Source organism: Streptomyces sp. NPDC001549 (assembly GCF_042894025.1).
Taxonomy (GTDB): Bacteria; Actinomycetota; Actinomycetes; order Streptomycetales; family Streptomycetaceae; genus Streptomyces; species Streptomyces kutzneri.
In genome coordinates, this window is record NZ_JBIAVJ010000013.1 from 1 (window position 1) to 57,348 (window position 57,348).

The 57,348-nt window shown below is 72.8% G+C and carries 46 protein-coding genes and 1 pseudogene; 27 read left to right on the forward strand and 20 right to left on the reverse strand.

Features of this window, described 5'->3' with window-relative positions; all coding sequences use genetic code 11:
- Positions 1–463: 463 nt before the first annotated feature.
- From ACFY04_RS21585 to ACFY04_RS21605, 5 genes are all read right to left on the reverse strand, one after another.
- Entirely contained in the window at positions 464–1,657 is a 1,194-nt protein-coding gene (locus ACFY04_RS21585; RefSeq protein WP_389118815.1) for a cytochrome P450, read from the reverse strand.
- Positions 1,654–2,844 carry an MAB_1171c family putative transporter gene (locus ACFY04_RS21590; RefSeq protein ID WP_389118817.1) on the reverse strand — a complete coding sequence of 397 codons (1,191 nt, stop codon included), beginning with the start codon at positions 2,842–2,844 and terminating at the stop codon, positions 1,654–1,656. The genes ACFY04_RS21585 and ACFY04_RS21590 overlap by 4 nt, the downstream gene beginning before the upstream one ends.
- Entirely contained in the window at positions 2,841–3,368 is a 528-nt protein-coding gene (locus ACFY04_RS21595) for a regulator component (protein ID WP_389118819.1), read from the reverse strand. The genes ACFY04_RS21590 and ACFY04_RS21595 overlap by 4 nt, the downstream gene beginning before the upstream one ends.
- Positions 3,369–3,643: 275 nt before the next feature.
- Positions 3,644–4,099: a helix-turn-helix transcriptional regulator gene (locus tag ACFY04_RS21600; RefSeq protein ID WP_362458333.1), complete on the reverse strand. Its 456-nt coding sequence runs from the start codon at positions 4,097–4,099 to the stop codon at positions 3,644–3,646.
- Between the two features lie 391 nt (positions 4,100–4,490).
- Positions 4,491–5,399: a 3'-5' exonuclease gene (locus ACFY04_RS21605; RefSeq protein ID WP_389118821.1), complete on the reverse strand. Its 909-nt coding sequence runs from the start codon at positions 5,397–5,399 to the stop codon at positions 4,491–4,493.
- A gap of 212 nt (positions 5,400–5,611) precedes the next feature.
- On the opposite strand from ACFY04_RS21605, the gene ACFY04_RS21610 reads away from it, so the two are divergent.
- Entirely contained in the window at positions 5,612–8,188 is a 2,577-nt protein-coding gene (locus ACFY04_RS21610) for a DUF262 domain-containing protein (protein WP_389118822.1), read from the forward strand.
- A gap of 87 nt (positions 8,189–8,275) precedes the next feature.
- Here ACFY04_RS21610 and ACFY04_RS21615 read toward each other — a convergent pair whose 3' ends face one another.
- The 5 genes from ACFY04_RS21615 to ACFY04_RS21635 form a co-directional block, all read right to left on the reverse strand.
- Positions 8,276–8,512, reverse strand: coding sequence for an MbtH family protein (locus ACFY04_RS21615; RefSeq protein ID WP_389118824.1), 237 nt, complete (start codon positions 8,510–8,512; stop codon positions 8,276–8,278).
- A gap of 261 nt (positions 8,513–8,773) precedes the next feature.
- A complete protein-coding gene (locus ACFY04_RS21620) occupies positions 8,774–10,978 on the reverse strand; it encodes a protein kinase (protein ID WP_389118825.1) in 2,205 nt (734 codons plus the stop codon).
- 4 nt (positions 10,979–10,982) lie between these two features.
- Positions 10,983–11,918 (reverse strand): serine/threonine protein kinase, encoded by a 936-nt coding sequence (locus ACFY04_RS21625; RefSeq protein WP_389118826.1) that lies wholly within the window; start codon positions 11,916–11,918, stop codon positions 10,983–10,985.
- A 106-nt stretch (positions 11,919–12,024) separates the two neighbouring features.
- Positions 12,025–14,148: a protein kinase gene (locus ACFY04_RS21630; RefSeq protein WP_389118828.1), complete on the reverse strand. Its 2,124-nt coding sequence runs from the start codon at positions 14,146–14,148 to the stop codon at positions 12,025–12,027.
- A gap of 5 nt (positions 14,149–14,153) precedes the next feature.
- On the reverse strand, positions 14,154–14,612 hold the full coding sequence (locus ACFY04_RS21635; RefSeq protein ID WP_351154435.1) for an Lrp/AsnC family transcriptional regulator: 459 nt from the start codon (positions 14,610–14,612) through the stop codon (positions 14,154–14,156).
- 151 nt (positions 14,613–14,763) lie between these two features.
- On the opposite strand from ACFY04_RS21635, the gene ACFY04_RS21640 reads away from it, so the two are divergent.
- Together ACFY04_RS21640 and ACFY04_RS21645 are read left to right on the forward strand one after the other, a co-directional pair.
- Positions 14,764–15,765: an asparaginase gene (locus tag ACFY04_RS21640; RefSeq protein ID WP_389119089.1), complete on the forward strand. Its 1,002-nt coding sequence runs from the start codon at positions 14,764–14,766 to the stop codon at positions 15,763–15,765.
- Between the two features lie 65 nt (positions 15,766–15,830).
- Positions 15,831–19,202: an NACHT domain-containing protein gene (locus ACFY04_RS21645; RefSeq protein WP_389118830.1), complete on the forward strand. Its 3,372-nt coding sequence runs from the start codon at positions 15,831–15,833 to the stop codon at positions 19,200–19,202.
- Between the two features lie 34 nt (positions 19,203–19,236).
- Here ACFY04_RS21645 and meaB read toward each other — a convergent pair whose 3' ends face one another.
- The 4 genes from meaB to ACFY04_RS21665 are packed head-to-tail and all read right to left on the reverse strand — an operon-like array spanning position 19,237 to position 25,510.
- Entirely contained in the window at positions 19,237–20,226 is a 990-nt protein-coding gene (meaB, locus tag ACFY04_RS21650; RefSeq protein ID WP_389118831.1) for a methylmalonyl Co-A mutase-associated GTPase MeaB, read from the reverse strand.
- A gap of 10 nt (positions 20,227–20,236) precedes the next feature.
- Entirely contained in the window at positions 20,237–22,423 is a 2,187-nt protein-coding gene (scpA, locus tag ACFY04_RS21655) for a methylmalonyl-CoA mutase (protein WP_389118833.1), read from the reverse strand.
- Positions 22,420–24,285 (reverse strand): methylmalonyl-CoA mutase family protein, encoded by a 1,866-nt coding sequence (locus ACFY04_RS21660; protein ID WP_389118834.1) that lies wholly within the window; start codon positions 24,283–24,285, stop codon positions 22,420–22,422. Before ACFY04_RS21660 ends, scpA begins: the two co-directional genes overlap by 4 nt.
- Positions 24,269–25,510, reverse strand: a complete 1,242-nt coding sequence (locus ACFY04_RS21665; protein WP_389119090.1) for an ROK family protein — start codon at positions 25,508–25,510, stop codon at positions 24,269–24,271. Before ACFY04_RS21665 ends, ACFY04_RS21660 begins: the two co-directional genes overlap by 17 nt.
- An 860-nt stretch (positions 25,511–26,370) precedes the next feature.
- Between ACFY04_RS21665 and ACFY04_RS21670 the strand changes: the two genes are divergently transcribed.
- The 8 genes from ACFY04_RS21670 to ACFY04_RS21705 all read left to right on the forward strand — a co-directional run bounded on the left by ACFY04_RS21670 (position 26,371) and on the right by ACFY04_RS21705 (position 34,697).
- On the forward strand, positions 26,371–27,351 hold the full coding sequence (locus tag ACFY04_RS21670; protein WP_389118836.1) for a TauD/TfdA dioxygenase family protein: 981 nt from the start codon (positions 26,371–26,373) through the stop codon (positions 27,349–27,351).
- Positions 27,352–27,372: 21 nt separating this feature from the next.
- Positions 27,373–27,960, forward strand: coding sequence for an NADPH-dependent FMN reductase (ssuE, locus tag ACFY04_RS21675; RefSeq protein WP_389118838.1), 588 nt, complete (start codon positions 27,373–27,375; stop codon positions 27,958–27,960).
- 41 nt (positions 27,961–28,001) lie between these two features.
- Complete coding sequence (locus tag ACFY04_RS21680; RefSeq protein WP_389118840.1) at positions 28,002–29,036, forward strand: ABC transporter substrate-binding protein; 1,035 nt, start codon at positions 28,002–28,004, stop codon at positions 29,034–29,036.
- A 6-nt stretch (positions 29,037–29,042) separates the two neighbouring features.
- Positions 29,043–29,864: an ABC transporter ATP-binding protein gene (locus ACFY04_RS21685; protein WP_389118841.1), complete on the forward strand. Its 822-nt coding sequence runs from the start codon at positions 29,043–29,045 to the stop codon at positions 29,862–29,864.
- Between the two features lie 728 nt (positions 29,865–30,592).
- Positions 30,593–31,354 carry an ABC transporter permease gene (locus tag ACFY04_RS21690; protein WP_389119092.1) on the forward strand — a complete coding sequence of 254 codons (762 nt, stop codon included), beginning with the start codon at positions 30,593–30,595 and terminating at the stop codon, positions 31,352–31,354.
- 81 nt (positions 31,355–31,435) lie between these two features.
- The gene (locus tag ACFY04_RS21695; RefSeq protein ID WP_389118843.1) at positions 31,436–32,767 is read left to right on the forward strand and encodes an LLM class flavin-dependent oxidoreductase; all 1,332 of its coding nucleotides are present in this window, start codon (positions 31,436–31,438) and stop codon (positions 32,765–32,767) included.
- Entirely contained in the window at positions 32,764–34,347 is a 1,584-nt protein-coding gene (locus ACFY04_RS21700; RefSeq protein WP_389118844.1) for an FAD-dependent oxidoreductase, read from the forward strand. Before ACFY04_RS21695 ends, ACFY04_RS21700 begins: the two co-directional genes overlap by 4 nt.
- On the forward strand, positions 34,344–34,697 hold the full coding sequence (locus ACFY04_RS21705; RefSeq protein ID WP_351154447.1) for a ferredoxin family protein: 354 nt from the start codon (positions 34,344–34,346) through the stop codon (positions 34,695–34,697). Before ACFY04_RS21700 ends, ACFY04_RS21705 begins: the two co-directional genes overlap by 4 nt.
- A gap of 68 nt (positions 34,698–34,765) precedes the next feature.
- On the opposite strand, the gene ACFY04_RS21710 is transcribed toward ACFY04_RS21705, so the two are convergent.
- Positions 34,766–35,686, reverse strand: coding sequence for an NADP-dependent oxidoreductase (locus tag ACFY04_RS21710; protein WP_389118846.1), 921 nt, complete (start codon positions 35,684–35,686; stop codon positions 34,766–34,768).
- On the opposite strand from ACFY04_RS21710, the gene ACFY04_RS21715 reads away from it, so the two are divergent.
- Both ACFY04_RS21715 and ACFY04_RS21720 read left to right on the forward strand, forming a co-directional pair.
- Positions 35,676–35,870, forward strand: a complete 195-nt coding sequence (locus ACFY04_RS21715; protein ID WP_389118847.1) for a hypothetical protein — start codon at positions 35,676–35,678, stop codon at positions 35,868–35,870. The two genes, ACFY04_RS21710 and ACFY04_RS21715, sit on opposite strands and share 11 nt — an antisense overlap.
- Before the next feature lie 58 nt (positions 35,871–35,928).
- On the forward strand, positions 35,929–37,149 hold the full coding sequence (locus ACFY04_RS21720; RefSeq protein WP_389118849.1) for a beta-ketoacyl-[acyl-carrier-protein] synthase family protein: 1,221 nt from the start codon (positions 35,929–35,931) through the stop codon (positions 37,147–37,149).
- 100 nt (positions 37,150–37,249) lie between these two features.
- On the opposite strand, the gene ACFY04_RS21725 is transcribed toward ACFY04_RS21720, so the two are convergent.
- The gene (locus tag ACFY04_RS21725; protein ID WP_389118851.1) at positions 37,250–37,969 is read right to left on the reverse strand and encodes a DUF2470 domain-containing protein; all 720 of its coding nucleotides are present in this window, start codon (positions 37,967–37,969) and stop codon (positions 37,250–37,252) included.
- Between the two features lie 155 nt (positions 37,970–38,124).
- Here ACFY04_RS21725 and ACFY04_RS21730 point away from each other — a divergent pair, with 155 nt between their 5' ends.
- From ACFY04_RS21730 to ACFY04_RS21745, 4 genes are all read left to right on the forward strand, one after another.
- Positions 38,125–38,520 (forward strand): cell division protein SepF, encoded by a 396-nt coding sequence (locus tag ACFY04_RS21730; RefSeq protein WP_030012729.1) that lies wholly within the window; start codon positions 38,125–38,127, stop codon positions 38,518–38,520.
- Positions 38,521–38,587: 67 nt separating this feature from the next.
- Entirely contained in the window at positions 38,588–40,054 is a 1,467-nt protein-coding gene (locus ACFY04_RS21735) for an AAA family ATPase (RefSeq protein WP_389118853.1), read from the forward strand.
- Positions 40,051–40,470: a nucleotide pyrophosphohydrolase gene (locus ACFY04_RS21740; RefSeq protein ID WP_389118855.1), complete on the forward strand. Its 420-nt coding sequence runs from the start codon at positions 40,051–40,053 to the stop codon at positions 40,468–40,470. Before ACFY04_RS21735 ends, ACFY04_RS21740 begins: the two co-directional genes overlap by 4 nt.
- Before the next feature lie 123 nt (positions 40,471–40,593).
- Positions 40,594–41,079 (forward strand): DUF6099 family protein, encoded by a 486-nt coding sequence (locus ACFY04_RS21745; protein WP_030009162.1) that lies wholly within the window; start codon positions 40,594–40,596, stop codon positions 41,077–41,079.
- Positions 41,080–41,126: 47 nt separating this feature from the next.
- On the opposite strand, the gene ACFY04_RS21750 is transcribed toward ACFY04_RS21745, so the two are convergent.
- Positions 41,127–41,381 (reverse strand): hypothetical protein, encoded by a 255-nt coding sequence (locus tag ACFY04_RS21750; protein ID WP_389118857.1) that lies wholly within the window; start codon positions 41,379–41,381, stop codon positions 41,127–41,129.
- 148 nt (positions 41,382–41,529) lie between these two features.
- Here ACFY04_RS21750 and mmuM point away from each other — a divergent pair, with 148 nt between their 5' ends.
- The 6 genes from mmuM to argF all read left to right on the forward strand — a co-directional run bounded on the left by mmuM (position 41,530) and on the right by argF (position 49,866).
- Positions 41,530–42,438 carry a homocysteine S-methyltransferase gene (gene mmuM, locus ACFY04_RS21755; protein ID WP_389118858.1) on the forward strand — a complete coding sequence of 303 codons (909 nt, stop codon included), beginning with the start codon at positions 41,530–41,532 and terminating at the stop codon, positions 42,436–42,438.
- Positions 42,439–42,644: 206 nt separating this feature from the next.
- Positions 42,645–44,183, forward strand: a complete 1,539-nt coding sequence (locus ACFY04_RS21760; protein WP_389118859.1) for a 3' terminal RNA ribose 2'-O-methyltransferase Hen1 — start codon at positions 42,645–42,647, stop codon at positions 44,181–44,183.
- On the forward strand, positions 44,180–46,744 hold the full coding sequence (locus tag ACFY04_RS21765) for a polynucleotide kinase-phosphatase (RefSeq protein WP_389118861.1): 2,565 nt from the start codon (positions 44,180–44,182) through the stop codon (positions 46,742–46,744). Before ACFY04_RS21760 ends, ACFY04_RS21765 begins: the two co-directional genes overlap by 4 nt.
- 216 nt (positions 46,745–46,960) lie before the next feature.
- On the forward strand, positions 46,961–47,437 hold the full coding sequence (locus tag ACFY04_RS21770; RefSeq protein WP_389118862.1) for a hypothetical protein: 477 nt from the start codon (positions 46,961–46,963) through the stop codon (positions 47,435–47,437).
- Positions 47,438–47,483: 46 nt separating this feature from the next.
- Positions 47,484–48,710: an arginine deiminase gene (locus ACFY04_RS21775; protein ID WP_301365636.1), complete on the forward strand. Its 1,227-nt coding sequence runs from the start codon at positions 47,484–47,486 to the stop codon at positions 48,708–48,710.
- A gap of 127 nt (positions 48,711–48,837) precedes the next feature.
- Positions 48,838–49,866: an ornithine carbamoyltransferase gene (gene argF / locus ACFY04_RS21780; protein WP_389118864.1), complete on the forward strand. Its 1,029-nt coding sequence runs from the start codon at positions 48,838–48,840 to the stop codon at positions 49,864–49,866.
- Positions 49,867–49,878: 12 nt separating this feature from the next.
- On the opposite strand, the gene ACFY04_RS21785 is transcribed toward argF, so the two are convergent.
- A complete protein-coding gene (locus tag ACFY04_RS21785; RefSeq protein WP_389118866.1) occupies positions 49,879–50,307 on the reverse strand; it encodes an ATP-binding protein in 429 nt (142 codons plus the stop codon).
- 187 nt (positions 50,308–50,494) lie between these two features.
- On the opposite strand from ACFY04_RS21785, the gene ACFY04_RS21790 reads away from it, so the two are divergent.
- Both ACFY04_RS21790 and ACFY04_RS21795 read left to right on the forward strand, forming a co-directional pair.
- Positions 50,495–51,322, forward strand: coding sequence for an enoyl-CoA hydratase family protein (locus tag ACFY04_RS21790; RefSeq protein WP_314248601.1), 828 nt, complete (start codon positions 50,495–50,497; stop codon positions 51,320–51,322).
- A gap of 4 nt (positions 51,323–51,326) precedes the next feature.
- Positions 51,327–53,576: a bifunctional salicylyl-CoA 5-hydroxylase/oxidoreductase gene (locus tag ACFY04_RS21795; RefSeq protein WP_389118867.1), complete on the forward strand. Its 2,250-nt coding sequence runs from the start codon at positions 51,327–51,329 to the stop codon at positions 53,574–53,576.
- 136 nt (positions 53,577–53,712) lie between these two features.
- On the opposite strand, the gene ACFY04_RS21800 is transcribed toward ACFY04_RS21795, so the two are convergent.
- The gene (locus ACFY04_RS21800) at positions 53,713–54,564 is read right to left on the reverse strand and encodes a LysR family transcriptional regulator (protein WP_389118869.1); all 852 of its coding nucleotides are present in this window, start codon (positions 54,562–54,564) and stop codon (positions 53,713–53,715) included.
- 95 nt (positions 54,565–54,659) lie between these two features.
- Between ACFY04_RS21800 and ACFY04_RS21805 the strand changes: the two genes are divergently transcribed.
- Both ACFY04_RS21805 and ACFY04_RS21810 read left to right on the forward strand, forming a co-directional pair.
- Positions 54,660–55,391 carry an SDR family oxidoreductase gene (locus ACFY04_RS21805; RefSeq protein WP_389118871.1) on the forward strand — a complete coding sequence of 244 codons (732 nt, stop codon included), beginning with the start codon at positions 54,660–54,662 and terminating at the stop codon, positions 55,389–55,391.
- Between the two features lie 164 nt (positions 55,392–55,555).
- A pseudogene (locus tag ACFY04_RS21810) lies at positions 55,556–55,681 on the forward strand (IS982 family transposase); the annotation flags it as partial.
- A 98-nt stretch (positions 55,682–55,779) separates the two neighbouring features.
- On the opposite strand, the gene ACFY04_RS21815 reads toward ACFY04_RS21810, so the two are convergent.
- Positions 55,780–57,348, reverse strand: coding sequence for a M12 family metallo-peptidase (locus ACFY04_RS21815; protein ID WP_389118873.1), 1,569 nt, complete (start codon positions 57,346–57,348; stop codon positions 55,780–55,782).

Genomic DNA, 57,348 nt, shown 5'->3' on the forward strand with positions numbered 1-57,348 from the left:
CCTCCGCCAAATCCAATACCGCGGCGACATCATCAACGGATGCCTCTCCGCGACCGGCCTCACACTCACGACACCACGCCTACAACCTCAGTAACTGATGACCAGCGGCGGATTCAAGCGCCAGGCCGGCCTTGGTCTCGGAGGATGGCTGTGGGCATGTGGGAGCTCCCCGCAGAGCCCAAGCGTGCGGATCGGTGCTTGCTGAGTTTGACGCTCGTTTGACGCTCTCGGCGCCTAAGAGATCATTTACGTGGCTAGAAACCCCATCTGCCTGCACGTTTGTGGGTTGGACTCCCCGCTACATGTTCCCGATGACGCACCACGTGGAGTGCGTGGCGATCCTGGAGCCGATCGCCAAGGGCGCCTGACCCACGCCGCTGCCGTGCCCGCCGCGGAATCCCTGAACCGGGAGTCCGCGGCGGGCTTTTGCTTTCCGGTGCGCCAGCGCAGTGGCTGGTGGGGGTCAGGCGAGGGTCAGGGGGAGCGTGGTCAGGCCGCGGGTGAGGCGGGTTCGGCGCCAGGTGAGGGAATCGGCGGGGGTGGCCAGGCGGGTGTCCGGGAAGCGGGTCAGCAGGGTGCGGAGGGCGATTTCCGCCTCGGCCCGGGCCAGGGGGGCGCCCGGGCAGCGGTGGATGCCGTGGCCGAAGGAGAGGTGGCCGCCGGCGTCGCGGTCGAGGTCCAGGTGGTTCGGGTCGGGGAACGCCGCCGGGTCGCGGTTCGCGGCACCGGGGGCGATGAGGACCGGGAAGCCCGCCGGGATGTCGATGCCGCCGACGCGCAGGTCCTCCGTGCTGTGACGGAAGGTGGCCACGCTCACCGGGGAGTCGAAGCGGAGCAGTTCGTCGAGGGCGCCGGGGATCAGGTCCGGATCCCGGCACAGGCGGTCGAACGCCTCCGGGTGCCGGAGCAGGGCCAGGACGGCGTTGCCGATGAAGTGGGTGGTGGTCTCGTGCCCGGCGACCAGGAGGAGGGCGGCCAGGGAGACCGTCTCGTCGCGGTCGAGGCCGCCCTCGTCGCAGTCGCGCAGGAGGGAGTGGAGCGGGCCGTCGTCGCCGGGGGTGGCGCGGGCCGTGTCGATCAGGCGGGTGAGGTAGTCGCCGATGTGGTGTGACGCGGCGTCGATGCGGGCGGTGTCGGTCGCGTCGAAGAGGTCGTGGGATCGGGCGGCGAGGGTGGCGCGGTCGGCTTCAGGGACGCCCAGCAGTTCGCAGACGACGGTGACCGGCAGGGGGACCGCCAGGTCCGCCACCAGGTCGATGTCCGTGCCAGGTCGCCACGCGGCCGTGAGGTCGTCCACGACCCGGGTGATGAACGGGCGCAGTTTCCGGACGCGGCCCGTCGTGAACAGCCGTGTTGCCACCCGCCGGTGGCGGGTGTGCGCGGGAGGATCGCTCGCCAGCATGTTGCGGGAGATCGCCGGGTGCAGGTCGCGGTTCGAGGGGCGGTCGGCGAAGAAGCGGGCCGTGTCCTTGGACAGGCGGGGGTCGGTGAACGCCTCGCGGGCCTCGGGGTGACCGGTGATCAGGTACGCGTGGTGGCCGCCGGAGCCGGTGGGGATGCGCCGGACCGGGCAGCCTTCGCGCAGCCGGTCGTACGTGGGGTAGGGGTCGGCGAAGAAGCGCGGGTCGCGCAGGGGGTCCTGCCGCGGGGCGGTCACGAGGCCGCTCCCGCGTTCTCGGGGGCCGGGCGCCGCGCGTAGGCGTCCGCCACGAGCAGCAGCCACGCGGTCTCCGCCGGGAGGTCGCCCTTGCGGGAGCGGGTGCCGGCGGCGGGCGGGGCCTCGTCGCCGTCGAGGGGGAGTCCGGCGCGCTTCGCGTCGACGGCCGCGGCGATGACCGCCGCCTCCACCCCGGCGTCACCCTCGGGGGTGCCGGCCGCGCCCCGGCGGGCGGCCTCGGCGGCCGCGGCGTCCCGTACCGACGCCTGACGGTACCGGCGCAGGGCCAGCACGCAGTCGTTGATCTCGATGACCCGGCGGTGGAGGTGGAAGTCGAGGTCGTGGGTGTCGGTCTCGGTGTTGCCCGGGTCGAGTACGACCTCGGGGACCGCCGAGGTGACCTCCCGCCACAGGGGCTCCAGCGCGGTGAACGAGTTCCGTTCCCAGCGGCGGCGGCGCAGTTGGCTGAGCGGCCACAGCAGGGCGGGGAGGGTGAGTCCGGCGGTGATGAGGAGAACGGCGACGGCGGGCGCGGTCACGCTGAACGTGCAGCGGAAGGGGGTCAGCGGTGTCGAGCACCGGGCGTGGTCGGGTACGAGCCCCAGGCCGAGGCCGATGGAGACCAGGGCGAAGAGCTTGTACGCGGCGTAGACGAGGGCGAAGCCACAGCCGATCGAGGTCGTGCGCAGGCCCCAGCGCTGACTGCGGCGGGTCGAGCGCCTGGACTGGGCCCAGGTCTGCAGCAGGAAGTCCTTGGCCGTGTATCCCAGGTAGGAGATGTAGATGAGTACGTAGCACGCGTACAACACCGGGTTCCGTCCGGTGAGTTGTTCGGCGGCGAAGAAGACGGTCATGCCGGCGACGCAGGTCGCGAGGGCGATGACGCGCAGCCGGATCTGCCGGTGGGCCCGTTCGCGGTCCAGGTTGAGCTGGAAGAGGAAGGCGAGGACCGAGGTGGCCGCCGTCAGGGTGAAGGTGTTGCTGAGGAGCCGGGCGACGTGGGGGACCACCGATTCGACCGCGCGCTCCACGGCGGGGGCGTAGGAGGCGAAGGCGAGGGCGAACGAGGTCAGAAGCGCCGCCATCGCCCAGGTGCCCGTGGGGCGGTGTCCGCCGCGTCCTCGCACCCAGTAGGCGGCGAAGCACAGCAGCACGACGGCCGTGCCCGTGAAGAGCATGTTGATCATTTCCGGTGGCGTTTCTTCCTGTGTGGCTCGGCGAACAGCGCGTCCCAGCTCTCGGCGCCGCTGGCGGGCCGGCTCGACGGGCCTTCGCGCCCCCGGTACATGAGCTGCCGGATCACGCTGGCCATCACCTCGGCCTCGCGTTCGTCCTCGCTGGTGTAGCTGGTCCGGCCGGACATGCGCTGGACGAGGGTGGGGTTGAACCCGATCGCGCGCAGGGTGTCCTGGTCCAGTTCCAGGCTGCCGGGGTGGTCGCAGATGATGTGGCTGATCTCGTGGGCGAGGATGTGGTTCTGGTGGAGGGGGGAGGTGGCCTCCTCGTAGAACAACAGATCGGCGTCAGGGGTCTCCAGGCGGATGCCGCACGGAGCGTCCATGGCGCCCAGGGTGCTCAGGGGGCGCAGGATGATGGGGCGTCCGCGCTGTTCGGCCACGGCGTCGCGGAGGTCACGGGTGCTGAAGCGGTGCGGGAGTTGAAGTGCCTCGACGCGCGCCTCACACGTGGCGCGAAGCTGCTCAAGGTCCATGTCCTCACTCTGGTGACGCCGGGCGGGGGTGGTCGGCCGGGGCGGACCTCTCCCTGGAAGCCCGGTACGCGCGCCCCAATGCTGACATGTTCGCGACTCCGATTCGAGGGCGGGGTGCCGCCGCGGCCAGGCCGTGCGGCCGGGGATGCCGGGCTTGTGCCGGGAACGTCTGATGCCCCCCTGTCGATGAGCGGCCACAGGGGGTGTCGGGGCGGGGCGGGGCGGGGTGGGGCCGGACGGGCGCGTGGACCGTGTGATCGCCGCCCGTGCGCGGTTCAGTCGTCCAGGTTGAGGTCCTGCGCGGGGTCGTCGGTGGTGAGCCCTTCGAGCTTCCGGGCCTGTTCGATCACGGTGGACAGCATCTTCAGGCTGTCGACGCTCAGGCCGTTGGCGCGCAGGGCCACCTTGCGGACGTCCTGATCGCGCATGGCGGCGAGAAGGCCGATCTCCGCCTTGGTGCGCTCGGCCGCCGCGCTGTCGACGAAGTAGCCCGCCGGGACGCCGAAGAAGTCGGCCAGCGCCTTGATGGTGTGACGCGTCGGGTTCCGCTTGGCGCCGGTGCGCAGTTGCTGGATGGCGCTCGCCGTCACCCCGCGCCCCTCTCCGGTCGCAGCCCTGCGGATCCCCTCGGCGACCTCCGCGTAGGTGTAGGGCCCCCGGGAAGGGGGGTGCACCTCGCGGAAGAGGTGGTCCAGGAGTTGGGCGAAGGTGGGCGACTGGTCATCCTCCACGTACACGGCCTCCTTGGCGTGATGCCGAGTCTTTGCCCACCACAGTGTTTCTCGAAGCCCAACGGGCCGGCCCCGGCAACACTTTGGTTGACGCCGGACAGTCACTCTGGTGTACGTTACCAATGCTTCGTCACCACTGAAGTGTCGATGGGGTGGTGGCGGAGGTACCGGCCCGGGTCGGGGTCGAGCTTCACGGGGGTGGGCTCGGCCGACGGCCCGGAGCGCCGTGGCCGCGTCGGACGGGTCCGTCCCGGCCGGCGTGCGGCGCCGCGGGGCAGGCGCGGGTTTGACGCCGTCCCGTTCGCCGGAGCCGGAACGGCGGTGGCGTACAGCTCCGGCCGTGGCCGGGGCGCGTGCGCCACCGCCGCCCTCTCGCCCCCTCGTACGAGGGCTACGCCTGCCCTCGCCACGCCGCCAGGAAGGGGCTGGGCTCCCCGTTCCAGGAGACCCGCAGGGCCTCTCGCGCGCGGGTGCAGGCGACGAACAGGAGGCTCAACTCACCGAGCCGGTCCTCCCGGTGCTGCTGAGGGTCCACGTCCGCCGGGGTGACGGCCGAAGCCAGCGGCACCACGCCGTCGCCCACCCCGGCGACCGCGACGCAGCGGAACTCCAGGCCCTTCATCCGGTGCATGGTCCCGATGCCGACCCCGCCGCCGGCCCCCTGCGCGCCGCCGAGGAGCCGGACGGGCAGACCGGCCTGTTCCAGGGAATGCGCGATCTCCTTGCCCAGCTGCAGGTAGCGCACGGCCACCCCGATCTCGCCCGGTTCCACGCCGTCGGCCGTCCACCGGACGATCCGCGCCGTGAGGTCCGCGATCTCTTCGGCCTTGCTGCCCGCGGCCCGCAGTTCGGGGTGCGCGCCGTTCAGCACGGACCGGTAGCCCGCCAGCGATTCGATCCCGCCGTCCATGTCGTCCGGGTTCTCCCGGCCGAGCAGGGAGGTCGACCACTGCAGGATCTCGTGCGTGGTGCGGTAGTTGATCCGCAGCCGATGGGACCTTCCGCTCACGTTCACGCCGAGCCCGCGCAGCGACACCTTGTTCCCGTAGATGCGCTGATGCGTGTCGCCCGCGATGAACAGATCGTCCGGACCGGGCGCGACCGATGCCCGCAGCAGGCGCCGCTGCGCCGGATGGAGATCCTGGGCCTCGTCGATCACCACATGGCGGAACGGCCGGTCGGTACGCGGCTCCAGCAGCCGGGTGGCCTCCGCGCACACCTGGAGGAACGTCCACTCCCCGGCCCGGCGCAGTTCCTGGGTCGCGGGGATTTTCCAGTTTTTCCAGGTGAAGCCCGGCATGGCGATGCTCGCGGAACTTGTCGAAGACCTCGTGGACCCGCTTCTGGACGGGCTTCTCCAGCTTGGCGAACTCCAGGAGGAAGTCCTTGTGGATTCCCAGCGTCGCCATGTGTGCCCCCGGGGCGTACGCGTGTCGCCGTTTCGACTGATCACCGTACGGTATGGGGCGACAATGGCGGGTCGACGGTGATGGGTTCGGGGAGAGGACGGGCGTGCACGCTCAGGAGACCACGTTCAGCAAGCTGGTGCAGGGCGAGCAGCAGTTCCAGGTTCCTCTCTACCAGCGCACCTACAGCTGGCAGCGGGACGAGCTGCAGCAATTGTGGGACGACGTGCAGGAATTGGTCGAGGACCGGCAGGAAGGGCGGCCCGGCTCGGGGCACTTCCTCGGCTCGGTGGTGCTGGCACCCGAGCGTGTCGCGGCGGGCGGGATGCAGCGCTGGCTCGTCGTCGACGGTCAGCAGCGCATGACCACACTGATGCTCGCCTTCACCGCGCTGCGGGACCACCACCGGGCCCGGGGTTCGGCGAAGAAGGCCTCCCGCATCAACGACCTCATCCTGGCCAACGCCTACCAGGACGGGCACGACAGCTACCGGCTGCTGCCGACGCAGGCGGACCGGGAGGCGTACACCGCCTGCGTGGACAGCCTTCCGAAGGCGGGCGGAGCCGGAAACGTCGGCGCGGCCTACCGCTTCTTCGTGGCGGCCCTGGCCGAAGGGACGGAGAGCGGTGGTGAGGCATGGGTGGACGCGGTCGAGTCCGTGCTCGGCGACTGCCTCTCGATCGTCGCGATCACCGCCGCCGAGGGCGACAACGTCTACCGCATCTTCGAGTCCATCAACAACACCGGAGTGGGGCTCAGCCAGAGCGACCTGCTGCGCAACTATCTCTTCATGTGCCTGCCCACCAGGGGCGAGGACGTCTACCGCAAGCGGTGGCTGCCCATGCAGGACCTGCTGGGCCCCGCCCACCTGGAGCTGCTGGTCTGGCTGGACCTCGTCGTCGGCGGGAACAGCCGGGCCCGGCAGAGCGAGATCTACCGCGATCAGAAGAAGCGCCTGGAGCCGCTGAGCGGGGACGAGGCGGCGCTCGAAGCGGAGATCGCCCGGTTCTCCCTGCGCGCCGACCGGCTCATGCGGATCCTGGAGCCCGAGCGGGAGAGCGACCCCGGGCTGCGGGCGGTGCTGGAACGCCTGTCGCGCTGGGGCGGCCAGATCCACTACCCGCCGGCCCTGCACCTCCTCGACCTCGTGGACGAGGGCAGGACCACGGCCGCGGAAGCGGCGGACGCCCTCGCCTACGCGGAGAGCTACCTGGTGCGGCGCCTCCTCGCGGGTCTGTCCACGACCGGCAGCAACCGGGTCTTCATGGAACTCCCCAAGGAACTGGACAAGGACGGCTCCCCGGCCGAGGCCGTACGCCGCTTCCTCTCGCGCCCCCGCACGGGAGCCCGCGTATGGCCCGGCGACGACGCCGTCCGCGAGGCGGTCCGCACCCGGCCCTTCTACAAGACGGGCCGCAGCAACCAGCGCTTCCAGATCCTGCGCCGGCTGGAGGAGAGCCACGGGTCGAGCGAGCCCGTCGACTACGACAAGGCGCCGCTCACCGTGGAACACGTGCTGCCGCAGCGCCCGGCGCAGCAGTGGTTTGACCTGCTGGCCGAGGAAGCCGCGGACGGAGAGAGCCCCGAGGAGATCCACAACCTGCTCGTGCACACGCTCGGGAACCTCACCCTCTCCGGCGAGAACGCACGGCTCTCCAACCACCCCTTCCACCGCAAGCAGGAACTGCTGGACTCCAGCGCGCTGCGGATGAACCAGCACATCGCCGCGCAGGAACGCTGGGGCCGCACCGAGATCCTCGCCCGGGCCGGGGAACTGGCCGACCGGGTCGTGCAGCTGTGGCCCGCCCCCCTGGAGGGAGTCGTGCAGGCGGACGACGAGTGGGCCGGCTGGCGGGAGCTGCGGGAGATCCTGCTCGCCGTGCCGGCCGGGACCTGGACCTCGTACGGCGAGCTCGCCGCCCTGATCGGTACCAGCGCCATCGCCGTCGGCAACCACATGTCGGGCAGGAAGGGCCTGCACTGCGCGTACCGGGTACTGACCGCCGACGGCCGGATCGCGGGCGGGTTCCGGTGGGCCGACGACGACCGGCACTCCGGGGACCCCAAGGACGTCCTGCGGGACGAGGGCGTGCCCTTCGACGAGAACGGCCGGGCCTCGAAGGCCCACCGGCTCAGCAGTACCGACCTGGCCGTGCTCGTGGGCAAGGAGATCCCGGAGGAGAGCCCCGCGGGGCCGCCGGCCGGGTCCGCGGCCGGTGGTGACGAGGCCGCCACCCGCTTCACGACGCTGCTGCGCGCGAACCAGACGCCGGAGGTCGTCGAAGGCGTCCTGGCGGCACTCCGGTTCTGGGAGGAGCAGGGGGGATACCAGGTCTACGGCAAGGCGACCGAGACCAGCTGCTTCCCCACCCTGGACGCCGGCGGCCCGAACGCGCCGCGCACGCTGTGGCCGATCGGCGTCTACCCGGTGAGCGGTACGGCGGAGGTGGTCTTCCAGCACCTCAAGCGGCGCCCGCCGTTCGACGACGAGCCGCTGCGCCGCGGCCTGATGGAGCGGTTCAACGCCGTCCACGGCATCGACCTGGCGGAGGCGAAGCTCGACCTGCGCCCCTCCTTCCCGCTGGAGGTCTTCGCCACTCACGGCGAGGAGATCCGCTCCGTACTGGAGTGGTTCGTCCACGCGGTCGCCCTGGCCGAGGCCCGCCGCCCGGTCGGCCCTTAGCTTCCCGGAGGGAATTCCTGTACGCCGGTTGCCGATGACGCCCCCCGGCGCATCGGCTCGGCGGGCAGCCGGAATGCCGCGGTCACCTCACGCGGTGCCGGCGGAGGCCGGGTCGGCGGTCATCGCATCGCGCAGGCTCTTCGGTCGCAGGTCGGTCCAGTGCGCCTCGACGTGTTCCAGGCACTGCCGGCGGCTTTCCTCGCCGAATACGATGCGCCAGCCGGCGGGAATCCCGGCGAACGCCGGCCACAGCGAGTGCTGTTCCTCGTCGTTCACCAGGACGTAGAACCGGCCGTCGGCGTCGTCGAACGGGTTGCTGCTCATGAATGCACTCCAATTCAAGCCGTTCACGGTTCGATTCCCGGCCGGGAGTCGAACGGTCATCCGTTGGTGGGGATGGAGTCGGCGTGACCGCCGTGCCCGATCATGACATCCTTCGGGCGCCCCATGGAGGCCGTTGCGAGGATGATGTGCTGCGTGGGCCGTCAACGCACCTTCTGCGTCGGCCTGTTGGCGGGACGGCGGTGGCAACCGTCCTGAATCCGCGCCGTTCCTGACCGAGTTCGCAGGAAGGGACTTCCGGCCCTAAGGGAGCGGGAGGGCGATCAGTTTCCTCTCCTCGCGGAGGTAGAGCCGCTTGCCGTCCGGATCCGGCGTCAGGGCGTAGGCGCTCGTCCTGTAGTGCCAGACCGGGGCCTGGGTGCGGATGCGGACGGCTCGCAGGCCCGCCGCGTCCATGGTGTAGATGTGGCTCGGGGTGACCACAGGGGCGATGTCGCGATTCGGTTTCGTGCCCTCCGGCAGGATGTCCGTCCACTGCAGCGTGCCGAAGGCGGCGCTGATGGCGACGACGCCGCGCGTGCCCTCCACGGCGTAGACGATCCCGTCGCGGACGGTCGGCGTGCCGTACCGGCGCCGGGCGCCCACCTCGCCCGCGTCGCGGTCCGCGCCGAAGACCCAGGCGGACCCGCCGTCGGTGAGCCGCAGCGCGTGCACCCTCTTGGCGCCGATGTACACGCGGTCGTCATCCGTGGCCGGCCGGCCCGGCGTGGCGCCGGGTGCATCCAGCGACACGTTCCAGCGCTCGGCGCCGCTGCCGGCGTCGTGCACGGACACCCGCAAGGCGCCGCTTGTCTCGGCGTGCTGCCACAGCAGAACGCCGCCGCGTACGGCCTTGACGCCGACGGGGGACGGGCGCCCCAACTGCACCTGCTCCTCGGTGGGGGCCTGCGCCGCCTGCCGCCACAGTTCCGTGCCGGTCTTCAGGCTCGCGGCCACCACGGACCACTGGTCGCTCCCGGCCGCCTTGGCGTAGAGGAACACGGTGTCGCCGGCCACGCCGAGGATCTGGTTGAGCGTGTTCGTACCGTCGTACGCGGGAAGCCGGACGAGCGGCGCCTGCTCCGTGCCGTTCTCCAGGGACAGGGGTACCACCGCGAGGGCCTTGTCCGCGGCGTCCGGCTTCCCGACCGCGTAGAGGACCTTGCCGTCGGTGGCGACGCGCCAGACGTACGCGAACCCCTGGATGTCCCTCAGGTGCTTGCCGTCCGGCTGGAAGATCCCGCTGGTCGTGTTTCCGGTGGCCATGACGAGCATGCCGTTCACCGGCAGCGGGGCGCTGCCCACCAGGGGGCGCTCCAGGTCGGCCTGCCACAGCGCGTCCGGCGGTGGCTCCAGGGCCTGCTGCCCGGCGCCCGCGGCCCCGCCCCCGTCCTTGCCGCGGCTGCCGAGCCAGGCCCACAGCCCTCCCCCCGCCGCGAGCGCGACGGCGCCGGCCGCGGCCCCGGAGAGCGCGAACAGCCTGCGGCGTGACAGGCCGGCGTCGCCGGCGACGACGGTGTCCGCCTCCCCGCGGGGGGCGGGCAGCCGCAGCGGCGGCTCCTGCCACACGGCCGCGGCGCGCCGGGCGATGTCCGCGAGCACCGGCTGCGGCAGCCCGTCCGCGAACGGGCCGTCGCCGGGAGCGAGCAGGTCCGCCAGCTCGGCCGTCGTGGGGCGGTGCGCCGCGTCCTTGGACAGGCAGCGGGCGAGCAGCGGCGCCAGTGCCGCCGGTACGCCGCTCAGGTCGGGCTCCGCGTACCGCACCCGGTACAGCAGGTCCGCGGCCTGGCCGCCGCCGAAGGGGCCGTGCCCGGACGCCGCGAAGACCAGGACTCCGGCCAGCGCGAACACGTCACCGGCCGGGGCGTGTTCGAGACCGCCGGCCTGCTCCGGCGACATGAAGGCGGGCGTGCCGGCCGCGGCTCCGGTGCGGGTCAGCCGTTCGTCGCCGCGTGCGCGTGCGATACCGAAGTCGATGACCTTGGGCCCGGCGGCCGTGACCATGACGTTGGACGGTTTGAGGTCGCGGTGCACCACGTCCGAGCGGTGCAGCTGCCCCAGCGCCCGGGCGAGCTCCGCGCCCAGGGCGCGGACGCACGGCTCGGGCAGCGGGCCGGCCAGCCCGACCGCCTCGTCGAGCTGCGGCCCGATGACGTACTCGGTGGCCAGCCACGGCGTCGCGGCCAGGGCGTCCGCGGCGAAGACCCGGGCCCCGTAGCGGTCGCCGATGACCCGGGCCGCGTCGGCCTCCAGCCGGAACCGGGTGCGGAAGGTAGTGTCGGCGGCGATCCGGGCGTGCACGGTCTTGAGCGCGACCGTCCGCCCGGCCGCCGAACGGGCCAGGTAGACCGTGCCCATGCCGCCGCTGCCGAGCCGGGCGAGCAGCCGGAAATCGCCGAGGTGCTGCGGATCGTCGTGCGTGAGCGGGGCGAGCGGGGCGCGGGTGGCGCGGGGTGCCGGGACGGACATCGGGTCAGTGCACCTTCTGGGCCGTGGCGAACGGCTTCTGCGGGGACGGGAGTTCCGCGGCGAGCAGCGCGGCGGACTGGGCGGCGAGCGCGGCGACGACCCGGCCGGGCAGCGGTACGGCTCCGTGGTCGAGGACCGTTCCGGCCTGCGCGTACGGGTCCTCGGACGGGGCGGGTCCCGTCCCGGGGGCCACGAGTGCGCCCAGCACTTCCTGCGCGGACCGCGGCCGGACCGCCGGGTCGGACGACAGGCAGGAGCCGACCAGCGTCCGCAGACCCGGCGGCAGTTCGCTCTGCTCGGGCACGGTGTGACCGGTCGAGGCGTAGGCCAGGACGGCCCCCAGCGCGAAGACGTCCCCGAGCGGCTGCGGGCGGCCCCCCGACGCCTGCTCCACGGCCAGGCAGCCCGGATCGAGTCCGGGCAGCCCGGTCCGCCGGGTCCCGTCGGGAGCCGCGGCCCGCACGGCGCCGAAGCAGGTCAGCAGCGGTCCGTCCGGGGTGACCAGCACGGCGGCGGGCGACAGCCCCGCGTGCGTCAGCCCTTGGGCGTGTACGGCGGCCAGCCCCTCCGCGAGCGCGGCGCCGAGCCTGCGGACGGTGTCCTCGGGCAGCGGCCCTCCGTACGCGGCGAGCACGGCGGGCAGCGGCAGCGCGGGCGTGTACGGGGCCGCGTACCAGGGGAAGCCGGCCGTCCCGCCCACCTCCGCGACGCCGAGGAACCGGGGTGCGGACAGCCGACGGGCGCCCTCGGCCTCGATCGCCCACCGGGACGGATCGGCACCGGCCCGCGGCACGCAGACGAGGACCGTGCGCTGCCCGTCGGCCGTGCGCCCGAGGTAGCGGCGTTCGGGAACGGTGCGCTCGGCGGACTCGGAGTCGAGCCGGGCCAGGATCACGTACGGCCCGACGTGCGACGGGTCGTCGTGACGAAGGCGTTCCATGTGCGCTCTCCCGGGTCGGTTGATCGGCCCCGAGCCTAAGCGGTGCCTGCCGGGGCGGCTGAACCGGGCGGGAACCGCGTGCGGGGGAACGGGCCGGGAGCGCGCCTCACTTCTCGACGGTGGGCATGGCCGTGAGCTTCCCGTCGTTGACGAGGAAGACGCGGTTCCCCGCGCCGGACATGCCCCAGGGGCCGCGAGATTCGGGAGACCAGGTCCAGAACCGGCGGCCGGCGACGACAGAGTGGGCCGAGACGCCCTGCCCGTCTCCCTGGACGACCCAGACCGTACCGGCCTGCACGACCGGGGGCGTGTGCGGCACCGGGCCCCGCGCGGTGCGGTCCCTCGGAAACGGCAGGCCGATCTCCATGTGCACCTCGGTCAGTTCCGTACCGTGCATGGCGAACACGCCGGCGTTGTGGGGGACCGCCGGTCCCCAGCCGCCGACCCCCTGCTGCGGGGCCTCGGCGGCCTTGATCTCGTCCCACACCTGGACGCCCGTCCTGATGTTCAGGGCCGAAAGGCCGCGCCCGCCGAGGAAGACGACGTCCTTCACGACGAGCGGCTGCACGGCGGACCTCGCCTGGCCGAAGACCTGCCAGATCGTGCTTCCGGAAGCGGTGTCGACGGCGATGACGTTGCCGTCGGCGCCGAAGAACACCAGCCGGTCCGTGCCGACCGCGGCCCGCGGCCCCGGGGCCCGTACGGCGGCCTGCGGAAGCGGAATCGTCCAGCGGACCTTGCGGCTGCCCGTGTCCACGGCGCGCAGCTTTCCGCCGCGCGTCACCAGGTAGACCGCCGACTCGTCCGCGGCCAGGATGCGGCCGGTGTCGGCGTCCCCCACCGACCACACCTGCCTGCTGGTGGAGCCCTCGAAGCCGAGCAGCGCCCCACCGGATCCCGCGGTCGCGAACCGGTTGTCCGGGAGTCGGACGAGGCCGGCGGCCGGCCGGACGCCGGGCAGCCGCCACTTCTCCTTGCCGTCGGTCGTCAGGCGCGCCGCGAGGCCGCCGCCCGCCGCCGCGAAGACGACCACGTCGAGGACCGGCAGCGGGTCGGTGACCACGCCGTCGACCGGTCCCGCAGCCACGGGCAGCGGACCCCACAGCTCGCCGGGAGGCGTTCCGTGCTTGCCGACGAGGATCGACAGCGGCTCGGCGTCCCTGGCCGGTCCGGCCGCCGGGATCTTGCGCGGCTCCTCGCGCAGCATCCACCAGGCGCCCCCGGCCCCGCCCGAGGCGGCCAGGACGCCGCCCGCCGCCAGCGCGGTGCGCAGCAGCCGCCTCCGGGAGGGCCCGCTTCCGGACCCCTGCCCGACGACCGTGGCCTGCCGGTGGGCCTCGGCTCCCCGGCGCTCGATGTCCTGGGCCACCGGCCCCGTGCGCCAGACCCGGTCGGCGCCGGGCGGCGGGGCGAACGCGCCCGTGATCTCGTCGGGGGCCGGGCGGTGCGCGGGGTCCTTGGCGAGGCAGGGCGCGATCAGCTGCCGCAGCTCGGGCGGTACGGAGTCCAGCCGCGGCTCCCCGTGCACCACCTCGTACTGCACGGCGGCCACGTGCGTACCGTCGAAGGTGCGCTGCCCGGTGGCCGCGTACGCCAGGACCGCGCCCAGCGAGAAGACGTCCGCGGCCGGTCCGACGCGCTGACCGAGCACCTGCTCCGGCGCGCCGTACCCGGGGGTGACCGGCACCTGGCCGGTGGTGGTGAGCGTCAGTCCGTGTTCGGGGCGCGCGATGCCGAAGTCGATGACGCGCCGTCCCGCCGAGGTGAGCACGATGTTGGCCGGCTTCAGGTCGCGGTGCACCAGCCCGGCCGCGTGGATGTCCCGCAAGGTGGCGGCGAGGGAGGCGGCGAGGGCGCGTACGCCGTCGGCGCCGAACGGCCCGTACCGGCGCACGGCGTCGTCGAGGGTGGGTCCGGACAGGAACTCGGTCGCGATCCAGGGCCGGCTGCCGGTGTCCTCGGTCCGCGCGTCCAGCACCCGGGCGACGCCGCCGCCGGTGACCGCCTGGGCGGTGTGCGCCTCGCGCAGGAAGCGCTGGACGAGGTGCGGGTCGTGCGCGAGCTCGGGCAGCAGCACCTTGACGGCCGCCGTCCGGCCGCTGTCGTCCCGGCCGAAGTACACCTTGCCCATGCCGCCTTCGCCGAGGACACCGAGGACGCGGTACGGGCCGAGCCGGATCGGGTCACCGGCACCGAGGGGTTTCATGACGTACTGCTTCCTGTCGTTCACGGGTGTCAGCGGAAGTCGACGGGCAGGCCGTCCGGCTCCTTGATGCGCTTCATGATGATCTGCGAGTTGACCTCGGTGATGCCGGTGAGGGCCGTCAGCTTCTCGATCCACAGGCGCTCGTAGGCCCGCAGGTCGGCGACGGCGATGCGCAGCAGGCAGCCGGGGCTGCCGAAGAGGCGGTAGGCCTCGATGACGTCCGGGATGTCCTGGAGGGCCGCCTCGAAGGCCTCGACCGCCTCCCGGTCGCGCCGCACCTCGACCGAGACGAGCACCTCGAAGCCGCGGTCCACCGCCTCGGGGGAGATCACGGCGCGGTAGCCCTGGATCACCCCGTCCTGTTCCAGCTGGCGCACCCGTCGCATGCAGGGGGAGGGGGTCAGTCCCACGCGCTGGGCGAGTTCCTGGTTGCTCAGGCGGCCATCGGCCTGGAGCTCGCGCAAGATATCTCGGTCAATGGCATCCATGACGCAATTATCACCCAGCGTTTGTGAACGGGGCTGAGGGAAAACGCAATCACATTGCGCGTAGATCGCTCTATCATTGCTGCTTTGAGTACATATGTACGAGTGACGTATGAGTGACACGAGTGACACGAGTGAAGGGCGGCCACGGCCGATGGGACGGATCGTCGTGATCAGCACCGGCGGGACGATAGCCAGCCGCTGGCAGGGTTCCGGCTTCGCAGCGGACGCCGACGGGAACGAGGTGATCGCCACCGCACCACTTCCCGAGGGCATCACCGTCGAACTGGTCGACCTGTTCAGCGTGAACAGCCCGCGGCTTACCACCGCACACCAGCTCACCCTGCTCCGCACCGTGCACGAGGTGCTCGCCGACCCCGGCGTGGACGGCATCGTCGTCACGCACGGCACCGACACCCTGGAGGAGTCGGCGTTCCTCCTCGACCTCCACCACCACGACCCGCGCTCCGTGGTCTTCACCGGCTCGCAGCGCCCCATGGGCACCGCCGACGGCGACGGCCCGGGGAACCTCTACGACGCCCTGCTCACCGCCGCGAACACGCGCGGGCTCGGCGTACTGATCGCCTTCGCCGGGCGGGTGCACGCCGCCCGCGGCACCGTGAAGACCCAGGCCGTGGAGCTGGACGCGTTCGCCGACCCCTCGAAGGAACTCTTCGGGAAGATCGGCTTCGGCAAGGTCACCGTCCTGCGCACCCCGCAGCGCCCGGCACCGCTCCCGCTGCCCGCGATGCCGGAGCTCCCGCCGCGCGTGGACGTGGTCGTGCACCACGCCGACGGTGACCCGGTCCTGCTGAACGCCGCCGTCGAGGCCGGCGCGCGCGGCATCGTCCTCGTCGGAACCGGCGCGGGCAATGCCACCCCGGAGATCGTGGAGGCCGTCCGCGCCGCCGTCGGCCGCGGGGTCCTGGTCGCACTGACCACCCGCGTCATGGCCGGACCGGTCACCGAGATCTACACGCACGGCGGCGCGGTGGACCTGGTCGCCGCCGGCGCCGTCCCGACCGGCACCCTGCGCGCCGGCCAGGCCCGCATCGCGGTCCTGTCCGCCCTCCTCGCCACGGACAACAAGGTCGAGCAGGCCCGCATCCTGCGCGAGGCGCTGGGCGCGCCCGGCTCGGTACTCGTCGGGGCATAACCCTCCGGGCAGCGTGGGCGGCCGCTAGGCTCCGGGCCAACGGTCGCTACGCTGCGGGGGGTTGCATGGAGCCCGGGACCGTCGGCATCCGGCTGGCCTCGGCGGCCATCGGGCCCCTGGTCAGGAAACTGTTCGTCAGCGAGGGCGGCGGGGCGGGCCTCGTCGGCAAACCGATCCGCATCTCGGGCCACGTGTCCTTCACGGGCGAGAAGCGCTCGCTCACCGAAGCCGATCTCGGGGCGCTGGCCGCCAAGCTGGTGGAACAGGCCCTGCGCACCGGCGAGCGCCCGATCGCCGCGGACGAACAGCAGGCCGTCACCGACGCCCTCGCGCAGACCCTGCGGGGCCTCGGCGAGCTGACGATGACCGACCTGGACGCCGTACGCCTCGGCTCCGCGGCCTTCGCCCGGGAGCTGCGCGCCGTGAGCGGCCGCCCCCAGCGGGAACTCGGCACCGACGCCACCTACTTCTACGAACGGCTCGTCGACGCGGCCTGCCTGCACATCCTGCAGTTCTTCACGCAGCGCTCGACGTTCGTGGCCCACGCCCTGGTGGAGCAGACCCGGGGGATCGCCGAACTGACGGCCAAGGTAGACGAACTGATCCGCCGCGATCCGCTGCCCGGAGCCGAGGACGCCGCGTTCGAGCAGCTGTACCTCCCGTACGTGGAGAAGAAGCACGGCAAGCTGACCATCTACGGGATCGACCTCGGCAACTCCCCGACCCGGTGGCCACTGGACGCGGCGTACCTGAGCCTGGAGGCGACGTCGATGACGTGGCACCGGTGGCTGAACGACCGCGGCGCGGCCGCTCACATCGTTCCCCGACACGGCGTGCCCGGCGATCCCGGTCCGGAACCGCTGCCGCTCCCGAGGGCCGTGCGTGACAGCTTCGCGCACCTGCCCGCCGATCAGGCCCTGGCGGGCGGCTCCCGCGTCCTCCTGCGCGGCGGTGCCCGCTCCGGACGGACCGCACTCCTGCAGTGGCTCGCCGCCGCCCCCCAGCACGTCCTGCCCGCGGATCAGGCCCTGGCCGGCAGCCACCGCGTCCTCCTGCGCGGGGAAGCCGGTTCCGGCAAGACCACCCTGGTGCAGTGGCTGGCCGTCACCGCCGCCTGCCGGAACCTCTCCCCGCAGATGGAGTACCTCTACGACCGCATCCCCTTCATCCTGCCGCTGCGCACCCTGACCCGCCACGGCGAGCGGCTGCCCGCTCCCCCCGACTTCCTGACCGCCGTGGGCTGTCCGCTCGGGTCCTCCCAGCCCGACGGCTGGGCCCACCGCGTCCTCATGGCGGGTCGGGGGCTCGTCCTCATCGACGGCATCGACGAGATCCCCGGTGCGGAACGGGAGCGCACCCGCGGCTGGCTGCGGGATCTGATGGACGCCTACGACGGTGACAACCGGTGGCTCGTGACCTCGCGCCCCTCCGCCGTGGGGGTGGAGTGGCTCGCCGAGGAGGACTTCACCGAACTGACGCTGTCCACCATGACTCCCTCGGACATCGCCACCTTCATCCAGCGGTGGTATGCCGCGGTGCGTGACGGCGGCGACGAGGACGCGGACCTCCGCACGTACGAGTCCCAGCTGCTCACCGCGGTGCGGACCAGACCGGACCTCGGCCGCCTGGCCACCACCCCCCTGATGTGCGGACTGCTCTGCTCCCTCCACCGGGACCGGCGCGGCTACCTCCCGCACGGCCGCAAGGACCTCTACGAGGCCGCGCTCTCCATGCTGCTGAGCCGCCGCGACCGGGAGCGGGACCTGAAGGGCCCGGATCTGCGGGAGGAGCCCCAGCTCGACCTGTTGCAAAGGCTCGCGTACTGGCTGGCCAAGAACGGTCGCACGGCGATGGACCGTTCCCGTGCCGAGGACGTCATCGCCCGGGCGCTGCCCTCGGTCCCGGAGGCGGCCGCCCTGGGCGGAGCACCCGAGGTCTTCGAGTACCTCCTCCAGCGCAGCGGACTCCTGCGGCAGCCGGCGCCCGGCACGGTGGACTTCATCCACCGCACCTTCCAGGACTTCCTCGGTGCGCGGGCCGCGGTGGAGGAGGGCGACTTCGGCATGCTCACCTCCCACGCCGACGACGACCAGTGGGAGGACGTCATCCGGATGGCGGTCGCCCTCGCCCGCCCGGCCGAGCGCGTCACGCTGCTGCGCGACCTCCTCGACCGGGGAGACGCCTCCACCGACAAGCGCGTCCGGGCCCGGGTCCACCTGCTCGCCGCCGCCTGCCTGGAGGACATCAGCAGCATCGACCCCGCCACGCGCGCGGCCGTGGAGGAACGCGCCGCCGCCCTCGTCCCCCCGTCCGACGAAGCCCAGGCACGCGCCCTCGCGGAGGTCGGCCGGCTGGTGCTGGGCCTCCTCCCCGGCCCCGAGGAGCTCGACCACAAGAGCGCTTACCACGTGGTGATCGCGGCCTCGCACGTGAAATCGGACGCCGCGATGCCCTTCCTCGCACGGTTCGCCACGCACCCCCGGCTCCGGGTCCGTTCGGAGCTCCTGTGGGCCTGGTCGCGCTTCGAATGCGGGACCTATGCCGAGGAGGTGATCGCACACCTGGATCCGGCCGGTCTCCTCTACATCGTCCGCTCCGATGCCCAACTGCACGAGCTGGACCGTCTGGACTCCCCGCCACACCGCTTGGACGTCAGGCACCGCGTGTCCCTCGACGCACTGTCCCACTACGTGCGACGGCACGGTCTGACGGACCTCGAGCTCGCGCACGACCGGGTGTCGGATCTGGACTTCCTGCGAGGACAGTCCGCCCTGGAGACCGTCGTGATCAACGCCTGCCCGAAGCTGACGGACATCTCCGGGCTCGGCGGCCTGCCGGTCAGGAGACTGGCCATCGAGAGTGCCCGGCCGGATACCGACCTGAGTCCGGTGGCACAGCTCGGGCAACTGACATCCTTCAGCATCTACGGGGAAACCGGCACGCGCTGGTCCGCACAGGTCCTGCCCGCCCATGCCCCCTTGTGCGAGCTGGTCGTGTCCGGCGAAACGAGTGCCCCCCGGGGGCTCGAAGGCCTCGGCGCGTTCCCCGGGCTGACGGTGCTCGAACTCACCAAGACGTCCAGTCCTGCCTCGGCAGCCGACTGGCAGGAGGTCCGAGAACTGCACGCCCTCGCCCACCTCAAGGTGTCCACCAGCTCGTTCGCGACCCTTCCGGCGGACGCGAGGCTGGCCTGCGTCACCGGTCTGACCCTGCTCGGAGATGAGGAGGAGGTCCGGCAGTCGGCGATCCGCCGACTGCCCGCATCGTTCCCCCGACTGCAGCAGCTGCTCCTCCTCGACATGACCTCGAAGGAGGATCTTGACATCGCGCCGCTCGCAGAACTGCCCGAGCTCCAGGCGGTCCGCATCTTCGTCGGTACCGGCGCCATCAGCGGTGCCGAGCTGCTGCCGCCGTCGGTGTGGCTGCGATACGAGTGACCGGACGGCGCCCGCGCCGGGCTCCGTCCCGCCCTCAGTTCCCCGCGTTCCCGAACGCCGCCAGTATGCGGTCCGCCGCCGACGTCGGGGTCACCGTGCCCGCCCGGACCGCGGACTCCAGGTCCGGCGCGAGCTCCCGCACGGCCGGGTCCGCCCGCAGGCGTTCCAGCAGTTCGTCGCGGACCATCGACCAGGTCCACTCCACCTGCTGCGCCGCCCGCTTCGCCGTCAGCCGGCCCCCCGCGTCCAGCAGGGTCCGGTGCTGCTCCAGCCGGCTCCACACCTCGTCCAGCCCGCTCGACTCCCGCGCGCTGCACGTCAGGACTGGTGGCGTCCAGGCCGCGTCCACCGGGTGCATCAGCCGCAGCGCGCCCGACAGTTCGCGGGCCGCGGCCTTCGCGTCACGCTCGTGCGGGCCGTCCGCCTTGTTCACCGCCAGGACGTCGGCCAGCTCCAGGACGCCCTTCTTGATGCCCTGCAGCTGGTCGCCCGTACGGGCGAGGGAGAGCAGCAGGAAGGAGTCGACCATCCCCGCCACCGTGGTCTCCGACTGGCCCACGCCGACCGTCTCCACGAGGACCACGTCGTAGCCCGCCGCCTCCATCACGATCATCGACTCGCGGGTGGCCTTGGCGACCCCGCCCAGTGTGCCCGCCGAGGGTGACGGGCGGACGAACGCCGCCGGGTCCACCGCCAGCCGCTCCATCCGGGTCTTGTCACCCAGGATGGAGCCGCCCGTGCGCGTCGACGAAGGGTCCACCGCGAGGACCGCCACCCGGTGGCCCAGCCCCGTCAGCATCGTGCCGAACGCGTCGATGAAGGTGGACTTGCCCACCCCCGGCACCCCGCTGATGCCGATCCGGCGGGCCCGGCCCGCGTGCGGCAGCAGCTCCGTCAACAGGCCCTGCGCCAGCACCCGGTGAGCCGGCAGGGTGGACTCGACGAGGGTGATCGCACGCGCGATGAACGCGCGCTTCCCGTCGAGCACCCCCTTGGCGTAGGCCTCGATGTCGATCTTCGGCACCGGCGGCCGCCTACAGCTCGTGGCCCAGGTCCGCGGCCAGCCGCGTCACCAGGTCGTGGGCCGCGTCCGGGATCACCGTGCCCGGCGGGAAGACCGCCGTCGCGCCCATCTCCAGCAGCGTCGGGACATCCGCCGGCGGGATCACCCCACCCACGACGATCATGATGTCCTCGCGGCCCTCCTCCGCCAGCTGCTCGCGCAGCGCCGGTACGAGGGTCAGGTGGCCGGCCGCCAGCGACGACACGCCCACCACGTGGACGTCCGCCTCGACGGCCTGGCGGGCCACCTCCGCCGGGGTCTGGAACAGCGGGCCGACGTCCACGTCGAAGCCCAGGTCGGCGAAGGCGGTCGCGATCACCTTCTGGCCGCGGTCGTGCCCGTCCTGGCCCATCTTCGCGACCAGGATGCGCGGACGGCGGCCCTCCGCCTCCTCGAACCCGTCGACGAGCGCACGGGTGCGTTCCACGGACGGGGACTCGCCTGCCTCGGTGCGGTACACACCCGAGATCGTACGGATCTGGCTCGCGTGCCGCCCGTACACCTTCTCCAGTGCGTCCGAGATCTCACCGACGGTGGCCTTGGCGCGCGCCGCGTCCACCGCCAGGGCCAGCAGGTTGCCGTCACCGCGCTCGGCCGCGTTCGTCAGCGCCCGCAGCGTGTCCTGCGTGACCGCCTCGTCGCGCTCCTCGCGCAGCCGCCGCAGCTTGGCGATCTGCTGAGAGCGCACCGAGGAATTGTCGACCTTCAGGACGTCGATCGCCTCGTCGTTCTCCACGCGGTACTTGTTGACGCCGATCACCGGCTGCCGGCCCGAGTCGATCCGCGCCTGCGTGCGGGCCGCGGCCTCCTCCACGCGCAGCTTCGGGATGCCCGCGTCGATGGCCTGCGCCATGCCGCCGGCCGCCTCGACCTCCTCGATGTGCTGCCAGGCCCGCCGGGCCAGGTCGTACGTCAGCTTCTCGACGTACGCGCTGCCGCCCCACGGGTCGATCGACCGGCAGGTCCCCGACTCCTGCTGCAGCAGCAGCTGGGTGTTGCGGGCGATGCGCGCCGAGAAGTCCGTCGGCAGCGCGAGAGCCTCGTCGAGGGCGTTGGTGTGCAGCGACTGGGTGTGGCCCTGGGTCGCCGCCATCGCCTCGATGCAGGTGCGCGTCACATTGTTGAAGACGTCCTGCGCGGTCAGCGACCAGCCCGAGGTCTGCGAATGCGTGCGCAGCGACAGCGACTTGGCGTTCTTCGGGTCGAACTGCTTGACCAGGCGCGCCCACAGCAGCCGGGCCGCGCGCAGCTTCGCGACCTCCATGAAGAAGTTCATGCCGATCGCCCAGAAGAACGACAGGCGCGGCGCGAACGCGTCCACGTCCAGCCCGACGGCCTGCCCGGCCCGCAGGTACTCCACGCCGTCGGCGAGGGTGTACGCCAGCTCCAGGTCGGCCGTGGCCCCGGCCTCCTGGATGTGGTAGCCGGAGATGGAGATCGAGTTGTACCGCGGCATCTTCTGCGAGGTGAACGCGAAGATGTCGGAGATGATCCGCATCGAGGGCTTGGGCGGGTAGATGTAGGTGTTGCGGACCATGAACTCCTTGAGGATGTCGTTCTGGATGGTCCCGGCGAGCTTGTCGGGGGAGACGCCCTGCTCCTCCGCCGCCACGATGTAGAGCGCGAGGACCGGCAGCACCGCGCCGTTCATCGTCATCGACACCGACATCTTGTCCAGCGGGATCCCGTCGAACAGCTGCCGCATGTCGTAGATCGAGTCGATCGCCACGCCCGCCATGCCGACATCGCCCGTCACCCGGGGGTGGTCGCTGTCATAGCCGCGGTGCGTCGGCAGGTCGAAGGCGACCGACAGGCCCTTCTGGCCGGACGCCAGATTGCGCCGGTAGAAGGCGTTCGACTCCTCGGCCGTGGAGAAGCCGGCGTACTGCCGGATCGTCCAGGGCTGGTTGACGTACATCGTCGGGTACGGGCCGCGCAGGTACGGGGCCACGCCCGGGTACGTCCGCAGGAAGTCCAGGCCCTCCAGGTCCCGCCCGGTGTACAGCGGCTTGACGCCGATGCCCTCGGGCGTCTCCCACAGCAGGTCGGCGGCCGCAGTGCCGGTGGACTCCTTCACCGCGGAGCGCCACTGCTCCTCGGACACCCCGGCGACGGCGGTGGGGTCGAGCGCCAGCTCGGAGAAATCGGGGATGCTCAAGACGGCACTCCCATCCGGTCGAGTACGGAGGACAGCACGGCGACGGCGTCACAGCCGGCGAAGACGTACTCGTCCACGGAAGCCTCAGCGGTGCCCGGCTTGCCGGCGAGGAAGACGGTCGTGGCGCCCGCCGCGCGCAGCGCCTCGGACACCGCCGCGGCCTGCTCCTCGTACAGCGCGTCGCTGGAGCAGAGCACGGCCATGCCGTCCGCCCCGCTCGCGGCGTACGCCCCGGCGGCCGTCGCCGGGTCCACCGACACCGGATCGTGCACGGGCTCGATACCGCCCGCCTGGAACAGGTTCGAGGCGAAGGTGGCGCGGGCGGTGTGCGCGGCCGCCGGGCCCAGCGCGGCGAGGAAGATCCTCGGCCGGGTGCCGGTCGCCGCCAGGTGCGCGTCGCTGCGGGCGCGCAGGGCCTCGTACGCCTCGTCGCGCCGGACACGGGGCAGTCCGCCGGTGGGTCCGGCGGGCGCGGGCTCGCGTACGACGGGCTTCTCCGAGAGCAGCGGGAACTCGCTGACGCCGGTGATCGGCTCGCGGCGCCTGGCCAGCTTCTTGGAGCGCGCGGCCCAGGTGGCGGCCAGCCGCTCGGCGACCAGCCCGGAGCGCAGGGCGGCGGCCTGGCCGCCGGACTTCTCCAGGGTCTGGAAGAACTCCCAGGCGGCGTGGGCGAGTTCGTCGGTGAGGCGCTCCACGTAGTAGGAGCCGCCGGCCGGGTCGATCACCCGGGCCAGATGCGACTCCTCCAGCAGGATGGTGGAGGTGTTGCGGGAGACCCGGCGCGCGAAGGCGTCCGGCAGACCCAGCTCGTTGTCGAAGGGGAGCACGGTCACCGCGTCCGCGCCGCCCACACCCGCGGCCATGCAGGCCACGGTGGTGCGCAGCATGTTCACCCAGGGGTCGCGGCGGGTCATCATCACCGGCGAGGTCACCGCGTGCTGGAGCTGGGCACCCGCCTCCGGGGCCCCCGAGGCCTCGGCGATACGGGCCCACAGCCGGCGCGCGGCGCGCAGCTTGGCGATGGTCAGGAACTGGTCCGCGGTGGCGGCGTAGCGGAACTCCAGCTGTCCGAGCGCCACTTCGGTGCTCAGCCCGGCCTCGGTGAGGGCGCGCAGGTAGGCGACACCGGTGGCCAGGGACAGGCCCAGTTCCTCGGCGGCACTGCCGCCGGCCTCGTGGTACGGCAGCGCGTCCACGGTCAGGGCGCGCACCCCGGGCCAGCCCGCGGCGGCCTCCCGGGCCAGCTCGACGGCGCCGGCCACGTCCAGTGCCTCACCCGTGCGGGCCTCGTGGCCCAGCGGGTCGGCGCCCAGCGAGGCCCGAGCGGCCTCGGGGGCCACCGCGCTCCCGGTGAACAGGCGCAGCAACGCGCGCGCGGCCTCCGCGTAGTGGGCTCCGGCATCCAGGGTGATGGGGGCGAGGTCCAGGTAGACCCCGTCCAGCGCCCGGGCCAGGCCCTCGACCGGGAGGCCGCCCCGGCCCACGGTGAGCCAGAGGGAGGTGACCCCGTTCTCCAGATCGGCGAGGGCCGCCTCGTTCACGCGTACCGGATCGGTGCCCGCGAGGCGCTGGCGCACGTCCCAGCCGTTCGCGGTGGTGCCTTCCGGCCTGCCCCCGCGGACGAACGGGGCGAAGCCGGGAAAACCGGTGTCGGGAGCCGCCCCGTCGGGCGGCGCGGTGTACAGCGGGCGCGTGGTGAGCCCGTCCTCGATTGGGGTGGACAACGCGTCTTCTGCGGCCTCGCCGGAGACTTCCTTGCCCGACTTGCGCAGTACGCCTTCTACAAGGCGCTGCCACTGCTCATGCGTCGCGTCAGGGAACTCGGCGGCCAGGGAGAGCCCGTCGTCAGGCAGGACCGTCATGGCTCGAATGTAGGGGAGCGCGCTCAGGTGGCACCATACCGGTGGGTGTGATCTCGCCCTCTCGGGCCATGTCGAAGGGGTCCTGGAACACCCGGCTGAGCAGCACGGTTGCCGCCGCCTCCGGGAGTACGGCAGGTCCCGCGTGCGGCACCACGATCCGCTCGGGATCGTCGCAGACGTGCGAGAGCTCCATCGCGGCGGCCCGGATCTCCTCCAGATAACCCTCGTCGAGGACGCTCGCCAGCTCGGTCACGACCATGACCGCCGGATTGAAGACATCCAACAGAAGAGCCGCCGCGCGGCCCACCGCGCGGGCGCGCTCGCGCAGCAGCCGGTCTGCGCGCGGATCGCCGGTGGCGGCGGCGTCCACCAGCAGGTTCACCGAAGGGTCCGGCACGATGCCCCGGCGCACGGCCTCGGCGCCCAGCGCGGCGTCGGACGCGGTCGCCTCCAGGCAGCCCGTACGCCCGCACGCGCACGGGGCCTGCGAGCGCGGCACCGGCAGATGGGCCACGTCGCCGGCCGCCGCGCCCGGACCCTGGTGCACGGTCCCCTCGATCCCGAAGGCGGCGTCGACGACCCGGCCGATGAACAGGTGCACCAGGCTCCGGCGGGCCTCGGGCCGGCCGAAGAGGATCTCGGCCCGCGCGACGGCCCGGGCGTGGTTGTCGATCCACACCGGCAGCCCGAGCGCGGCCGACAGCTCGGCGGCGAGCGGCTTGCGGCTCCAGCCCAGCGCGGGGTGCCGTACGACCGTCCCCTCGTCCGGGCCGACCCATCCGCCCAGCGCCGCGCCGACCCCGAGGAGCGGCCGCCCGGAGTCGTACGCGTCGAGGAAGCGGCGGAGTTCGGAGGCGATCGCGGCGGACAGCCCGTCCGACGGGAGCCCCTCGTGCGGGAAGGCCCGCCGGGCGAGCAGCTGCCCCCGGAGGTCGACGAGGCTGAAGGTCGAATGCGGCACCCCGATGTGCAGCCCGGCGGCGACCGGCCCGCCGACGGCCCCGGTGTGCAGGTCCAGCGGGATCCGCGGCCGCCCCACGCCGCCGCCGGGCCCGGGCAGCTCGCGCAGCAGCCCGCCGCGGAGCAGCCCGGTGGTCTGCCGGGACACGGCGGCGGGGCTCAGCCCGCACAGCGGGGCGATCGCGCTGCGCGCGACCGGCCCGTGGTCGAGCACCGTCCGCAGCACGGTGGCGGCATTGGCTGCGGCCCGGCTGTCACCGGCCATACGCGTCACGCGGTCTCCTCGGGAGGGTGAGGGGGAGGGGGTGTCCCCCGATCATGCACGGCCGATCACGCATGGCGGTTGCGTTGCGGGGCCATGAAATCCGGCCACGGTTTTCGGCCGCCGGGGCGGGGTGGCGTACGAGGGTGAAAGAGCAGGTCGCAGGCGTGCGCGGGCCGGGTGGGGGTCCGGGCGCGGGGGCGTTCGGCGGCCACGGGCGGGGGTTGACCACGGCCGGGTCCGCTGACACGCTCCGGGACATGTCCGCGAACGCACTTCTCGCCCCGCGGCTCCACACCCCCGGCCTCTGTACCGAGCCGGGCGAGTGTCCGGGCCGCTGTCCGGCCCCCGGCCGCGCCTGACCCCTCCGGTCCGGCGCCCCGGCCGGCCGGGTCCACCCGGCACAGGCCCGTGCCCGGCCCCGTCCCGCGCCGGTGCCCCTTAGGGGTGCCTGGCAGGGTCCTCCCGAGCCGCGCCCCCCGATCCGTTCCTGTTCCGGTGGGGCACCCCCAGGGGTGGTGCCCCACCGGGACATCCGACCGGGCAGGTCCCGTGCCGGGGCCGCGAGTGCGGCCGTCGGTGAGCCGACCGGGCTGCGCTCCGGGAGGTACCCGGAAGGGCGTCCGCCCGGGCGGGCCCATGCCAGGCGGGCGCGTTGCCGCTCTCCTCGGTTCCGGGCGGGGCCGGGTGCGCCCGAGGGGCCTCCGCGGCCTCGGGCGACCGGTTCTCCCGCACCACCTCGTACCCGTACCCGTTCCCAGCCCCGTACCCGTACCGCTTGGCGCAGCGCAGCGCCCGGCTGCTCCGTAACGCTATTTCTTCCGCTGCGGAAATAATCCCGCGGCCCTGATCAGGGAGTCCCCATGGCCACTGCCACCACCGCCACCACTGTCACCAGGATCGGCGGCCGCATCGGTGCCGAGATCGGCGGCGTGAAGCTCGGCGGCGACCTGCCCGACGGCACCGTCGCCGAGATCCGGGCCGCTCTCCTCGCCCACAAGGTCGTCTTCTTCCGTGGCCAGGACCACCTCGACGAGGCCGGTCACGAGGCCTTCGCCCAGCTGCTCGGCGCGCCCGTCGCGCACCCCACCGTCCCCTCCGCGGACGGCCGTTACGCCCTCGGCATCGACTCCCACCACGGCGCCCGCGCCAACCAGTGGCACACCGACGTCACCTTCGTCCCCGCCTATCCCGCCTTCTCCATCCTCCGCGCCGTCACCATCCCCCCGTACGGCGGCAACACCCTCTGGGCCAACACGGCCACCGCCTACAGCAACCTCCCCGAGCCGCTCCGCGCTCTCGCCGACAGCCTGCGCGCCGTCCACTCCAACGAGTACGACTACGCCGCCCTCAAGCCCGACGCCCTGCCCGAGGCCCTGGCCCAGTACCGCGAGGTGTTCACCTCGACCAAGTTCCTCACCGAGCACCCGGTGGTCCGCGTCCACCCCGAGACCGGCGAACGCACCCTGCTCCTCGGCAACTTCGTCCAGCGGATCAACGGCCTCACCGGCCGTGACTCCCGCGCCCTCCAGGACCTCTTCCAGGCGCACATCGAGAGCCCCGAGAACACCGTCCGCTGGCAGTGGCGGGCCGGCGACGTCGCGATCTGGGACAACCGCGCCACCCAGCACTACGGCGTGGACGACTCCGACGACCACGAGCGCACCCTGCGCCGCGTCACCGTCGACGGCGACGTCCCGGTCGGCCCCGACGGCGAGCCCGCCCGCCTGATCAGCCCGGAGGCCGTCCCGGACCCCTCCTTCGGCATCGCCTCCGGCGCCTCCACGTCCGGCGCCTCCACGTCCGACGCCTCCGCCGCCATCTCTGCCGCCACCTCCGCCTGACGACATTCAAGGAGCGCCCCCGTGCCCAACCTGCTCGCCATCACCGGCAGCCCCTCCGCCCACTCGCGTACCGCCGTCGTCGCCGATCACGTACTGCGCCGCCTGTCCCACTCCGGCTTCGAGACCGCGCACCTGTCCGTGCGCGAGCTCCCCGCCGCCGACCTCCTCGCCGCCCGCCGCGGCGAGCCCGAGATCCGCCGGGCGCTCGAAGCCGTCGCCGAGGCCGACGGCCTGGTCATCGCGACCCCGGTCTACAAGGCCTCGTACACCGGACTGCTCAAGGCCTTCCTCGACCTGCTCCCGCAGGACGGCCTCGACGGCAAGACGGTCCTGCCGCTGGCCACCGGCGGCAGCCTCGCCCACGTCCTGACCATCGACTACGCCCTGCGCCCCGTGCTCGCCGCCCTCGGCGCCCGGCACGTCACCGCCGGCCGGTTCGTCCTGGACTCCTCCATCGAGCGCGGAGCGGGACCCGACCGGCTGCGGCCCGAGGCCGAACTGGACCTCTACCAGGCCGTCGACGAGTTCGCCGCGGCCCTGCGCTCCGCGCCCGCCACCGCCGCCACCGCCGTCACCGCCACCGCCGCCGCCCTCACCGCCACCCCGTAACAGCGCCGCCACCACGCGACCCGCACCGACAAGGAACCGTCATGCCCGCAGCCTTCACCTCGACCACCACCTCCCGACGCCAGTTCCTCGCCCTGCTCGGCATCTCGGCGGCCGCGGTGAGCTGCGGCACGGCCACCGCGCGCGGCGGCGGTTCCGGCGCCCAGGTCAAGACCCTGAAGTACCAGGGCTCGGTCGGCGCCGTCACGCTCCCCGAACTCGCCGCCGACCTCGGATACCTGGGCGACCTCAAACTGGAGTGGGTCGGCAACACCATCAGCGGTCCGCAGGACATCCAGTCCGCCGCCACCGGCCAGACCCACTTCGGCGGCGCCTTCAACGGCGCGATCGTCAAGCTCGCCTCCAGCAAGGCCCCCATCAAGGCCGTCATCTCCTACTACGGCGTCGACGAGCACTCGTACAGCGGCTACTACGTCCTGGAGGACAGCCCGATCCGCTCCGCCCGCGACCTCCTCGGCAAGAAGGTCGGCATGAACACCCTGGGCGCGCACTCCCAGGCCGTCCTCGACATCTACCTGAGCCGCAACGGCCTGGCCAAGGCCGACTCGTCCAAGGTCGAGTCCCTCGTCGTGCCGCCCGTCAACACCGACCAGGTGCTGCGCCAGAAGCAGATCGACGTGGGCGTGCTGGGCGGGATCCTGCGCGACAAGGCCGTGGCGGGCGGCGGGATCAGACCGCTGTTCAGCGACTTCGACCTGCTCGGCAAGTTCAGCGCCGGCTCCTACATCATGACCGAGCGGTTCATCAAGGAGAACCCGGACACCGTACGGACCTTCGTGACGGGCGTGGCCAAGGCCATCGAGTGGGCCCGCACCACCCCGCGCGAGGAGGTCATCGCCCGGCAGACCGAGATCGTCAAGAAGCGCGGCCGCAACGAGGACACCGCCACCCTCCAGTACTGGCGCTCGTACGGCGTCGCCGAGACGGGCGGCCGGATCGAGGACAAGGAGTTCCAGCTCTGGCTCGACTGGCTCGGCGAGCGCGGCGACATCAAGCAGGGGCAGCTCAAGGCCGCCGACCTCTACACGAACGAGTTCAACGGCTTCGGGAAGGGCTGACCCGGCATGGCGAAGATCGTGTTCGAGGAAGTGACCAAGACCTTCCCGACCAAGGACAAGAAGAACAAGGAGCAGTTCACCGCGCTCGACGGCATCGACCTGGAGATCGAGGCGGGGGAGTTCGTGGTGGTCGTGGGCCCCAGCGGCTGCGGCAAGTCCACCCTCCTGGACCTGCTTGGCGGGCTGACCCGGCCGTCGTCCGGGCGGATCCTGCTCGACGGGAAGCCGATCACCGGGCCGGGCCTGGACCGGGGCATCGTCTTCCAGCAGTACGCCCTGCTGCCCTGGCGGACGGCGCTCGGCAACGTGGAATTCGGCCTGGAGGCGACCGGCGTCCCGCGCCGTGAACGCAAGGCGAGGGCCCGGGAGTTCCTGGACCTCGTCGGCCTCACCGGCTTCGGGGACCGGCACCCGCACGAGCTCTCCGGCGGTATGCGCCAGCGCGTCGCCATCGCCCGCTCGCTGGCCTACGACCCGGACGTGCTGCTGATGGACGAGCCGTTCGCCGCGCTCGACGCGCAGACCCGCGAGTCCCTCCAGGACGAGCTGCGGCGCATCTGGCAGCGCACCGGCAAGACCGTCGTGTTCATCACGCACGGCATCGAGGAGGCGGTCTACCTCGGCCAGAAGGTGGCCGTCATGACCTCCCGCCCGGGCCGCGTCAAGGAGATCGTCCCGGTCTCCTTCGGCGACCGCGGCGCCGGTTTCCTGGGCGAGGACCTGCGTTCCAGCCCCGAGTTCGCCCGCTATCGCCACGAGATCTGGACCCTGCTCCACGACGAGGTGGCCCGTGCTCAGCAACTGGAGAAGGAGGAGGCCACCGTATGACCACCAACATCACCACCCCCGCCACCGATGCCCCGGCCGGGCAGGAGGCGGTACGGGAGGACACCGCGCCCGCGGCTCCCGCATCCGCCGACCGGGAGTCCCGCAGGACGCGGCCCGGTGTCCCGGCCCTGCTGGCACGCCGGCTGCGCAGCGCCGGCCGGTCGCCCGCGGCAACGGCCTCCCCCCTCCCGGAGTCCCCGGAGTCCCCGGAGTCCCCGGAGTCCCCGGAGTCCCCGGAGTCCCCGGAGTCCCCGGAGTCCCCTGCGGCTCCGGAAGCCCCCGCGCCCCCGGAGGCTCCTGGGGCCCCTGCGGCTCCGACGGCTCCTGCGACCCTGGCGGCTTCTGCGGCTCCCTCGGCCCCTGCAGTTCCGGAGGCCCTTGAAGTCCCCGCGGCTCCTGCGGCTCCGGAGGTCCCCGCCGCCCCGGAGGCTTCAGCGGCCCCTGAGGCTCCTGGGGCCCCTGTGGCTCCCGCGGCCCTGGCGGCTCCTGGGGCCCCTGCGGCTCCCGCGACCCTGGCGGCTTCTGCGGCTCCCTCGGCCCCTGTAGTTCCGGAGGCCCCTGCGCCTCCCGAGGCTTCAGCGCCCCCCGAGGCCCCCGCGCGCCCCGCGGCCCCGGACGCTCCCGCCACCGGACCGGATGCCGCTCCGGCGCCGAAGGCCGCTTCCTCCCCGGGCGCCGGCCTGAGCACCGGCCACGCCCCGTCCCCCGTCCGGAAGGCCGCCGCGGCGCTGGGCCGCCGGCTGCGCGCCGCCGCCCTCCGCTCGGCGGCCCTCGTCGCCCTGCTCGCCTTCTGGGAGACCGCCCCCCGCCTCGGCCTGGTCGACGCCACCTTCCTGCCGCCGGTCAGCGAGGTCGCCACGGCCTGGTGGGACCTCCTGGGCAACGGCCAGCTCGGCCAGCACACCCGGGCCAGCCTCGCCCGCTCCTTCGGCGGCTTCGGCATCGCCGTCGTCATCGCGGTCCCGCTCGGCCTGCTCATCGGCTGGTACCGGCCGGTCGCCGCGCTGCTCGGCCCCCTGCTGGAGGTGTTCCGCAACACCGCCGCACTGGCCCTGCTGCCCGTCTTCGTCCTGCTCCTCGGCATCGGCGAGACCTCGAAGGTCTCGATCGTCGTCTACGCCTGCCTCTGGCCGGTCCTGCTGAACACCATCAGCGCGGTGGGCAACGCCGACCCCACCCTGGTCAGACTGGCCCGTTCGATGGACCTGTCCACCCCGAGGCTCTTCCAGAAGGTGATCCTGCCGTCCTCCGTACCGGCCATCTTCACCGGCATCCGGCTGGCCGGCGCGGTCTCCATCCTCGTCCTGGTGGCCGCCGAGATGATCGGCGCCAAGGCGGGCCTCGGCTACCTGATCAACGCCTCGCAGTACAACTTCGCGATCCCGCAGATGTACGCGGGCATCATCACCATCTCCGCCGTCGGCGTGGCCTTCAACCAGCTGCTGGTCACGATCGAACGCCGCCTGAGCACCTGGCGCGTCCCCGCCTGACGTCCGCCCCGCCCCGCCCCGCCCGCCCCGCGCCGTCCGGGCCGCCACCGCACGCAATGCCACCGAACACAGGGAACAGCCATGACCGCGAACCGCACCCTCCACCTCAACGCCTTCCTGATGAACGCCGGCCACCACGACGCCGCCTGGCGCCACCCCGACAGCCGGCCCGAGCTGATCACCGACCTGCGGTACTTCCAGGACCTGGCCCGCACCGCCGAACGCGGACGGCTCGACTCCATCTTTTTCGCCGACGGGGTCGCCCTCTGGGGCAAGGCCCGCCACAACGCCCTCGGCGGATTCGAGCCGCTCACCCTGCTCTCCGCCATCGCCGCCGTCACCGAGCACATCGGGCTCATCGCCACCGTCTCCACGACCTTCAACGAGCCCTACAACCTGGCCCGCAAGTTCGCCTCCCTCGACCACATCAGCGGCGGCCGGGCCGGCTGGAACATCGTCACCTCCGGCACCGTCGACGAGGCCCGCAACTTCAACCGCGACGAGCACCTGGAGCACCACCTCCGCTACGAGCGCGCCCGCGAGTTCCTCGACGTTGCCACCAAGCTCTGGGACAGCTGGGAGGACGACGCGATCGTCCTCGACAAGGAGCGCGGCATCTACGCCGACACCGACAAGCTGCACCCCGCCGCCCACCGCGGCGAGCACTTCGGCGTCGCCGGACCGCTCAACGTCCCGCGCTCCCCCCAGGGCTACCCGCTGCTCGTGCAGGCCGGATCCTCCGAGGACGGCAAGGAGTTCGCGGCCCAGTACGCCGAGGCCGTCTTCACCGCCCAGCAGACCCTCGCCGACGGCCAGACCTTCTACAAGGACCTCAAGTCCCGCCTCGCCAAGTACGGCCGCGCCGAGAGCGACCTCCTCGTCCTGCCCGGCATCGCCCCCGTCATCGGATCCACCGAGGCCGAGGCGAAGGCCCTGGAACAGCAGCTCACCGACCTCCAGGTGCCGGAGTACGGCCTCGCCCAGCTCTCCGGGATGCTGAACGTGGACCTCACCGGACTGCCGCTGGACGGTCCGCTCCCGGACCTGCCCGAGGAGCGGGACATCAACGGCAACAAGAGCCGCTTCACCCTCGTCGCCGAGCTCGCCCGCCGCGACGGCCTGACCCTGCGCGAGCTGATCGCCCGCCTCGGCGCCGGCCGCGGTCACCGCGTCTTCGCCGGTACCCCCGAGCAGATCGCCGACCAGCTCCAGGAGTGGTTCACCCAGGGCGCCGCCGACGGCTTCAACATCATGGCGCCGGTCCTGCCCACCGGCCTGACCGCCTTCGTCGACCACGTCGTACCGATCCTCCAGCGGCGCGGGCTCTTCCGCACCGAGTACACCGGCGCCACCCTCCGCGAGAACTACGGCCTCGCCCGGCCGGTCAACCGGCACACCCGGGAGGGCGTATGAGCGAGTACGCCGCCGACGTCCTCGTCGTCGGCGGCGGACCGGCCGCCACCTGGGCCGCCCTCAAGGCCGCCGGGGCCGGGGCCCGGGTCGTCCTCGCCGACAAGGGCTACTGCGGAACGAGCGGCGCCACGGCCGCGGGTGGTACCGGCGTCTGGTACGTCCCGCCCGAGCCCGCCGCCCGGGAGGCCGCCATGGCCTCCCGGGAGGGCCTCGGCGGGTACCTGTCCGACCGCCGCTGGATGGCCCGGGTCCTCGACGAGACGTACGACCGGATGAACGAGCTGGCCACGCACGGCCGTTACCCGTTCCCCACCGGCCCGGACGGGCAGCCGCTCCGCAACGGCCTGCAGGGCCCCGAGTACATGCGGCGGATGCGCATCCGGATCCGCCGGGCCGGGGTCCGCGTCCTCGACCACAGTCCGGTCACCGAGCTGCTCACCGACACCGACGGAGCCGTCGCGGGCGCCGCTGGCTACCGCCGTCAGCTGCACGAGTCGTACCGGGTCCGGGCCGGCGCCGTGGTCCTCGCCACCGGCGGCTGCGCCTTCCTCAGCGGAGCCCTCGGTACCAACACCAACACCGGCGACGGCGCGCTCTTCGCCGCCGAGGCCGGGGCGGAGCTCTCCGGCATGGAGTTCTCCAACGCCTACGGGATCGCCCCCGAGGGCACCTCCGTCACCAAGACCGCCTTCTACTCCTTCGCCACCTTCTACCAGGAGGACGGCAGCGTCCTGGAGGGCGCGGCCAGCCAGGGCGGCCGCTCGGTGATCGCACGCGAACTCCTCGACGGCGCCAAGGTGTACGCGCGCCTCGACCGCGCCGACGAAGGAGCCCGGGCCGCGATGCGCCTCGCGCAGCCCAACTTCTTCCTCACCTTCGACCGGCTCGGCATCGACCCCTTCACCGACCGGTTCGCCGTCACCCTCCTCGCCGAAGGCACGGTCCGGGGCACCGGCGGCATCCGGATCACCGGCGACGACTGCGCCACCGGCGTCCCCGGGCTGTACGCCGCCGGGGACGCGGCCACCCGCGAGGAGATCTGCGGAGGCTTCACCGGGGGCGGCAGCCACAACGCCGCCTGGGCCGTCTCCTCGGGCAGCTGGGCGGGCCGGGGCGCCGCCGGACACGCCCTGTCCCTCGGCTCGGGCCGGGCCGCGGGCCGGCCCGTCACCGGCGCCGGCGGTGCGGGCCTGCGCCCGACGGGGAGAGCGGCCGCCGGACCGGAACACCGCGAGGCCGTGGCGCTCGTACAGCGGGAGGTGCTCCCCTACGACAAGAACTACCTCCGGCACGGCGACGTCCTGACGGCTTCCCTGCGCACCCTCGACACGGCGTGGTCGCAGCTGCGCGCGGGCCTGCACGGCGAGGGGGCCGACCTGGTCAGGGCCCGGCAGGCGGCGGCGATGACGGCGCACGCACGGTGGATGTACGCGGCCGCCCTCGCCCGGTCCGAGACCCGGGGGATGGCCAAACGCCTCGACCACCCGGACCAGGACCCGGCTCAGCACCACCGGATCCTGGCCGGCGGCCTGGACCGGGTGTGGACCAGGCCCGCGGCGAAGGCGGTGGTGACGGCGTGATCGAACTCGTCTCGGCGGAGCGCTGCATCGCCTGCGACAAGTGTGTGGAGGTGTGCCCGACGGATGTCTTCGAACGGGGACCCGAGGGGATTCCGCTGCTCGCACGGCAGGAGGACTGCCAGACCTGCTTCCTGTGCGAGGCGAACTGCCCGGTGGACGCGCTGTTCGTGGCCCCGCTGACCCACCCCCTTCCGGAGGATCCGGCCGTACGGGACGAAGCGGGGCTGGTGAGCCGCGGGCTGCTCGGCAGCTACCGGCGCCACATCGGCTGGGGCGAAGGGCGGACCCCCGGATCGCTGCGGGCGATCGGGCCGCCGCTGGGCCGGTCCGCGCCGCCGATCACGTCCTGAGCGGGTGCGCGCCGCCGGAGCCCCGTGCTCCGGCGGCGCGCACGTGTGCCGTGGGGCCGGGCAGACGGTCAGACGGTCAGGACGATCTTGCCGCGGGTGCGGCCCGCGGCGCTCAGCTCCCAGGCCCTGGCGGCCTCGGCGAGCGGCAGCGCGTGCTCGACGTTGACCGTGAGCTTCCCCGCGTCGGCCAGTTCCGCCAGGAAGGTCAGGTCGGCGGTGTCCGGGCGCACCCACAGCTGGTGGGCGCCCTTGGCTGCCGCGTTGTAGTCGGCGATGGAGACCACCCGGTGGCGTTCCCTGACCAGGGACTGGAGCGTCTCGATGACGTCGTCGCCGTAGAAGTCCAGGCCCGCGTCGATGCCGTCGGGCGCGAGCTCCCGGATCCGGTCCGCCAGCCCCTCCCCGTACAGCACGGGCTCCGCGCCGAGGGAACGCAGGTAGTCGTGGTTGTGCGCGCCCGCCGTGCCGATGACCCGCAGGCCGAGCGCGACGGCGATCTGCACGCCGAAGGATCCGGTGCCGCCGGCCGCGGAGTGGATGACCACGGTCTCCCCGGCCTTGAGGCCGGCGCGGGTGAGCGACTGGTAGGCGGTGAGGCCGGCCAGCGGGATGCCCGCGGCCTGTTCGAAGCTCAGCTCGCGGGGCTTGCGGGCGAGGGTGCGGACGGGGGCGGACACCAGCTCGGCGTACGTGCCGAGTTCGACCCACTCCTTGCGGACGTAGCCGTAGACCTCGTCGCCGACGGCGTAGTCGAAGGTGTCCTCGCCGACCGCCTCGACGACTCCGGCCACGTCCCAGCCGGGTATGACCGGGTAGCGGACTTCGAGGATCGGGTCGAGGTATCCGGCGGCGAGTTTCCAGTCCACCGGGTTGACCCCGGCGGCCTTGACGCGGACGAGCACCTCGCCCGGGCCCACCTTGGGCTGCGGTAAGTCAACGAGCTGCAGTGTGGCGGGAGTTCCGTATGCGCTGTATGTGATGGCCTTCATGATCGCTCCCAACACGGGTCCGCGGCCGGGTATTCCGAAGCGCAGGCCCACCGCCTTGCCCGCACCGGTCCGGACGGCCTCCGGCGGCGTGGCGCTGCTCGGGCTGATCGCCATGGCCGAACCCTACAAATTCGTGATCATGAATCGATTGATCATCCTGCTCATGAGTCGGGCCTGTGCTTGACACAGTGGTGGCACAGCCAGTCCGACCGACTGTGAGATCACCACAAGGGGGAACCGTCATGGATACGGGCATCACCGGAGTTGCCGTCACCGGCCTGGGGGCCACCACCCCGCTCGGCGGCGACGCGGAGGCCACCTGGCAGGCGATGCTGCGCGGCGAGAACGGCATCCGCGCCATCGAGGAGGAGTGGGCGGCGTCCCTCCCCGTACGCATCGCCGGGCGGGTGCGGCAGGAGCCGGCCGAGGTGCTGGACCGGGTGCAGGCGCGGCGCCTGGACCGCTGCGAGCAGCTCGCACTGGTGGCCGCCCGCGAGGCGTGGGCGGACGCGGGGCGGCCGCAGGTGGATCCGGAGCGGCTCGCCGTGGTCGTCGGCACCGGGACCGGCGGGGCGCTGACCCTGCTCGGGCAGGACGACGTCCTGGAGGCCTCCGGCGTGCGCAAGGTCTCCCCGCACACCGTTCCGATGCTGATGGCCAACGGCCCGGCGGCCTGGGTGTCCATCGAGCTCGGCGCGCGCGGCGGCGCGCACACCCCGGTCAGCGCCTGCGCCTCCGGCGGGGAAGCCCTGTCGCTCGCCCTGGACCTGATCCGGCTCGGACGGGCCGACGTGGTGGTGGCCGGCGGTACGGAAGCCTGTGTGCACCCGCTGCCGCTGGCCGGGTTCGCGCAGGCCAAGGCCCACTCGACGCGCAACGACGACCCGGCGGCGGCCTCCCGCCCCTTCGACACCGGCCGGGACGGCTTCGTCATCGGCGAGGGCGCGGGGCTGGTGGTCCTGGAACGGGCGGAGTTCGCGGCCGCGCGCGGGGCGCGGGTGTACGCGCGGCTGGCGGGGGCGGGGGTGACCTCGGACGCCCACCACATCACCGCCGCCCACGCGCCGGGACAGGTACGCGCGATACGGGCGGCGCTGGCCTCGGCCGGGCTCGCCCCCGCCGACGTCGCGCTCGTGCACGCGCATGCGACGTCGACGCAGGCGGGCGACCTGGTGGAGGCGCGGTCGATCGCCGAGGCGGTGGGCACGCACGCCGCGGTGACGGCGACCAAGTCCATGACGGGGCACCTGTTCGGGGCGGCGGGCGCGGTGGGGGCCATCGCGGCGGTCCGGGCGGTGTACGAGGGGGTGGTCCCGGCGACCCGCAACCTGGAGTCCCCGGACCCGGAGATCGGCCTGGACGTGGTCGCCGGCGGCCCCCGCCGGATGCCGGTGCCCGCCGCACTGGCGAACGCCTTCGGCTTCGGCGGCCACAACACCGCCCTGCTCTTCACCTCCGCCTGACCGTATCCCCGCCCGGCGCTCCGTAGCGAGCCGTCCAGGCTCCAAGACCCGGTCGTCGGCAAGGGACTGGTGGAAGTCGTGGGGGAGAGGGGCGCCCTCGTCAGGCCGGCAGGGTGTTGCGGTGCGAGTTCCGCCGGGCCGCGCTGAAGAGGGCCTGGATCTGCGTACCGGCCTGCTCTACGTCGTCGAGGGGCGAGGGGAAGGGCAGTCGCACGTCGCGGTGGCCGCGCCGCTCCTCCAGCCGCAGGGTGATCCCGTACCGGTCCATGGCGACCGGCAGCGCGCGGAGCACGGTGACGGTGGGCAGCGGCCGGACCAGCCGCAGCAGCAGGGTGACCAGGTCGTGGTGGTCGTCGAGGAGGTGCGTCAGCATGCCCGCCTCGTACGGGGAGAGCGGGTCGGGGCGGGCCGCGTCCAGCTCTTCGAGGCCGACGTGCGAGCGGCCTTCCGGGGTCTCCAGGACGGCCCGGTCGAATTCCATGCAGGTGGAGTCGGCGCCGGAGCCTTCGGCCAGGTCGGAGTAGGGGGTGAGCAGGCGGCCCAGCACGGTGACGCGGGCGCGCACCCGGTCCCGTACGGGGGTGGGGGCGACGTCGGTGAACTCCAGCCGGATCGACGGCCGGTACTCGGACTCGCCGCCGGGCTCGGCGGGGTGCAGGTGCAGCCGTCCCATCGGGTCGCTGCCGTCGAGGTGGCGGACCTCGGAGCGCAGCCCGTCGGTGACCACGGTCATGGAGTGGGCGGCGGTCAGGATCGACCGGATGCGCTCGGCATCGGTGGGCCGGTCGGCCGGGGTGGCGGGGGCACCGAACAGGCGCATGCGGATCTCTCCTCGTCCGAGTGACTTAGGTATGCCTAACCTAACTCATCTGGCTCTCCGAGAGTACCCGGCATGCTCGTGTCGTTGTTGGGCTGAACGGGTGAAACGCGAGAGGATGGGGGGATGCACATGAAGCGCACGGCCGAGGCGGCCCGGTGAGCAGGTACGACGTCACCGACGAACAGTGGGAGGGGCTCGCGCAGGTGGTCCCCCTGCGCAGTCGCAACGAATGGCCCTCCCGGGTGGACCACCGCACGATCCCGACGGCGCCCGGGGCGTCGGCGGCGGAGCAGCGGCGCTTCGTGGTGATCAGAGTTCAGATCTTCGCGGACGCGCGGGAGGTGGCGGAGTACCTGATCGCGCAGATCCCGGTCCTGCTCGACCTCACCGGGGCGGACAGCGAAGTGGCCAAGCGGATCCTGGACTTCAGCAGCGGCGTGGTCTTCGGCCTGGGCAGCGGGATGCACCGGGTGGACCGGAACGTCTTCCTGCTCGCGCCGGTGGGGACCGAGGTCGAGGGGATCGCGGCCGCGGCCGTCCCCCGATCGTAGGAAGGTCCCCGCGAGGGAACGGTTCGCCGGAGCCACTGGGGGTCCGGCGGGCCGTACCGTCCCGCGCATGGACGCCACCCTGGACGCGACGGCGGGGCGCACCGCCGTCGCCGTCGCCGCGTTAGCCGACACCCGCACCGATTCCTTCGAGGCCGGACCGGTCGGCGAGCAGCCCGCCCCGCCTGTCGCACCGACCGCTTCCGCGACTTCGGCAATTCCCGCGGCTTCAGAGGTCTCAGAGGTCTCAGAGGTCTCAGACACCTCCGCGGCCTCTCTTGCGGCCGGACCGCGGTCCGGCTCCGCCGTGGCGACGCCCGCGGCAGCGGCCGGGACCGCGGGTGACCCGGCCGTGCCGGCGCAGGCGGGCCCCGGCGGCTCCGGGCGGCACTCCGCCGAGCCCGTGCAGCGGCAGCCGCGGCCCGTGATCACCGAGCTGAGGCTCTCCGCCTTCGGGCCGCACCGCTCGGCGGTCTTCCCGCTCGGCCCCCTCACCCTCTTCGCCGGGCCGAGCGGCAGCGGCAAGTCCCAGGCCCTGGCCGCCTACGAGGCCCTGGCCGGGCTGGGTTCCGGGGCCACCCTGGAGGAGGCCTTCCCGGATCCGCGCGCCCGCATCCCCGACCGGGCCGTCCCGGACGCGCAGCGCCGGCGCGGGTTCCGCCTCGGCTGCACCGTGGACGGACCCGTCGGCCCGGTCCGGCTCGACCTCGCCGTCCAGGCCGAGCCCACGCTGCGGATCGTCGGCGAACGGCTCGCGCAGGACGGGCAGATCCTGCTCGCCACCGCCCTGCGCGACCCCGGCCGGCGCTCGGTCCAGGCCGCCTGGCTGACCGGCGGCGCCATCGGCGTCACCCGGGCCCCGCTGCCCGACGACCGGCTCGGCACGGCACTGCTCCCGCTCCGCGTCGCCGGTTCCACCGCGGGCCAGCGCCAGGTCCTGGCCGCCGCCGAGCAGGTGGTCGTGGCCCTGCGCGCGGTGTTCCCGTGCGACCCCCGTCCGGACCGGATGCGCGCCGCCGTCCCGCCGGGCGAGGGCCGGCTGCTGGGCGACTGCGCCAACCTGGCCGACGTGCTGCGCCGGACCCGCAGCGAATGCGGCACCCGCCACGCGCTGCTCGCGGAGGCGGCCCGCACCGGCTGCGCGGGGCCCGTCGCGGGGCTGGACGTACGGGCTCCCGCGGGCGGCGGCCCCGTCGCGGCGGTCCTGGACCGCGGCCCCGGCCGGCCCGCCACGGAGCTGGCCCGGCTGGGCGCGGGTGAACTCCGCTTCCTCGCACTGGCGCTGGTCCTGCTGACCGGGCCGGGGGTGCTGGCCATGGACCCGGCGGCCGAACTGCTCTCCGCGCGGCAGGCGCTGACGGTGCTGGCCGACGGTTTCGACCGGGGCCTCGACCGGCGGCAGAGCGCCGAGCTGCTGCGCCTGGCCCTGCTGTCCTGCGGCCGCGGCCACATCCGGCTGGTGGCGGAGGTGGGGGAGGGGACCGCGGCAGCCGCCCGCGGCCTCCCGGGCGTCGCGATGGTAGACCTGAGGGCATGAACGAGACGCAGGAACAGCCCGAGCGGCGGCCGGAATCCCCCGAGGGGCGGCCCGGCGACCGGCCCGACGAGCGGCTGGACCGACTGCAGCGCCGGCTCGCGCAGTTCGCGGCGGCGCGCGGCTGGGAGCCGTACCACACGCCCAAGAACCTGGCGGTGGCGCTCAGCGTGGAGGCGGCCGAACTGGTCGAAATCTTCCAGTGGCTGACACCCGAGCAGTCGGCGAAGGTCATGGAGAAGCCGGAATCGGCCCACCGGGTGGCCGATGAGGTGGCCGACGTGCTCGCGTATCTGCTGCAGTTCTGTGAGGTTCTCGGGGTGGATGTGCTGGATGCGCTCGCCGCGAAGATCGAGAGGAACGAACTCCGCTTTCCCGTGCCGGGTGCATCGACACCGAATCGTCACTCTTCGGAGTGATGGACTCATCCACAATCACGTTTGTGTCCACATTTTCCGAATACCCCTGGCTTTACTGGCTCGTTGCCCTCACTCTGGGTAGTGGTGAGGATGGCGGGATGTCGTGCGGACGGGGGACGGCATATGGATGCGGTACGGCTCATCGCGGCCGGCCGGCACGCGCTGGCACAGAGTGGGGCCGCGTGGGACATCGTGGGCGAGGCCTGGCAGGCCCAGGCACTCGCGCAGGGCATAGGGAGCTATCTGGCGGTCACCGGGCCGCCCGAGCTCAGATCGGAGGCACGGGGACTGGGGGAAGCGGGAGGCAGAGGCTGCGGGGTGCTCGACCGGGCGGCCCTGCGCGGAGAGGGCAGCGCGCCCGAATATCCGCCGCGGGCCGCGCAGTTGAGCGAGGTGTCGGATGTCCGGCAGGCGCTGCTCGGACTCCAGGCGCTGCTGGGTGAAGTGGGGATAGCCCTGGTCGGTGTGGCCTGCGGGACGGACGACGAGGCCCTGTACTGGCAGTGCATAGAGTCGATCGACGCGGCCGACGAGTCGAGCGACCGGGTGCGGGCGATCCTGCGCCGCATGGTGGTCCGTGAACGGGGGTCGGCCTCGGGCGTGGCCTGAGGGCGGCACAGACGGGGTCCCGCCGTGCGCGGCGGGGGCCCGCACGGTCAGGACGACCGGTAGGACGGGCGCCCGCCCTCGGGGGTGCGGTCCGTGGAGGCCTGGAGATCGGCGTCGAGCTGGGACAGGTCGGCGTTCAGCGCGGCCATCAGTTCTTCCATCTGCTGCAGCAGGCCCTTCGGCGCGCCGCCGCCCTGTGCGTGTACCGCGGGCTCCTGACCTGCCTGGTCGTGTGCTGCCTGCGCTGCCCGTCCGGTCGCTCCGGTGTGTCGGTGGGTCTCCGGCACGGCCTCGTGGGACATGGCGGCCGAGGGGCGCCCGCATACTGGGCGTATTCGGGTGCTCCGACAACCTGGGGGTCCCCCGGACGGCATCTGGGGGACGGTGCCGTAGCCGGCGTCCTGCGCTTGCCGGGGATGACGGGACAGCCCTGAGGAAGGCGGCGAACCCATGCCACGCGCGTCCGGCCCGCTCGCCGAAGCCCTGGCCCGCAGGGCCGTACTCCTGGACGGCGGGCTCAGCAACCAGCTCGCCGCCCAGGGCTGCGACCTGTCCGGCGACCTCTGGTCGGGCCGGGTGCTCGCCGAGCGCCCGGACCAGGTGGCGGCCGCCCACACGGCGTACGCCCGGGCCGGCGCCGAGGTACTGATCACCGCCAGTTACCAGGTCGGCTATGAGGCCTTCGCCGCCCACGGCCACGACCGCACCGAGACCACCGGCCTGCTGCACCGCAGCGTGCGCCTGGCCGCCCGGGCGGCCGAGGCCGCCGACCACGAGGTGTGGGTGGCCGCCTCCGTGGGCCCGTACGGAGCGGTGCTCGCGGACGGCTCCGAGTACCGCGGCCGGTACGGGCTGAGCGTGCGCGAGCTCGCCGCCTTCCACCGCCCCCGCATCGAGGCCCTGCTCGCCGCCGGCCCCGACGTCCTGGCCGTGGAGACCGTCCCGGACAGCGACGAGGCCGAGGCGCTGCTCACCGTCCTCGGCGAGACCGGCGCATCCGCCTGGCTCTCGTACACGGTGGCCGACGGCCGCACGCGGGCCGGACAGCCCCTCCGCGAGGCCTTCGCCCTCGCCGCCGCGTTCCCGGAGGTCATCGCGGTCGGCGTCAACTGCTGCGACCCGGCCGATGTCCTGCCCGCGCTGGAGGCGGCGGCCGGCGAGACCGCCAAACCCCTCGTGGCCTACCCCAACGACGGCTCGCTCTGGGACGCCGGCACCCGCACCTGGCACACCCCCGAAGCGCCCGTCCCCTGGCCCACGCGGGCCTGGCGCACCACCGGCGCCCGCCTCATCGGCGGCTGCTGCCGCATCGGCCCGACCCGGATCGCGGACCTGGCCCGGGCCGTTCGCGGAAGCTGACGGTCGGTCGGCCTGCGCCGGTCGGCCGGTCGCCGTCCCCCGGCAGCACGGACCAGGCGGTCCTCCACGTCCGGCCGTTGCCGGTCCGGTGCACGCCGGCGCGCCGTTCCGCCACCGGACGTCGCGAACGGTCAGTTCGGGTCGGCCGTCGACCGGGAAGGAAAATCCCTGGTAGGCGGGGAGGGGCACGGACGATACTCGGTCATGTGTTCCTGACGATCTCCACCACCGGTTCCCCCGAACGACCCGCCACCGACCTGGGCTATCTGCTGCACAAGCATCCCGGCAAGACGCAGGCGTTCTCCACCTCACACGGCACCGCTCACGTGTTCTACCCCGAGGCCTCGGCCCAGCGGTGCACGGCGGCCCTGCTGCTGGAGGTGGACCCCATCGCGCTCGTGCGGCGCGGCCGGGGCAAGGGCCGGGGCGGGGCGCCGGACGCCGCGCTCGCGCAGTACGTGAACGACCGGCCGTACGCCGCGTCCTCGCTGCTCGCCGTCGCGCTCAGCGGAGTGTTCCGCACCGCGCTCAAGGGACAGTGCACCGCCCGCCCCGAGCTCCCGGAGCAGGCCCGGCCGCTGCGCGTCGAGATCCCGGTGCTGCCCGCCCGCGGCGGGGCCGCGCTCGTGCACCGGCTGTTCGGCCCGCTCGGCTGGGACCTCGTGGAGGCCGAGGCCGTACCGCTCGACGAGCAGTTCCCCGAGTGGGGGGACTCCCGCTACGTACGGCTCGTCCTGGAGGGCGAGCTGCGCGTAGCCGACGCCCTGCGCCAGCTCTACGTGCTGCTGCCGGTCCTCGACGACGCCAAGCACTACTGGATCTCCCCGGACGAGGTCGACAAGCTGCTGCGCGCCGGAGACGGCTGGCTCGCCGCGCACCCCGAGAACGGCCTGATCACCTCCCGCTACCTGGCCCGCCACAAGCGGCTGACCCAGAACGCCATCGAGCGCCTGGAGCTGGTCCGCCTCGCCGAGGCCGACGGCAGTGAGGTCGAGGAGCTCGACAACGCGGTGGACGAGACCCGCGACACCGAGGAGCGGCCCGTGCCGCTCGCCGTGCAGCGGCGCGAGGCGATCCTCGCCGCCCTGCGGGTCGCCGGCGCCCAGCGGGTGCTGGACCTCGGCTGCGGCCAGGGGCAGCTGCTCCAGGCGCTGCTCGGGGACCCGGCGTACTCCGAGATCGTCGGCATGGACGTGTCCGTGCGGGCCCTGCAGATCGCGGCCCGGCGGCTGCGGCTGGACCGGATGGGCGAGCGGCAGAGCGCGCGCCTCAAGCTCCTGCAGGGCTCGCTCGCGTACACCGACAAGCGGCTGGCCGGCTACGACGCGGCCGTGCTCAGCGAGGTCATCGAGCACCTGGACCCGGAGCGGCTGCCCGCGCTGGAGTACGCGGTCTTCGGCTCGGCCCGCCCCCGCACGGTCCTCGTCACCACCCCGAACGTCGAGTACAACGTGCGCTGGGAGACCCTGCCCGCCGGGCACGTCCGCCACGGCGACCACCGCTTCGAGTGGAACCGCGAGGAGTTCCGCGCCTGGGCCGAACAGGTCGCGCGGCGCCACGGCTACGGGGTCCGGTACGTGCCCGTCGGCGACGACGACCCCGAGGTGGGGCCGCCGACCCAGATGGCCGTCTTCACCCAGCACGACGGCACCGACGCGGCCGGCACCACCGACGCGGCCGGCACCGCCGGCACCACCGACATCATCCGCACCACCGACACCCCGAAGGAGGGCGAGGCAGCATGACCAGCACCGAGACCCCCCGTACGCGCACACTTCCCGTCACCGACCTGTCCCTCGTCGTCCTGATCGGGGCGACCGGATCGGGCAAGTCCACCTTCGCCCGCAAGCACTTCAAGGCCACCGAGGTCATCTCCTCCGACTACTGCCGGGGCCTGGTCTCCGACGACGAGAACGACCAGAGCGCCAGCCGCGACGCCTTCGACGTACTGCACTACATCGCGGGCAAGCGCCTCGCCGCCGGCCGCCTCACCGTCGTCGACGCCACCAGCGTGCAGGCCGACGCCCGCCGCGGGCTGGTCCAGCTCGCCCGCGAGCACGACGTCCTGCCGATCGCCATCGTCCTGGACATGCCCGAGGAGGTCTGCGCCGAACGCAACGCAGCCCGCCCCGACCGGGCCGGCCTGCCCCGTGCGGTCATCCAGCGGCACCGCCGCGACCTGCGGCGCTCGCTGCGCGGCCTGGAGCGCGAGGGCTTCCGCAAGGTCCACGTACTGCGCTCCGTCGAGGAGGCCGAGACCGCCGAGGTGGTCCTGGAGAAGCGGTTCAACGACCTCACCCACCTCACCGGCCCCTTCGACATCGTCGGTGACATCCACGGCTGTTCCTCCGAGCTGGAGACCCTGCTGGCCAAGCTCGGCTACGAGGACGGGGTCCACCCCGAGGGCCGCACCGCCGTCTTCGTCGGCGACCTCGTCGACCGCGGCCCGGACAGCCCCGGCGTCCTGCGCCGCGTCATGGGCATGGTGAAGTCCGGCAACGCCCTGTGCGTGCCCGGGAACCACGAGAACAAGCTCGGCCGTTACCTGAAGGGCTCCAAGGTCCAGCGGACCCACGGCCTCGCCGAGACCATCGAGCAGCTGGAGGGGGAGCCGGAGGAGTTCGTCCAGGAGGTGCGGGAGTTCATCCGCGGCCTCGTCAGCCACTACGTCCTCGACGGCGGCAAGCTGGTGGTCTGCCACGCCGGGCTGCCCGAGAAGTACCACGGCCGCACCTCCGGCCGGGTCCGCTCGCACGCCCTCTACGGGGAAACCACAGGCGAGACCGACGAGTTCGGCCTGCCCGTGCGCTACCCGTGGGCCGAGGACTACCGCGGCAAGGCCGTCGTGGTCTACGGCCACACCCCGGTCCCCGACACCACCTGGATCAACAACACCATCTGCCTCGACACCGGCGCCGTCTTCGGCGGCCGGATGACCGCCCTGCGCTGGCCCGAGCGCGAACTGGTCGACGTACCGGCCGAGAAGGTCTGGTACGAGCCGGTCAAGCCGCTCGTCGCCGAGGCGCCGGGCGGGCACGACGGCCGCCCGCTCGACCTGGCGGACGTGCACGGCCGACGGGTCGTGGAGACCCGGCACCTGGGCAACGTGAACGTGCGCGAGGAGAACGCGGCTGCGGCCCTGGAGGTCATGAGCCGCTTCGCGGTGGACCCCCGCCTCGTCCCGTACCTGCCGCCCACCATGGCGCCCACGGCCACCTCCCGCGAGGAGGGCTATCTGGAGCACCCGGCCGAGGCCTTCGCCCAGTACCGCAAGGACGGCATCGCCCAGGTGGTGTGCGAGGAGAAGCACATGGGCTCCCGCGCCACCGTCCTCGTCTGCAAGGACGCCGACGCGGCCCGGACCCGCTTCGGGGTCGACGGTCCGACGGGCTCCGTCTACACCCGCACCGGACGGCCCTTCTTCAAGGATCCCGAGGTCACCGAGGAGGTCCTCACCCGGCTGCGCTCGGCGGTCACCGACGCGGGCCTCTGGGAGGAGCTCGACACCGACTGGCTGCTGCTCGACGGGGAACTCCTGCCCTGGTCCCTGAAGTCCGCCGCACTGCTGCGCAACCAGTACGCCGCCGTCGGCGCGGCCTCCGGCGCCGTCTTCCCGGGCGCCATCGCCGCCCTGGAGGCGGCCACCGCCCGGGGCGTCGACACCGGCGAGCTGCTGGAGCGCCAGCGCGGCCGGGCCGCCGACGCGGCCGCCTTCACCGACTCCTACCGGCGCTACTGCTGGACCACCGACGGTCTGGACGGCGTACGGTTCGCGCCATTCCAGCTGCTGGCGGTGGCCGGGCGGTCGCTGGCCGCGGTGCCCCACGACGAGCAGTTGTTCTGGCTGGACCGGCTGGTTGAAGCCGACGACGCCAACAGACCTGCCGGTACCGGACTGCTGCGCCGCACCGGCCGGATCCTGGTGGACACCGCGGACGAGGATTCCGTACGGGCCGGCACCGACTGGTGGCTGGAGCTGACGGCCGCCGGCGGCGAGGGCATGGTCGTCAAGCCGCTCCAGGCGTACGCCAAGGACGGCAAGGGCCGGCTGGTCCAGCCCGGGGTCAAGGTGCGCGGGCGCGAGTACCTGCGGATCATCTACGGCCCGGAGTACACCCGTCCGGACCACCTGGAGCGGCTGCGCGAGCGGTTCCTCGGGCACAAGCGCTCGCTCGCCCTGCGCGAGTACGCGCTCGGGCTGGAGGCGCTGGACCGGCTGGCGGCCGACGAGCCGCTGTGGCGGGTCCACGAGGCGGTTTTCGCGGTGCTCGCGCTGGAGTCGGAGCCGGTCGACCCGCGCCTGTGAGCCGGCATCGGCCGCGCGAGGGGGCCGCGTCAGCACGGCCCGTAAAGGAGTGGCCCCCGTACGGCCTCGAATTAGGTCGTATGGGGGAACTTTCGCGGAGAACTCCGGGGAAACCACCGACGGGATCGTTCAACCAGGGCAGCGGAATGTCCGCGACCCTGGAAGGACGGAACGTCACCTATGAAGATGACCGCGCGCGGAAGCATTGCGGCGCTCATGACCTGTATGGCTGCGGCCGGAGCGGCCACCCCGGCCGTGGCCCAGTCGGTGCCGGTCGATGTCCCGCTGGACGCCGTGAAGACCACGCTGGGCGTGGACACCCCGCGCGTGGGCACGGGCGTGCCGATGCCGGTCGTGGGAGCGCCCGAGGCGCCCCGCTTCCACAAGGGGAACATGCTTCCGACCCCACTGCTCCCGTCACTCCCGATCGCCACCGAGCTCGGCAGCACCCTCGTCACCTCCCCGGTGCCGAACCTGCTGGGCAAGCCGGAGACGGACGGCGAGAGTTCCGTCGAGGCGCCGTCCGCCGACCTGCTCGCCCAGACCCCCGGCCTGGTCGCCGGTGGTCTGCTGACGATGCCGGACGCCTCCAACTCCGGAGTGCCGAACCTGACCGCGCCCGAACTGGGCCTGACCACCCCGGAGCTCACCGGGGCCCCCTCGGCGCTTCTCGGCCTCACCAGCCCCCGCTGAGCGGACGCCACGTCAAAAAGCCGTTCGGTCTGGGAATGTGTACGGCATGGGATTCCATGTCGACTCCGAGACCGGGCGGCTTCGCCGCGTCATCCTCCACCGGCCCGACCTGGAGCTGAAGCGGCTCACACCGAGCAACAAGGACGCACTCCTCTTCGACGACGTGCTGTGGGTGCGCCGGGCCCGCCAGGAGCACGACGGCTTCGCGGACGTGCTGCGGGACCGGGGCGTGGAGGTCCACCTCTTCGGTGACCTCCTGTGCGAGGCCCTCGACATCCCGGAGGCGAGACACCTCGTACTGGACCGGGTCTTCGACGAGAAGGAGTACGGGCCGCTCGCCACCGACCACCTGCGGTCGGTCTTCGACGGGCTGACCTCGGCCGAGCTGGCGGAGGCCCTGGTCGGCGGGATGACCAAGCGGGAGTTCCTGGAGCGGCACGCCGAGCCGGTGTCGGTGCGCTTCCACGCCCTGGACCTGGACGGCTTCCTGCTGGGCCCGCTGCCCAACCACCTCTTCACCCGGGACACCTCCGCCTGGATCTACGACGGGGTGTCCATCAACGCGATGCGCTGGCCCGCCCGGCAGCGCGAGACGGTCCACTTCGAGGCGATCTACAAGCACCACCCGCTCTTCACCACCTCCGGTGCCTTCCACTACTGGTCGCAGGGGCAGGCGGACTACCCGTCGACGATCGAGGGCGGGGACGTACTGGTCATCGGCAACGGGGCGGTGCTGATCGGGATGAGCGAGCGGACCACCCCGCAGGCGGTGGAGATGCTGGCACGCGGCCTGTTCGCCGCCGGTTCGGCGACGTCCATCGTGGCGCTGGACATGCCCAAGTCCCGGGCCTTCATGCACCTGGACACGGTGATGACGATGGTGGACGGAGATACGTTTACTCAGTACGCCGGGCTCGGCATGCTCCCCTCCTACACGATCGAGCCGGGCGGCGGGCCGCAGGAGCTGAAGGTCACCGACCACCCGGAGGACCACATGCACCGGGCCATCGCGGGGGCGCTCGGCCTGGACTCGATCCGGGTGCTGACCGCGACGCAGGACGTGCACTCGGCGGAGCGCGAGCAGTGGGACGACGGGTGCAACGTGCTCGCCGTGGAGCCCGGGGTGGTGGTCGCCTACGAGCGGAACGTGACGACCAACACGCACCTGCGCAAGATGGGCATCGAGGTGATCGAGATCCCGGGCAGCGAGCTGGGGCGGGGCCGGGGCGGGCCGCGCTGCATGAGCTGTCCCGTCGAGCGGGACGCGGTCTGAGGCGGGCGCGCGCCCGGGGGGAGGGGTCCCGGGCCCGGGGAAAGGCCCCGGGCCCGGTCTGTATATCAATACAGAGGATCGTATAGACTTCCAACATCCCCTGTCACCGTGACGCTGGAGCGACCCCATGGCCACCGACCTCGCCGGCCGCAGTTTTCTCAAGGAGCTGGACTTCACGGCCGCCGAGTTCCGCGGTCTGATCGAGCTCGCCGCCGACCTGAAGGCCGCCAAGAAGGCCGGGGTCGAGCAGCGCCTGCTCCAGGGCAGGAACATCGCGCTGATCTTCGAGAAGACCTCCACCCGGACCCGCTGCGCCTTCGAGGTCGCCGCTGCGGACCAGGGTGCGCACACCACCTACCTCGACCCCGCAGGCTCCCAGATGGGCCACAAGGAGTCGGTCAAGGACACCGCCCGCGTGCTGGGCCGGATGTTCGACGGGATCGAGTACCGGGGCGACAGCCAGCAGGCCGTCGAGGAGCTCGCCGCCCACTCGGGCGTCCCCGTTTTCAACGGACTCACCGACGACTGGCACCCGACCCAGATGCTGGCCGACCTGCTCACCATGACCGAGCACACCACCAAGCCGCTGCACCGGATCGCCTTCGCCTACCTCGGCGACGCCCGCTTCAACATGGGCAACTCCTACCTCGTGACCGGTGCACTGCTGGGCATGGACGTGCGGATCGTCGCGCCCCGGTCCTACTGGCCCGCCGAGTCGGTGGTGGCCGCGGCGCGGGAGCTCGCGGCGGAGAGCGGGGCCCGGCTCACCCTGACCGAGGAGGTCACCGAGGGGGTCGCCGGGGCGGACTTCGTCGTGACCGACATCTGGGTGTCCATGGGGGAGCCCAAGGAGGTCTGGGACGAGCGGATCGCGGTCCTGTCCCCGTACGCGGTGACCATGGACGTGCTGCGCGCCACCGGGAACCCGGACGTGAAGTTCATGCACTGCCTGCCGGCCTTCCACGACCTCGGCACCAAGGTGGCCCGGGAGATCCACGAGCGGCACGGGCTCGACTCCCTGGAGGTGACGGACGAGGTGTTCGAGTCGGAGCACTCCATCGTCTTCGACGAGGCCGAGAACCGGCTGCACACCATCAAGGCCGTGCTCGTCGCCACCCTCGCCCGGCCCGGTCGGTCCGCCCGGGGTGACGCATAGTCATACGCCGCGTCATACGCCGGCGGGGCCGGTCCGCTGTGCGGGCAGGGTGAACCACACGGCCTTGCCGTGCGGGGTGGGGCGGTGGCCGCAGTCGGAGCTCAGGCTCCGGATCAGCAGCAGGCCGCGGCCGTGCTCCAGCCAGGGGTCGGGCCGGCCGGCGTCCGGACGGGCCGACAGGTCGCCGGGCGGGCACGGATCGCCGTCATGGACCTCGACCTGGCAGCCGTTCGCGCGCAGTTCCACGACCAGCTCGATCGAGGCGCCGGAGCCGGTGTGCTCCACGGCGTTGGCGACCAGTTCCGCCGTCAGGAGTTCCGCGGTGTCCCGGTCGGCGGGCGCGTCGGCGTCGGCCAGCGCGGTGCGGACGAGGGTGCGGGCCATGGGTACGGCGGCAGCCGTGTGGGGCAGGGCGATCCGCCAGGCGGAGGCGTCGGGCAAGGAAGGGCCGTCCGTTCCGGGGTCTGGGGCCGGTGAGGGCCGGGGTCGGGTCGGGGTCGGGCGGGGAGTGGCGAACTCCCGGTTTCAACGATACGAAGTCGAATTCTCATTCCGGCAGGCACCCCGACGGGACGAATGTGTCGCGCTTCTGTGACGGCAGTCACGATCTGGTGATACCGTCGGTGAGGTGAGCCCCTTCACCGGTTCCACACCAGCGACCGAACGGTGGCACCACCTCCGGGTCACCCGGCAGGACGGCGTCGCCACCGTCACCTTCGACCGCCCCGAGAAGCTGAACGCGCTCACCTTCGGCGCCTACGCCGACCTGCGCGATCTGCTCGGCGAACTGTCCCGTGAGCGCTCCGTACGCGCCCTCGTGCTCGGCGGCGAGGGGCGCGGCTTCTGCTCCGGCGGGGACGTCGACGAGATCATCGGCGCCACCCTCGCCATGGACACCGCCCAGCTCCTCGACTTCAACCGGATGACCGGCCAGGTGGTGCGCGCCATCCGCGAATGCCCCTTCCCGGTGATCGCCGCCGTGCACGGGGTGGCCGCCGGGGCCGGAGCCGTCCTCGCGCTCGCCGCCGACTTCCGGATCGCCGACCCCACCGCCCGCTTCGCCTTCCTCTTCACCCGCGTCGGTCTCTCCGGCGGCGACATGGGCGCGGCGTACCTGCTGCCCCGGGTCGTCGGCCTCGGCCACGCCACCCGCCTGCTGATGCTCGGAGAGCCCGTCCACGCGGCCGAGGCCGAGCGGATCGGCCTGCTCAGCGAGCTCACCGAGGAGGGCAAGGCCCACGTACGGGCCGCCGAACTCGCCGCGCGCCTGGCCGCGGGCCCCGCCCTCGCCCACGCGCAGACCAAGGCCCTGCTCACCGCCGAGCTCGACATGCCCCTGGCGGCGTCCGTGGAACTGGACGCCTCCACCCAGGCCCTGCTGATGCACGGCCAGGACTACGCGGAGTTCCACGCGGCCTTCACCGGGAAGCGGCCGCCGGAGTGGAAGGGCAGGTAGTCACATGGCTCCTGGTGCCATGCGGGTCGCCGTCGTCGGCGGGGGACCGGGAGGGCTGTACGCCGCCGCGCTGCTGGCCCGCCAGGGCCACACGGTGGAGGTCTGGGAGCGCAACGCCCCGGACGACACCTTCGGCTTCGGCGTGGTGCTCTCCGACGAGACACTCGGCGGCATCGAACGGGCCGACACCGTCGTCCACACGGCCCTGAGCGCGGAGTTCGTGCGCTGGGACGATGTGGACATCGTCCACCGCGGCCGGCTGCTGACCTCCGGCGGCCACGGCTTCGCGGCCATCGGGCGGCGCCGGCTGCTGGAGATCCTGCACGAGCGCTGCGCGGGCCTCGGCGTCCGCCTCCGCTTCAGCTCCGAGGCCCCGGCGGCCGCCGAGCTCGCGGCCTCGTACGACCTGGTGGTCGCGGCCGACGGGGTGCACAGCGCGATCCGGGAGGCCGGCGCCGCGCACTACGGGCCGACACTGACCGGCGGCCGCTGCCGCTACATCTGGCTCGCCGCCGACTTCGCCTTCGACGCCTTCCGCTTCGAGATCGCGGAGACCGAGCACGGGGTGATGCAGCTGCACGCCTACCCCTACGCGGCCGACGCCTCCACGGTGATCGTGGAGATGCGCGACGAGGTGTGGCGGGCGGCCGGCTTCGACCTGTACGACGAGAACGAGTCGGCGGCCCGCTGCGCCAAGATCTTCAGCGAGGCCCTGCGCGGGCGCCCGCTGCACGGCAACCGCTCCGCGTGGACGCAGTTCCGTACCGTCGTCAACGAGCGCTGGTCGCACGGCAACACGGTGCTGCTCGGCGACGCGGCGCACACCGCCCACTTCTCCATCGGGTCGGGGACCAAACTGGCGGTGGAGGACGCGCTCGCGCTCGCCGAGGCCGTGGGCGCCGCGCCAGGCGACGTCCCGGCCGCCCTCGCCGCGTACGAGACGGCCCGCCGCCCGGCGGTCGCCAGCACCCAGCGGGCGGCGGCCGCGAGCCGGCACTGGTTCGAGGAGATCGCCGGATACGTCGACCAGCCCGCCCGGCAGTTCGCCTTCAACCTCCTCACCCGCAGCCGCCGGGTCACGCACGACAACCTGCGGATGCGCGACGCACGGTTCACGCGGGCCGTGGAAGGGGACTTCGGCTGCCCGGACGGCACTCCCGCGATGTTCACGCCCTTCACCCTGCGGGGCCTGACCCTGCGCAACCGGGTCGTCGTCTCACCCATGGACATGTACTCGGCCGAAGACGGGCTGCCGGGCGACTTCCACCTCGTCCACCTGGGCGGACGGGCCCTCGGCGGGGCCGGGCTGGTGATGACGGAGATGGTCTGCGTGTCCGCCGAGGGCCGCATCACCCCCGGCTGCACCGGCCTCTACACCCAGGAGCAGGCGGCCGCCTGGAAGCGGATCGCCGACTTCGTCCACACCTCGGCGCCCGGTACCGCCCTCGGCGTCCAGCTCGGGCACGCGGGCCGCAAGGGCTCGACGCGGGTGATGTGGGAGGGCATGGACGACCCCCTGCCCCACGGCAACTGGCCCCTGGTGGCCGCCTCCGCGCTGCCCTACCGGCCGGGCGTCTCGGCGTTCCCGCGCGCCCTGGCGCGCGAGGACCTGGCGGCGCTGTGCTCCGATTTCGCTGCCGCCGCCGTCCGCGCCGCCGACGCCGGATTCGACCTGCTCGAACTGCACTGCGCCCACGGCTACCTGCTCTCCGGCTTCCTGTCCCCCTTGACCAACCACCGCGACGACGAATACGGCGGCTCCCTGGAGAACCGGCTGCGCTTCCCCCTGGAGGTCTTCGACGCGGTCCGCGCGGTGTGGCCCGAGGACCGCCCGATGACGGTCCGGCTCTCGGCCACCGACTGGGCAGCCGGGGGCACCTCGCCCGAGGAGGCGGTACGGATCGCGGCCGCCTTCGCCGCCCGTGGCGCGGACGCCATCGACGTCTCGACGGGCCAGGTGGTCGCGGACGAGGCCCCCGAGTACGGGCGCTCGTACCAGACCCCGTATGCCGACCGGATCCGCAACGCGCTCGGCGTCCCGGTCATCGCGGTCGGCGCCATCTCCTCCTGGGACGACGTGAACTCCCTGCTGCTGGCCGGCCGCGCCGACCTCTGCGCCCTCGGCCGCCCCCACCTCTACGACCCCCACTGGACCCTGCACGCGGCCGCCGAGCAGTCCTACGAAGGCCCCGGCGCGCCCTGGCCGGCCCCGTACCGCGCGGGCAGCCGCAAACCGCCGGCGGGCCGCGGCTAGATGAATGATGCGAAGGTGTGAGTGGTCGAGATGGATGTCACCTGGTCGCGCAGACTGACACCAGCCGCGTGCACCCACCGCGATCTGCCGCCTGAGCCGGGCCACGATGGGTGGAGCCTGGCCGGGCGTGTGGGCGCTACGGGAGACGTGTCGCAGTCCGGATGAGGTCGGCGACGGCTTTGGACCGGCTGTGCGGTGGCCAGGCGATCACGGTGGTGACTGTCGGCGCGTCCAGCACGGGCACGGCGGCGAGGTCACCGTGCAGTTGGGCTCGGCACGACTCCGGTGAGACCGCACAGGCACGGCCGAGCGCGACGAGCTGCAACAACTGCGCATGGTCGCGGACCTGCGGGCCGGGGCCGGGCGGGTAGGTGCCGTCGGGGTCGGGCCAGCGTGGGAGGGGCAGGCCCGGCAGCGCGGTGATGTCGGCCATGTGCACATGGGCCCGGGCGGTGAGCGGATGCCCGGCCGGCAGGACCACAACCTGACTCTCCGTGCTGAGCTCTTCGGTGTGGAATCCGGCCGTCGAGTCGAACGGCCGGTGCAGCAGCGCCACGTCGGCCCGGCCCTCGCGCAGGAGTCGTTCCTGCTCGGCCGGACCGCACAGGATGACGTCGACGGGGACCGCGCCGGGTTCGGCGGCGTACGCGTCGAGCAGTCTCGCCAGCAGTTCCCTGGACGCGCTGGCCTTCGTGACCAGGACCAGGCCGGGGCGGCCGGTCACGGAAAGGGCGGCGCGGCGGGTCCGACGCTCGGCGGCCCCGACCGCGTCGAGAGCCGCTCGGCCCTCGACCAACAGCACCGAGCCGGCCTCGGTCAGCGTGACAGCGCGACTGGTCCGATCCAACAGCACTGCCCCGAGCCGGCGTTCGAGCCGCTGGATCGCCCGTGACAACGGTGGCTGCGCGATCCCGAGCCGCTGCGCGGCACGCCCGAAGTGCAGCTCTTCAGCGACAGCGACGAAATACCGCAGTTCCCGGGTCTCCATCCGGCCACGCTATCCCGGATCAATACCCTGACGGTATCGTTGCGTACCCAATCGGTCTTGGACTCCCGCCGAGGTCCGAAGGCAGCATCGTCCCTATGACTGAACGGACGATCGCGCTGGTCACCGGCGCGAACAAGGGAATCGGCTACGAGATCGCCGCAGGCCTGGGCGCCCTCGGCTGGAGCGTCGGCGTCGGCGCCCGCGACGACCAGCGCCGAAGCGCCGCGGTGGAGAAACTGCGCGCCGCCGGCATCGACGCGTTCGCCGTACCGCTGGACGTGACCGACGACGCGAGCGCGGCCGCCGCCGCACGGCTGATCGACGAACAGGCCGGACGCCTCGACGTGCTCGTCAACAACGCCGCCATCGCAGGCGCCATGCCACAGGAGCCCACCCGGATCGACCCCGCCACCATCCACACGGTCGTGGACACCAACGTGATCGGCGTCATCCGCGTCACCAACGCGATGCTGCCGCTGCTGCGCCGCTCCGCCGCACCGCGGATCGTGAACATGTCCAGCAGTGTCGGCTCCCTCACCCGGCAGTCAGGAACCGCTGCTGAGCAGATGACGGGTCCGGTGGCCGTGGCGTACGCGCCGTCGAAGACGTTCCTGAACGCCGTCACCCTCCAGTACGCCCGGGAGCTGAGCGGCACGAACATCCTGATCAACACCGGCTGCCCCGGCTACGTCGCCACCGACCTCAACGGCTTCCGCGGCGTGCGCACCCCCGAACAGGGCGCGGCGATCGCCGTCAAACTCGCGACCCTGCCCGACGACGGCCCCACCGGACAGTTCTTCGACGACGCCGGCGTGGTGCCCTGGTGATGTGCACGGCGGCCATCACCCGCCAGGCTGATGCCGCTGCGCCCAGGCATCTCGAACAGATCCGTGGTGGACGTCCCTGCCAGATTGGTGACACCTGTCCTGGCAAGTCACAGAAGGGCTCGCTGGCGCGCATGACATGAAGCGAGGGAGTCCAAAGGCCGGTTGTGACGCCAGACCTGGACTCCCTCGCGACCGCGCTCTACGTGAAGACCGACGACCTGCTGAAGGAATCGCCGTACCTGGCGCCGTGGCGCCCCGTCGTCGGGATCCCGCCCCGGCTCACGGATGCCAACGACCACACCGGCCAGCCCGTCATGCGCTCGCTGACCGCCTGTGACCACCAACCCTTCGCATCATTCATCTGGGCGGCGGCCCGTCGGCGGGACGGTTACGGCTGCGCGATCGGGGCGAACAGGGCGTTGATGGTCCGGTCCGCGTTCATGGTGAGCTGGTAGTTCGGGTTGTTCCCTTCCAGCTCGAAACCGTCGACCGCCCAGGCGTCGAACCGGAAGCCGGGGTTCGGGATGGCGGTGACGGTGACCTGCGTGCCGGGGTCGTACGGACCGTACTCGCTGACCCGGACCGTGCCCGCGCCCGCGGGGTCGTGCAGCAGGGTGAGGGAGCTGCGGTTGGTCACGAGGGAGGCGCGGTATCCGGCCAGGATGTCCGCGTTCTGCAGCGCGACGGCGGCGTTGTTGTTCAGGGCGTTGCCCAGGATCTGGCCGTTCCAGGTGCGATCGGGGGTGGAGTACGAGTTGACCACGTTGCACGCCTGGGGGCAGGCGTTGGAGTAGGCCATGAGCGTGCGGTGCTGGCCGTTCGGCGTGACCCAGCCGTAGTTGAACGTGCCCGCGGGGGTGGTTCCGTTCTGGCGCGCGACCGTCAGGCGGTCGTGCTGCATGCCGAAGTTGTGGCCGATCTCGTGCGCGAGGTTCTCCCAGGCCGTCACGGACCCGATGCTGGTGACCGAGAACGCGGCACTGTCGGTCGTCGCGGTCGGGCCCGGTTCGGGCCGGGTCGCCGCCCCGGAGCTGTCCTCGATGGGGACGGAGGCGAGCAGCGCCACGAGGTCGGCGCCGTACTGGTTCCGCCGGGCGGCGGCCGTGGCGCCGAGGACCGTGTTCGCGGGGTCGCGGACCATGTCGAGCAGGGTGTTCACGTTCTCGCGGGGGACACCGGTCGCCGCGGTCTGGTAGGTGTGGACGACGTGCACGCTGGCCGGCACGTTGTCGGTGGCGAGCGCCCTGTTGAGCTGGTTCACGCCGTAGGTGATCTGCCCCTGGACCGCCTGGACACTGCCCATCACGGCGACGCTGGCCGGCGTGTAGGCGACGACGATGTCGATGGCGGCGGGGTCGTTGGGCGTGGCGGCCCTCAGACCCGGCCTCTGCGGCTTGTGCGGCTTGTGCGGGTGGTGCGGGTGGTGCGGCTTCTTCGCGGGGACCTCGACCGTGTCGATACCGCGCCCGCTGGGCGGCAGCGCGAGGGAGTCGATCTCCTGCAGCTCGTACCAGCCCGGGCGCTTGGCCAGCGGCTGGTACGCGTACTGGCGGAAGCCGATCGTGATGACGCCGGAGAGGGTGACCGGCCCTTCGGTGCAGGCCCCGATGGCGGACACGGAGATGGTGTTCTCCGGGTTCTTCGGGTCATGTCCGCCCCAGTACACCGTGCCGTCCGGCTCCTGGCGCTGGAAGTCCTGCACCGCGGTGAAGCCCTTGCCGCGCCCGAACAGCGGGAACGTGCGGCGCTCGGGTCTGCCCTCCTTCTGCTCGCCGCACAGCGAACGGAACGCCCTGGCGTCCGTGCGCTGCGCGGCAGTGCGTACCACCCAGGGCTCGTGCTCGTCCCCGCCCCCACCCGTCCCGGCGGAGGCGGCGGGTGCGGTCAGGGCGAGTGACAGGGTGGCGGTGAAGGCGGTCGCCGCGGCGGAGGCGGCGAGCAGGAAACGACGGCGCAT

Bases quoted from the DNA above. Each gene is read 5' to 3' on its own strand.
- ACFY04_RS21640 (WP_389119089.1), top strand. From the start codon at position 14,764: ATGGGACGGATCGTCGTGATCAGCACCGGCGGGACGATAGCCAGCCGC.
- ACFY04_RS21590 (WP_389118817.1), bottom strand. From the start codon at position 2,844: ATGATCAACATGCTCTTCACGGGCACGGCCGTCGTGCTGCTGTGCTTC.
- ACFY04_RS21805 (WP_389118871.1), top strand. From the start codon at position 54,660: ATGACTGAACGGACGATCGCGCTGGTCACCGGCGCGAACAAGGGAATC.
- ACFY04_RS21745 (WP_030009162.1), top strand. From the start codon at position 40,594: ATGGATGCGGTACGGCTCATCGCGGCCGGCCGGCACGCGCTGGCACAG.
- ACFY04_RS21625 (WP_389118826.1), bottom strand. From the start codon at position 11,918: ATGGAACGCCTTCGTCACGACGACCCGTCGCACGTCGGGCCGTACGTG.
- ACFY04_RS21605 (WP_389118821.1), bottom strand. From the start codon at position 5,399: ATGCCGGGCTTCACCTGGAAAAACTGGAAAATCCCCGCGACCCAGGAA.
- ACFY04_RS21765 (WP_389118861.1), top strand. From the start codon at position 44,180: ATGACCAGCACCGAGACCCCCCGTACGCGCACACTTCCCGTCACCGAC.
- ACFY04_RS21695 (WP_389118843.1), top strand. From the start codon at position 31,436: ATGACCGCGAACCGCACCCTCCACCTCAACGCCTTCCTGATGAACGCC.
- ACFY04_RS21620 (WP_389118825.1), bottom strand. From the start codon at position 10,978: ATGTCCGTCCCGGCACCCCGCGCCACCCGCGCCCCGCTCGCCCCGCTC.
- ACFY04_RS21635 (WP_351154435.1), bottom strand. From the start codon at position 14,612: ATGGATGCCATTGACCGAGATATCTTGCGCGAGCTCCAGGCCGATGGC.
- ACFY04_RS21795 (WP_389118867.1), top strand. From the start codon at position 51,327: ATGGCTCCTGGTGCCATGCGGGTCGCCGTCGTCGGCGGGGGACCGGGA.
- ACFY04_RS21700 (WP_389118844.1), top strand. From the start codon at position 32,764: ATGAGCGAGTACGCCGCCGACGTCCTCGTCGTCGGCGGCGGACCGGCC.
- ACFY04_RS21645 (WP_389118830.1), top strand. From the start codon at position 15,831: ATGGAGCCCGGGACCGTCGGCATCCGGCTGGCCTCGGCGGCCATCGGG.
- argF (WP_389118864.1), top strand. From the start codon at position 48,838: ATGGCCACCGACCTCGCCGGCCGCAGTTTTCTCAAGGAGCTGGACTTC.
- ACFY04_RS21595 (WP_389118819.1), bottom strand. From the start codon at position 3,368: ATGGACCTTGAGCAGCTTCGCGCCACGTGTGAGGCGCGCGTCGAGGCA.
- ACFY04_RS21800 (WP_389118869.1), bottom strand. From the start codon at position 54,564: ATGGAGACCCGGGAACTGCGGTATTTCGTCGCTGTCGCTGAAGAGCTG.
- ACFY04_RS21775 (WP_301365636.1), top strand. From the start codon at position 47,484: ATGGGATTCCATGTCGACTCCGAGACCGGGCGGCTTCGCCGCGTCATC.
- ACFY04_RS21720 (WP_389118849.1), top strand. From the start codon at position 35,929: ATGGATACGGGCATCACCGGAGTTGCCGTCACCGGCCTGGGGGCCACC.
- ACFY04_RS21710 (WP_389118846.1), bottom strand. From the start codon at position 35,686: ATGAAGGCCATCACATACAGCGCATACGGAACTCCCGCCACACTGCAG.
- ACFY04_RS21750 (WP_389118857.1), bottom strand. From the start codon at position 41,381: ATGTCCCACGAGGCCGTGCCGGAGACCCACCGACACACCGGAGCGACC.
- ACFY04_RS21685 (WP_389118841.1), top strand. From the start codon at position 29,043: ATGGCGAAGATCGTGTTCGAGGAAGTGACCAAGACCTTCCCGACCAAG.
- ACFY04_RS21740 (WP_389118855.1), top strand. From the start codon at position 40,051: ATGAACGAGACGCAGGAACAGCCCGAGCGGCGGCCGGAATCCCCCGAG.
- ACFY04_RS21815 (WP_389118873.1), bottom strand. From the start codon at position 57,348: ATGCGCCGTCGTTTCCTGCTCGCCGCCTCCGCCGCGGCGACCGCCTTC.
- ACFY04_RS21715 (WP_389118847.1), top strand. From the start codon at position 35,676: ATGGCCTTCATGATCGCTCCCAACACGGGTCCGCGGCCGGGTATTCCG.
- ACFY04_RS21660 (WP_389118834.1), bottom strand. From the start codon at position 24,285: ATGACGGTCCTGCCTGACGACGGGCTCTCCCTGGCCGCCGAGTTCCCT.
- ACFY04_RS21725 (WP_389118851.1), bottom strand. From the start codon at position 37,969: ATGCGCCTGTTCGGTGCCCCCGCCACCCCGGCCGACCGGCCCACCGAT.
- ACFY04_RS21680 (WP_389118840.1), top strand. From the start codon at position 28,002: ATGCCCGCAGCCTTCACCTCGACCACCACCTCCCGACGCCAGTTCCTC.
- ACFY04_RS21615 (WP_389118824.1), bottom strand. From the start codon at position 8,512: ATGAGCAGCAACCCGTTCGACGACGCCGACGGCCGGTTCTACGTCCTG.
- ACFY04_RS21735 (WP_389118853.1), top strand. From the start codon at position 38,588: ATGGACGCCACCCTGGACGCGACGGCGGGGCGCACCGCCGTCGCCGTC.
- ACFY04_RS21770 (WP_389118862.1), top strand. From the start codon at position 46,961: ATGACCTGTATGGCTGCGGCCGGAGCGGCCACCCCGGCCGTGGCCCAG.
- ACFY04_RS21670 (WP_389118836.1), top strand. From the start codon at position 26,371: ATGGCCACTGCCACCACCGCCACCACTGTCACCAGGATCGGCGGCCGC.
- ACFY04_RS21665 (WP_389119090.1), bottom strand. From the start codon at position 25,510: ATGGCCGGTGACAGCCGGGCCGCAGCCAATGCCGCCACCGTGCTGCGG.
- mmuM (WP_389118858.1), top strand. From the start codon at position 41,530: ATGCCACGCGCGTCCGGCCCGCTCGCCGAAGCCCTGGCCCGCAGGGCC.